The 56,152-nt window shown below is 66.3% G+C and carries 49 protein-coding genes and 6 pseudogenes (2 of these 55 cut by a window edge); 31 read left to right on the plus strand and 24 right to left on the minus strand.

Going from position 1 to position 56,152, the window contains the following annotated elements; translation table 11 throughout:
* The 6 genes and pseudogenes from ACQCSY_RS06935 to ACQCSY_RS06960 form a co-directional block, all read right to left on the minus strand.
* On the minus strand, nt 1–878 hold the 5' portion of the coding sequence (locus ACQCSY_RS06935; RefSeq protein WP_427134325.1) for an FAD-dependent oxidoreductase. It extends 376 nt beyond the left edge of the window; 878 of the gene's 1,254 nt are visible here — the first part of the coding sequence; its start codon is at nt 876–878; its stop codon lies beyond the left edge, outside the window.
* A gap of 142 nt (nt 879–1,020) precedes the next feature.
* Nucleotides 1,021–1,878 carry a hypothetical protein gene (locus ACQCSY_RS06940; RefSeq protein ID WP_427134327.1) on the minus strand — a complete coding sequence of 286 codons (858 nt, stop codon included), beginning with the start codon at nt 1,876–1,878 and terminating at the stop codon, nt 1,021–1,023.
* Nucleotides 1,875–3,158, minus strand: a pseudogene (locus tag ACQCSY_RS06945) (gluconokinase, GntK/IdnK-type). Before ACQCSY_RS06945 ends, ACQCSY_RS06940 begins: the two are co-directional and overlap by 4 nt.
* Nucleotides 3,137–3,268, minus strand: coding sequence for a shikimate kinase (locus tag ACQCSY_RS06950; RefSeq protein WP_427135719.1), 132 nt, complete (start codon nt 3,266–3,268; stop codon nt 3,137–3,139). Before ACQCSY_RS06950 ends, ACQCSY_RS06945 begins: the two are co-directional and overlap by 22 nt.
* A gap of 47 nt (nt 3,269–3,315) precedes the next feature.
* Nucleotides 3,316–3,726: pseudogene (locus tag ACQCSY_RS06955) on the minus strand (enolase C-terminal domain-like protein); the annotation flags it as partial.
* 138 nt (nt 3,727–3,864) lie between these two features.
* Complete coding sequence (locus ACQCSY_RS06960) at nt 3,865–4,206, minus strand: winged helix-turn-helix transcriptional regulator (protein WP_427134329.1); 342 nt, start codon at nt 4,204–4,206, stop codon at nt 3,865–3,867.
* Nucleotides 4,207–4,688: 482 nt separating this feature from the next.
* Between ACQCSY_RS06960 and ACQCSY_RS06965 the strand changes: the two are divergent.
* From ACQCSY_RS06965 to ACQCSY_RS06990, 6 genes and pseudogenes are all read left to right on the plus strand, one after another.
* Nucleotides 4,689–4,991: pseudogene (locus ACQCSY_RS06965) on the plus strand (IS110 family transposase); the annotation flags it as partial.
* 73 nt (nt 4,992–5,064) lie between these two features.
* A complete protein-coding gene (locus ACQCSY_RS06970) occupies nt 5,065–6,255 on the plus strand; it encodes a tyrosine-type recombinase/integrase (RefSeq protein WP_427134331.1) in 1,191 nt (396 codons plus the stop codon).
* A gap of 69 nt (nt 6,256–6,324) precedes the next feature.
* The gene (locus ACQCSY_RS06975; protein WP_427132167.1) at nt 6,325–8,829 is read left to right on the plus strand and encodes a tyrosine-type recombinase/integrase; all 2,505 of its coding nucleotides are present in this window, start codon (nt 6,325–6,327) and stop codon (nt 8,827–8,829) included.
* Nucleotides 8,830–8,866: 37 nt separating this feature from the next.
* Nucleotides 8,867–9,811: pseudogene (locus tag ACQCSY_RS06980) on the plus strand (IS110 family transposase); the annotation flags it as partial.
* A gap of 217 nt (nt 9,812–10,028) precedes the next feature.
* On the plus strand, nt 10,029–10,154 hold the full coding sequence (locus tag ACQCSY_RS06985; RefSeq protein ID WP_427135721.1) for a hypothetical protein: 126 nt from the start codon (nt 10,029–10,031) through the stop codon (nt 10,152–10,154).
* Nucleotides 10,155–10,425: 271 nt separating this feature from the next.
* Entirely contained in the window at nt 10,426–10,614 is a 189-nt protein-coding gene (locus ACQCSY_RS06990; RefSeq protein ID WP_427134333.1) for a hypothetical protein, read from the plus strand.
* Between the two features lie 667 nt (nt 10,615–11,281).
* On the opposite strand, the gene ACQCSY_RS06995 is transcribed toward ACQCSY_RS06990, so the two are convergent.
* Nucleotides 11,282–12,319 (minus strand): LacI family DNA-binding transcriptional regulator, encoded by a 1,038-nt coding sequence (locus ACQCSY_RS06995; RefSeq protein ID WP_426976395.1) that lies wholly within the window; start codon nt 12,317–12,319, stop codon nt 11,282–11,284.
* Nucleotides 12,320–12,424: 105 nt separating this feature from the next.
* Between ACQCSY_RS06995 and ACQCSY_RS07000 the strand changes: the two genes are divergently transcribed.
* Nucleotides 12,425–13,606: a Gfo/Idh/MocA family protein gene (locus tag ACQCSY_RS07000; protein WP_427134335.1), complete on the plus strand. Its 1,182-nt coding sequence runs from the start codon at nt 12,425–12,427 to the stop codon at nt 13,604–13,606.
* 2 nt (nt 13,607–13,608) lie between these two features.
* Nucleotides 13,609–14,604 carry a Gfo/Idh/MocA family oxidoreductase gene (locus ACQCSY_RS07005; protein ID WP_427134337.1) on the plus strand — a complete coding sequence of 332 codons (996 nt, stop codon included), beginning with the start codon at nt 13,609–13,611 and terminating at the stop codon, nt 14,602–14,604.
* Between the two features lie 178 nt (nt 14,605–14,782).
* Here the strand turns inward: ACQCSY_RS07005 and ACQCSY_RS07010 are convergent, their stop codons facing one another.
* Nucleotides 14,783–15,988 carry an IS110 family transposase gene (locus tag ACQCSY_RS07010; protein WP_427134339.1) on the minus strand — a complete coding sequence of 402 codons (1,206 nt, stop codon included), beginning with the start codon at nt 15,986–15,988 and terminating at the stop codon, nt 14,783–14,785.
* Nucleotides 15,989–16,472: 484 nt separating this feature from the next.
* Here ACQCSY_RS07010 and ACQCSY_RS07015 point away from each other — a divergent pair, with 484 nt between their 5' ends.
* Nucleotides 16,473–17,141 (plus strand): transposase, encoded by a 669-nt coding sequence (locus tag ACQCSY_RS07015; RefSeq protein WP_427134341.1) that lies wholly within the window; start codon nt 16,473–16,475, stop codon nt 17,139–17,141.
* Nucleotides 17,142–17,225: 84 nt separating this feature from the next.
* Here the strand turns inward: ACQCSY_RS07015 and ACQCSY_RS07020 are convergent.
* Nucleotides 17,226–18,312 (minus strand): annotated as a pseudogene (locus ACQCSY_RS07020) (IS630 family transposase).
* Between the two features lie 310 nt (nt 18,313–18,622).
* Here ACQCSY_RS07020 and ACQCSY_RS07025 point away from each other — a divergent pair.
* A complete protein-coding gene (locus ACQCSY_RS07025) occupies nt 18,623–19,108 on the plus strand; it encodes a tetratricopeptide repeat protein (RefSeq protein ID WP_427134343.1) in 486 nt (161 codons plus the stop codon).
* 242 nt (nt 19,109–19,350) lie between these two features.
* The gene (locus ACQCSY_RS07030; protein WP_427134345.1) at nt 19,351–19,854 is read left to right on the plus strand and encodes a GNAT family N-acetyltransferase; all 504 of its coding nucleotides are present in this window, start codon (nt 19,351–19,353) and stop codon (nt 19,852–19,854) included.
* 288 nt (nt 19,855–20,142) lie between these two features.
* Here ACQCSY_RS07030 and ACQCSY_RS07035 read toward each other — a convergent pair whose 3' ends face one another.
* From ACQCSY_RS07035 to ACQCSY_RS07050, 4 genes are all read right to left on the minus strand, one after another.
* Nucleotides 20,143–20,346 (minus strand): hypothetical protein, encoded by a 204-nt coding sequence (locus ACQCSY_RS07035; RefSeq protein ID WP_427134347.1) that lies wholly within the window; start codon nt 20,344–20,346, stop codon nt 20,143–20,145.
* Between the two features lie 210 nt (nt 20,347–20,556).
* Nucleotides 20,557–20,913, minus strand: coding sequence for a hypothetical protein (locus ACQCSY_RS07040; protein WP_427134349.1), 357 nt, complete (start codon nt 20,911–20,913; stop codon nt 20,557–20,559).
* Nucleotides 20,914–21,126: 213 nt separating this feature from the next.
* Nucleotides 21,127–21,510: a hypothetical protein gene (locus ACQCSY_RS07045; protein WP_427134351.1), complete on the minus strand. Its 384-nt coding sequence runs from the start codon at nt 21,508–21,510 to the stop codon at nt 21,127–21,129.
* Nucleotides 21,507–22,106, minus strand: coding sequence for an Asp23/Gls24 family envelope stress response protein (locus ACQCSY_RS07050; RefSeq protein ID WP_427134352.1), 600 nt, complete (start codon nt 22,104–22,106; stop codon nt 21,507–21,509). The genes ACQCSY_RS07045 and ACQCSY_RS07050 overlap by 4 nt, the downstream gene beginning before the upstream one ends.
* A gap of 128 nt (nt 22,107–22,234) precedes the next feature.
* Here ACQCSY_RS07050 and ACQCSY_RS07055 point away from each other — a divergent pair, with 128 nt between their 5' ends.
* Nucleotides 22,235–22,732 (plus strand): hypothetical protein, encoded by a 498-nt coding sequence (locus ACQCSY_RS07055; protein ID WP_427134354.1) that lies wholly within the window; start codon nt 22,235–22,237, stop codon nt 22,730–22,732.
* Here ACQCSY_RS07055 and ACQCSY_RS07060 read toward each other — a convergent pair.
* Both ACQCSY_RS07060 and ACQCSY_RS07065 read right to left on the minus strand, forming a co-directional pair.
* Nucleotides 22,725–22,952, minus strand: a complete 228-nt coding sequence (locus ACQCSY_RS07060) for a hypothetical protein (protein WP_427134356.1) — start codon at nt 22,950–22,952, stop codon at nt 22,725–22,727. The genes ACQCSY_RS07055 and ACQCSY_RS07060 overlap by 8 nt on opposite strands.
* A gap of 343 nt (nt 22,953–23,295) precedes the next feature.
* Complete coding sequence (locus ACQCSY_RS07065; protein ID WP_427134358.1) at nt 23,296–23,985, minus strand: TetR/AcrR family transcriptional regulator C-terminal domain-containing protein; 690 nt, start codon at nt 23,983–23,985, stop codon at nt 23,296–23,298.
* An 88-nt stretch (nt 23,986–24,073) separates the two neighbouring features.
* Here ACQCSY_RS07065 and ACQCSY_RS07070 point away from each other — a divergent pair, with 88 nt between their 5' ends.
* The 4 genes from ACQCSY_RS07070 to nadE all read left to right on the plus strand — a co-directional run bounded on the left by ACQCSY_RS07070 (nt 24,074) and on the right by nadE (nt 29,262).
* Nucleotides 24,074–25,732 (plus strand): amidohydrolase, encoded by a 1,659-nt coding sequence (locus ACQCSY_RS07070; RefSeq protein WP_427134360.1) that lies wholly within the window; start codon nt 24,074–24,076, stop codon nt 25,730–25,732.
* Nucleotides 25,733–26,029: 297 nt separating this feature from the next.
* On the plus strand, nt 26,030–27,343 hold the full coding sequence (locus tag ACQCSY_RS07075; protein ID WP_427134362.1) for an APC family permease: 1,314 nt from the start codon (nt 26,030–26,032) through the stop codon (nt 27,341–27,343).
* A 278-nt stretch (nt 27,344–27,621) separates the two neighbouring features.
* Nucleotides 27,622–28,230 (plus strand): recombinase family protein, encoded by a 609-nt coding sequence (locus tag ACQCSY_RS07080; protein ID WP_427134364.1) that lies wholly within the window; start codon nt 27,622–27,624, stop codon nt 28,228–28,230.
* 210 nt (nt 28,231–28,440) lie between these two features.
* On the plus strand, nt 28,441–29,262 hold the full coding sequence (nadE, locus tag ACQCSY_RS07085) for an ammonia-dependent NAD(+) synthetase (RefSeq protein ID WP_427134366.1): 822 nt from the start codon (nt 28,441–28,443) through the stop codon (nt 29,260–29,262).
* Between the two features lie 160 nt (nt 29,263–29,422).
* Here nadE and ACQCSY_RS07090 read toward each other — a convergent pair whose 3' ends face one another.
* Nucleotides 29,423–30,361 carry a plastocyanin/azurin family copper-binding protein gene (locus ACQCSY_RS07090; protein WP_427134367.1) on the minus strand — a complete coding sequence of 313 codons (939 nt, stop codon included), beginning with the start codon at nt 30,359–30,361 and terminating at the stop codon, nt 29,423–29,425.
* 312 nt (nt 30,362–30,673) lie between these two features.
* Nucleotides 30,674–31,450: an IclR family transcriptional regulator gene (locus ACQCSY_RS07095; RefSeq protein WP_427134368.1), complete on the minus strand. Its 777-nt coding sequence runs from the start codon at nt 31,448–31,450 to the stop codon at nt 30,674–30,676.
* A 197-nt stretch (nt 31,451–31,647) separates the two neighbouring features.
* On the opposite strand from ACQCSY_RS07095, the gene ACQCSY_RS07100 reads away from it, so the two are divergent.
* Genes ACQCSY_RS07100 through ACQCSY_RS07110 form a run of 3 tightly spaced genes read left to right on the plus strand, consistent with a single transcriptional unit; the run spans nt 31,648 to nt 34,373 of the window.
* Nucleotides 31,648–32,391, plus strand: coding sequence for a CoA transferase subunit A (locus ACQCSY_RS07100; protein ID WP_427134370.1), 744 nt, complete (start codon nt 31,648–31,650; stop codon nt 32,389–32,391).
* Between the two features lie 33 nt (nt 32,392–32,424).
* Complete coding sequence (locus ACQCSY_RS07105; protein WP_427134371.1) at nt 32,425–33,165, plus strand: CoA transferase subunit B; 741 nt, start codon at nt 32,425–32,427, stop codon at nt 33,163–33,165.
* Nucleotides 33,162–34,373, plus strand: a complete 1,212-nt coding sequence (locus tag ACQCSY_RS07110; RefSeq protein ID WP_427134372.1) for an acetyl-CoA acetyltransferase — start codon at nt 33,162–33,164, stop codon at nt 34,371–34,373. Before ACQCSY_RS07105 ends, ACQCSY_RS07110 begins: the two co-directional genes overlap by 4 nt.
* Before the next feature lie 107 nt (nt 34,374–34,480).
* On the opposite strand, the gene ACQCSY_RS07115 is transcribed toward ACQCSY_RS07110, so the two are convergent.
* Both ACQCSY_RS07115 and ACQCSY_RS07120 read right to left on the minus strand, forming a co-directional pair.
* Nucleotides 34,481–35,077, minus strand: a complete 597-nt coding sequence (locus ACQCSY_RS07115; protein ID WP_427135723.1) for an ankyrin repeat domain-containing protein — start codon at nt 35,075–35,077, stop codon at nt 34,481–34,483.
* Between the two features lie 114 nt (nt 35,078–35,191).
* The gene (locus tag ACQCSY_RS07120) at nt 35,192–35,764 is read right to left on the minus strand and encodes a GlcG/HbpS family heme-binding protein (RefSeq protein WP_427134374.1); all 573 of its coding nucleotides are present in this window, start codon (nt 35,762–35,764) and stop codon (nt 35,192–35,194) included.
* A 188-nt stretch (nt 35,765–35,952) separates the two neighbouring features.
* Between ACQCSY_RS07120 and ACQCSY_RS07125 the strand changes: the two genes are divergently transcribed.
* The 5 genes and pseudogenes from ACQCSY_RS07125 to ACQCSY_RS07145 all read left to right on the plus strand — a co-directional run bounded on the left by ACQCSY_RS07125 (nt 35,953) and on the right by ACQCSY_RS07145 (nt 40,403).
* Nucleotides 35,953–36,315 (plus strand): hypothetical protein, encoded by a 363-nt coding sequence (locus ACQCSY_RS07125; protein ID WP_427134376.1) that lies wholly within the window; start codon nt 35,953–35,955, stop codon nt 36,313–36,315.
* Between the two features lie 46 nt (nt 36,316–36,361).
* Nucleotides 36,362–36,697: pseudogene (locus ACQCSY_RS07130) on the plus strand (zinc-binding dehydrogenase); the annotation flags it as partial.
* 123 nt (nt 36,698–36,820) lie between these two features.
* Entirely contained in the window at nt 36,821–37,138 is a 318-nt protein-coding gene (locus ACQCSY_RS07135) for a hypothetical protein (protein ID WP_427134378.1), read from the plus strand.
* A gap of 51 nt (nt 37,139–37,189) precedes the next feature.
* Nucleotides 37,190–39,979 carry a PEP/pyruvate-binding domain-containing protein gene (locus ACQCSY_RS07140; protein ID WP_427134380.1) on the plus strand — a complete coding sequence of 930 codons (2,790 nt, stop codon included), beginning with the start codon at nt 37,190–37,192 and terminating at the stop codon, nt 39,977–39,979.
* A gap of 220 nt (nt 39,980–40,199) precedes the next feature.
* Complete coding sequence (locus ACQCSY_RS07145) at nt 40,200–40,403, plus strand: cold-shock protein (protein WP_069950491.1); 204 nt, start codon at nt 40,200–40,202, stop codon at nt 40,401–40,403.
* A 125-nt stretch (nt 40,404–40,528) separates the two neighbouring features.
* Here ACQCSY_RS07145 and ACQCSY_RS07150 read toward each other — a convergent pair whose 3' ends face one another.
* Nucleotides 40,529–42,505 (minus strand): amino acid transporter, encoded by a 1,977-nt coding sequence (locus ACQCSY_RS07150; RefSeq protein WP_427134382.1) that lies wholly within the window; start codon nt 42,503–42,505, stop codon nt 40,529–40,531.
* Nucleotides 42,506–42,659: 154 nt separating this feature from the next.
* Here ACQCSY_RS07150 and ACQCSY_RS07155 point away from each other — a divergent pair, with 154 nt between their 5' ends.
* The 3 genes from ACQCSY_RS07155 to ACQCSY_RS07165 are packed head-to-tail and all read left to right on the plus strand — an operon-like array spanning nt 42,660 to nt 47,935.
* Nucleotides 42,660–45,422, plus strand: coding sequence for a DUF4118 domain-containing protein (locus ACQCSY_RS07155; protein ID WP_427134383.1), 2,763 nt, complete (start codon nt 42,660–42,662; stop codon nt 45,420–45,422).
* A complete protein-coding gene (locus ACQCSY_RS07160; RefSeq protein WP_427134385.1) occupies nt 45,419–46,093 on the plus strand; it encodes a response regulator in 675 nt (224 codons plus the stop codon). The genes ACQCSY_RS07155 and ACQCSY_RS07160 overlap by 4 nt, the downstream gene beginning before the upstream one ends.
* Nucleotides 46,094–46,132: 39 nt before the next feature.
* A complete protein-coding gene (locus ACQCSY_RS07165) occupies nt 46,133–47,935 on the plus strand; it encodes a sensor domain-containing diguanylate cyclase (protein WP_427134387.1) in 1,803 nt (600 codons plus the stop codon).
* Here ACQCSY_RS07165 and ACQCSY_RS07170 read toward each other — a convergent pair.
* Nucleotides 47,932–49,065: an acyl-CoA dehydrogenase family protein gene (locus ACQCSY_RS07170; protein WP_427135725.1), complete on the minus strand. Its 1,134-nt coding sequence runs from the start codon at nt 49,063–49,065 to the stop codon at nt 47,932–47,934. The genes ACQCSY_RS07165 and ACQCSY_RS07170 overlap by 4 nt on opposite strands.
* A 293-nt stretch (nt 49,066–49,358) precedes the next feature.
* On the opposite strand from ACQCSY_RS07170, the gene ACQCSY_RS07175 reads away from it, so the two are divergent.
* Together ACQCSY_RS07175 and ACQCSY_RS07180 are read left to right on the plus strand one after the other, a co-directional pair.
* The gene (locus ACQCSY_RS07175; protein ID WP_427134388.1) at nt 49,359–51,086 is read left to right on the plus strand and encodes an AMP-binding protein; all 1,728 of its coding nucleotides are present in this window, start codon (nt 49,359–49,361) and stop codon (nt 51,084–51,086) included.
* A 2-nt stretch (nt 51,087–51,088) separates the two neighbouring features.
* Entirely contained in the window at nt 51,089–51,595 is a 507-nt protein-coding gene (locus tag ACQCSY_RS07180; protein WP_427134390.1) for a MarR family winged helix-turn-helix transcriptional regulator, read from the plus strand.
* A 9-nt stretch (nt 51,596–51,604) separates the two neighbouring features.
* Here the strand turns inward: ACQCSY_RS07180 and ctlX are convergent, their stop codons facing one another.
* The 3 genes from ctlX to ACQCSY_RS07195 all read right to left on the minus strand — a co-directional run bounded on the left by ctlX (nt 51,605) and on the right by ACQCSY_RS07195 (nt 54,195).
* Nucleotides 51,605–52,546: a citrulline utilization hydrolase CtlX gene (gene ctlX, locus ACQCSY_RS07185; protein ID WP_427134392.1), complete on the minus strand. Its 942-nt coding sequence runs from the start codon at nt 52,544–52,546 to the stop codon at nt 51,605–51,607.
* 7 nt (nt 52,547–52,553) lie between these two features.
* Nucleotides 52,554–53,585, minus strand: coding sequence for an ornithine cyclodeaminase (locus ACQCSY_RS07190; protein ID WP_427134394.1), 1,032 nt, complete (start codon nt 53,583–53,585; stop codon nt 52,554–52,556).
* A 178-nt stretch (nt 53,586–53,763) separates the two neighbouring features.
* Nucleotides 53,764–54,195, minus strand: a complete 432-nt coding sequence (locus ACQCSY_RS07195; protein WP_426975838.1) for an Lrp/AsnC family transcriptional regulator — start codon at nt 54,193–54,195, stop codon at nt 53,764–53,766.
* A gap of 169 nt (nt 54,196–54,364) precedes the next feature.
* Here ACQCSY_RS07195 and ACQCSY_RS07200 point away from each other — a divergent pair, with 169 nt between their 5' ends.
* Nucleotides 54,365–55,291, plus strand: a complete 927-nt coding sequence (locus tag ACQCSY_RS07200) for an ABC transporter substrate-binding protein (RefSeq protein ID WP_427134396.1) — start codon at nt 54,365–54,367, stop codon at nt 55,289–55,291.
* Nucleotides 55,292–55,296: 5 nt separating this feature from the next.
* On the plus strand, nt 55,297–56,152 hold the 5' portion of the coding sequence (locus ACQCSY_RS07205; RefSeq protein ID WP_427135727.1) for an amino acid ABC transporter permease. Its footprint extends 128 nt past the window's final position; 856 of the gene's 984 nt are visible here — the first part of the coding sequence; it begins with the start codon at nt 55,297–55,299; its stop codon lies off the right edge, out of view.

Here is a 56,152-nt window from a genome sequence, read left to right on the forward strand (position 1 = left end):
TCGCCGATGCAGAGCAGGCCGTTGATGTGCCAGGAACGCAGCCGGTCCATGCGGACGTCGAGCCAGTGCAGGTCATCGAGGGAGGCGATGGCATCCATGCGGTCGGCGAGGTCCGGACGGAGTGCCGCGATCCGCTGGCGGAACCGCTCGAGGCCCTCGGCCCGGATCCGCGCGTCCGTGCCCTTCGGCGCGAGGTAGCCCATTTGGTAATAGTCATTGCGGAACAGGGCCAGCAGGGCCTCGCCATGGCCGAACACCGGCACGACCCCCGCCACCTGGCCGTGCTCGGAGGGATAGCGAGGCAGCCGGAACCACCAGGCGTCGAACGGCACGGGATACTCCTTCGGAGCCAGCCCGGCCGCGCTGCGAAGCGTCGAGTGGCGCCCGTCCGTGGCGATCACCAGGTCCGCCAGGAGCTCGTCCTCGGTGCCGTCCGGGGTCCGCAAGCGGATTCCCCGGACCCGGCCGCCGTTGCGGACCAGCCCCGTGGCGGCGTGGCGCATCAACAGGGTGAAGGCGGATTCCTGGGCGGCGGCGTCGGCAAGGAAGTTCAGGAAGTCCCATTGCGGCATCATGGCGACGTAGTTGTACGGCGGACGCAGGGCGTCAAAGTCGCCCATGGTCACGGGCGGTCCGCCTGGCACCGGAAAGGCCACGTTGCTCAGGCGACTCTGCGGAAGCCGGCGGAATTCCTCCCCCAGACCGAGTTCGTCGATCAGGCGGATGGTGGAGGGATGGACGGTGTCGCCACGGAAGTCCCGCAGGAAGTCGGCGTGTTTCTCCAGCACTGTCACCTGCACGCCCGCCCGGGCCAGCAGCAGGCCGAGCATCATGCCGGCGGGGCCGCCGCCCACCACCGCGCATCCGGTCTTCTCCATGGGCCCACCGTACGCCTGCACGGGTGAGTGCGGGAGTGCTTTCCGCTGCGGAAAACGCCCGGCGACACGGAAACGGACCGGCGCTACGGGAATCCGCGCAGCGCCGGTCCGAAACAGGAGCGGCCGTTATTGAGCGGCCGGTTCAGAGCCTGGTGTCGAAGGAGTCGCAGAAGACGTTCTCATTGAACGTGCCCTGGGATTCGGACTTGCCCTGGATCTGTTCAATGGTGGCCCGGATGGCCTCCGGGGTCCCGGCGTGGGCGTGGATGGCGGTCTTCACCATCGGCACGTCAATCAAGTGGTTGGGCTGGTTGAGCGAGACGAACACGGTGGGGACCTCGGTGACGTACCAGGGAATCTCGGCCGCCATGGGTGTCGACCACTTGATCCGGATGGCCGCCTCCTGGGCGAAGCCCTTCACGTTGGCGAAGACAAACGCGGCGTCGTACTTGTCCGCGTAGTCCCCCGTCGCCTCCTCGGAGATGACGGACATGAAGTTCACGCCCGTTTCCCCTGCGGCCTCGCGCTGGTCCGCGGTCTTGAAGACGTGGACGTCGAAGCCGACCTTTTCAAGCTCGTCCTTGACGGTGTCCAAATAGGCCAGCGGGTCCGCGCGGGTGAAGTCCGAGCCGCCGGAGATGCCGTACAGCCGGATCCGCGGGTGCGTCGCCGGCGTGATGGGCAGGTTGTTTGCCGTGTCCTTGACCAGGGTGACCGTCTTGTCGGCGATCTCCGCCGCAATGGCCCGGTGCGCCTCGCTGCCGATCAGCGCCAGCGCCTCCACCGGGGCCACCAGGTCTTCGCGGGCCGTTGTGTGCAGCCCGAGGGACGCCTTCAGGGCCAGGATCCGGCGCAGCGCGTCGTGCAGGCGCTGCTCGGTGATGACCCCGGACTTGTAGCCGTCCACCATGTACTGGAAGTCCTCGGCCGGGTTCCGGAAGAAGAGGAACATGTCGCAGCCGGCCGCGATGGTTGCCGGGACGAGGTCCTTGCGCTTCATCGCCTGGTCAGGCCGATCATCTGGGATGCATCGGTGAGGATGAGACCGTTGAAGCCGAGCTCGCCGCGGAGCAGGTCCTGCAGGAGCTCCGGCGCCAGGATGGCGGGCAGGATGTCCTGGTCCGCCATGCCGGGACGGTAATGCCGCGACAGTTCCGGCGCCCCGATGTGGCCGATCATGATGGACTGCACGCCGTGGCCGATTATCTCCCGCTACACGTGGCCGTACGTCCGGTTCCACTCGTCGTAGCCCAGCGTGTTGTAGGAGGTGACCACGTGCTGGTCACGCTCGTCCATGCCGTCGCCCGGGAAGTGCTTCATGGCGCACGCGGTGGGCGACTCGCTGATGCCGTCGAAGTACTCCTTGGCCCGCTCCACCACGATCTCCGGGGTGTTGCCGAAGGCCCGGGTGGAGATGACGGTGTTGCGCCAGTTGTAGTGGATGTCCACGATCGGCGCGAAGGCCCAGTTGCAGCCAAGGGCCGCTGTCTCGACGCCGGCGACCTGCCCCATTTTCCGGGCGATGGACTTGTCCGGATGCGACCCCGCCTGCAGGTGCGTCGAGACGAAAGTCCCGTCGTCACAGCTTCCGGCGCCGCCCATTTCAGGGTTCGAGGCCACCAGCAGTGGCACCCTCGTCTTGGACTGTGCGTAACGGATGTGTTCCTGCACGGCGGCGGACGCTCCGGGCCGGTAGCGCATCCCGCCCACGTGATAGGTGTCCAGGAACTCGTCGAGATACTCCGGGGAGTAGTCGTTGTTGTGGTTTATGAACAGCTGGCCGATTTTCTCCTCGAGCGTCATGGCGTCAACGGTGGAATCCACCCACGCGATGGCGTCGTCGTCGAGGTTGAACGGCGCCGCCCGGAGGTCGACGTCGAACTGGCGCGCTGGCGTGCCCGCGGCACCGGCCAGGGCGGCGGCCACGGCACCGGCCAGGGCGGCAGCCACGACCTGGCCGACCGGGGCGGCGACGTCCACCACGACTCCGGCTTCGTCCGCTGCGAGCGGTTCGAGCGTGGCGAGCTGGGAATCAAGCAGCGTGGCCGGCATGAAGTGGCCCGAGCGGCCTTCCAGGCGGGCGCCCAGGACCTCCTTGCTGCCGTGCAGGTGCAGGAACACGGTGTCCGGCGCCTTGGAGCGGATGGCGTCGCGGTAGCCGCGCTTGAGCGCGGAGCAGGCCAGGACCAGGCCGTCCTGTCCGGCAGCGGCGAGTTCGGCGCCCACGGTGGCGAGCCACGGCCATCGGTCCTCGTCCGTCAGCGGGGTGCCTGACGCCATCTTGGCGACATTCTCCACCGGTGGAGGGAGTCGCCGTCGAGGAAGGGTACGCCTAGTCCGCGGGCCACGAGGTCCCCGATGGTGGTCTTGCCGCAACCGGAAACACCCATCACGATGATGCGCGGCCTGGGCTCCCGGGCAGAAGAGTCGTTGTTGTTCACCAGTCGTGGACCGTTCCGTCGACGAGGCGGTTGTAGGGCAGGTAGGCCTGCTGGTAGGGGAACGCGGCGGCGGCCTCGGCGTTGAATTCGACGCCGAGGCCGGGCGCCCCGCCCGGGTGCAGGTAGCCGTCCGTGAACGTCATGGACTGTGCGAAGACCTCGTTGGTCGCCTCCGAGTGCTGCATGTATTCCTGGACCCCGTAGTTGTGGATGGCCAGGCCCACGTGCAGCTGCGCGGCGAAGCCGACCGGGGAGATGTCGGTGGGCCCGTGGAAACCGGACTTGACCTGGTACTGCGCGGCGAAGTCCATCACCTTCTTCAGCGGCGAGATCCCGCCGAAGTGGGTGGACGCGGCCCGGACGTAGTCGATCAGCTGTTCCCTGATCAGGGTCTGGAAATCGAACAGGCCGGACGCGTGGTCGTGTCCATGCTGCTGGCCCAGCTCAACCCGGGGTGCGACCTGCAGCGGAACAGTGGTTGGCGCTAAGCCTCCGGAGTTGGCTTTAGGTTGGGCGGTGCTCGTCCGTGGCACTCTCGTGCGGGACTACTCAGTGTCGCCGGTGCGGGCGTGCTCCATGCGGGAGCGTTGATGGGTCACAATCCCCGGCAGTTGCTCGTAGATAGCCGCGATGAGGTCGCAGATTCGCTCCGCGATCGGCCGCCCGAGTGCGGTGAGGTCGTAGTCGACCCGCGGGGGAATCGTCGAATGCGGCATTCGTGACACCAGCCCGTCGGCCTCCAGCCGCTGAAGGGTCTGAGCGAGCATCCGGTCGGTCACGCCGCCTACGGCGCGGCGCACCTCGGCAAACCGCAACGGACCATCGACCAGAGCGGCGAGCGTGAGCGAACCCCAGCGGACCTCGGCGCCGAGCAATTCAGCCGCCACACCAACGCGGACACGAGGAAACGCAACCCCGTCCACCAGCTCGAAGCCCTCGGCTACACCGTAACCCTCGCACCCGCAGCCTGACCCCGCCCGTCTACAGCCACCCAGCCCGCCGGACCACCACGGGCACACCAGTGCGCACCGGCCACAGTCACGTCACCTCCATTTTCGGATTAGCTTTTCAGGGCCGCTGCCGCGACCCTCCGTGGAGGGGGAAAATATGCGCGTTCACGCCGATTTCGGGCCGGTACCTGCTTCTTCCCGCCGGTGGCTGCCGGGCCGATACTGGAAACGTGTTCCGGATGCGACCCTGGTTCTCCTATGGTGCCTGTGAGCCTGCGTATTAGCTTGGTGGCGGAGGGCCCTTGTCTGCGGGGACCGTGGACTTTTGCCTCGAGCACGAACGTTAGATTTTCTGGCTTTCTTTGCCCTCTCTTCCGGCACACGTCACATAATCCGATAACGGTTGGAGGATGAGGGCAATGGATGTCCTCTATGAGAGGTGCGCCGGGCTGGACGTGTCCAAACGTGATGCCAAGGCATGCGTGCGGGTGACCGGCCCCGGAGGGAAAGCGACGCAGACGATCACGACGTGGACCTCGATGACGAACCAGGTACACGAACTGGCAGCGTATTTACGCGCGGAACGTGTGGGACTGGTCGTCATCGAGGCCACCAGTGATTACTGGCGCCAGTTCTACTTCCTGCTTCAAGAGGCAGGGCTGAACGTTGAACTGGTCAACGCCAGGGATGCCAGGAACCTGCCCGGACGCAAAACCGACGTGTTAACCGAACTAGTCGGGCCCACCCCGGAGAACCGTAAGCGGCTCCGGCTTGCATCGGCTAGGTTCTGTTCTCATGGTCAACGAAGAGCACATTCCGCGGGTACTGTCCGAGCTGGTGGTGCCGCCATCGGGTGCGCTGAAGACCACCGGCAATCCCTTCGAACCGTATCGGCTGGTTGACGGCGCCGGAGAGACTGTAGGGCCGGCGGCGGCCTTCTTCGCCGAGCTGGTGGCCAGAGGGCGGCCGGCGACGACACTGCGGTCATATGGCATGGACTTGTTGCGCTGGTTTCGATTCCTTTCGGCCCTCGAAATGGTGTGGGATCAGGCAACCCAGGTCGAGGCGCGTGATTTCTGCCGCTGGCTCCAGGTGGCGCTCAAGCCGGTGCGACCACATTGGCGATACCCCGATGGCGGCGGCCCGGATTCCGACGTGACACCCGGAGCGGAAAGGGAGAATCCAGGGCGGGGCAAGGCCCCGGACGGCGACCGGTATGCCGCGGTAACCGTTGCTCATTGTGAGAGCGTGCTGCGTGGCTTCTACGACTTCCACTTGGAAGCAGGCACCGGACCGATGCTCAACCCGTTTCCCCTGGCCCGGGCCCGTGGAGGCACCCAGGCGCGGGCGCATCACAACCCGATGGAACCCTTTGCTGGGCAGCGCCGCGGCCGCTATCGGCCCAAAATTGTGACCCGGGCTCCACGGGCGATCCCCGATGACCAGTTCGATCAGTTGTTCGCCCGGCTGGGGTCGCATCGGGACCGGGCACTGGTCGCGTTCTGGGTCTCGACCGGTGCCCGGGCCTCGGAACTGCTGGGGGCCACGGTGGCCGATGTTGATCCCGGCCAGCAATTGATCACCGTGCTGCGCAAGGGCACCGGTGCGTTACAGCCGTTGCCTGCCGCGCCGGACGCGTTCCTCTGGTTGCGTCTCTATCAGGCACAAGTGTCGGGCTTGGTTCCCCCGGGCAGGGATGAACCGTTGTGGCGGACGTTGCGCCGCCCGTTCCGCGCCTTGAACTATGACGCGGCGCGGGCGATGTTCGATCGGGCGAATGCATCGCTGGGCACGGACTGGTCGCTGCATGACCTTCGCCACACGGCCGCTTACCGGATGGCCCAGGATCCGAAGATGCCGTTGACCGACGTGCAATGGGTCCTGGGTCATGCATTTTTGTCGACCACGCAGCGGTATTTTAAACCCGGTGACCGAGGACGTGATTGCCGGAGTGCTTGCCTTTCATGCCCGGCAGCTCCTGCGTGACCCGGTGCCCACACCTGCACCCGGTTACCGGCCCGAGAGCCTGCAGATCCTCTTCGGAGGGAACCAGCCGTGACGGGCAGCGGACAATTACTCGCCCCGTCGGTGGTCAGTGATGCCGCGGCGGCCCCTGCAGTAGGGCAAACCGGCGCGCAGCTGATGGCCGCGTTCCCCGCCCGCGGGGTTGACCCGTCGTGGCCTTCGACCTGTGATGATCGTTCTGCGGTGCTGGCCCGTGTGCTCGCGGCGCCGTTCAGCTTGGAGAATCCGAACAGCCAGCGGATTCGCCGGACTGGAGTTCTGGCAGTGCTGGGCTGGCTGGCGGACTTCCCCGGCGGGAACTGGCAGCAACGGTGGAACGCCAGTGGCGTGGAGGCTGCCGCCGACTGGCGGGACTTGTTTTTTGGCGAGGCCGCCGGGCGGGGGCGGACCGCTCCTGGTGCGCCGGCACCCCACCTGAGCATCGGCCTGATGGTGCTGATCTGCGCTGATGTGATCCGTCCCGGCCTTGACTGGCTGTTGCGTTTCACCCCGGCGCGTCGGAGTTTGGCCACCGAGATGGCCCGCACCCGGGACAGCAAGGCGTTCGCTGTCCTGAACCAGGCCTGCACCGAAGCGCACGTTGGATTGCAAACCAGCCAACAGGCCCTGACCCGGATCGCAGTCATCATGGCCGCCAAGGGAGGCCTGGTCTCGGCGGTGAGGGTCGGAGACTGCGTTGAGCTGCTCGCGACCGTCACCGGTATCGGCACCGGTACCCGGCTGCAGACAAATGCGCGCAGCCCGCTGTTCTATCAACTGCTGCGTCACCATGTCTGGGGCGAGGATGCGCCCGCCGTCATTGAAATGTTCTCCGGCAGCGGCCAACCGACGTGCGAGCAGCTGATCGACCGCTACAACATCAAGTGCCGGCCGGTCCGGGACGTGCTCGTCGACTATTTACGGGAACGCCAGATGGCGATGGATTTCTCCTCATTGCAACGCACCGCCTACCTGTTGGGCAAATTGTTCTGGGCCGATCTGGAAGCCCACCATCCAGGGATCGAATCACTGAAGCTATCCCGCGAGGTCGCAGCGTCATGGAAAAAGCGTGTCATGACCCGTGCCCGCATCAGCACCTCTGCCAACGGTGAGCAGATCCAAAGGACATCGGCACGGCTGGACGGGCGCAGCGTCTTTTCTGCCGTGCGCGCCTTCTACCTCGACCTGGCCGAATGGGCCGATGACGACCCTGCACGGTGGGGCCCGTGGGCGGTGCGTTGCCCGGTCAGCGCCACGGATGTCTCCCACAAAAAAGACCGGTTGGCCCGTAAATCACGCACGGACCAACGCACCCGCGAACGGCTGCCGGTGCTGCCGGCACTTATCTCGTGGGTGCAGGCCGAACGCGCACGCACGAGTGACCTGCTCGCCGCCGGCGAACGCACCACTGGCGGCGAAGTGTTTACCGCTGCAGGCCAAACGTTGCGCCGAACGGCCATGAAGACCGAAGCCACCGGCCGGGTCTGGGTCGAGGACCCGGAGGGCGGACCACGCCGCGATCTGACGTTCGGAGAGCATCGTGGTTTCTGGACCTGGGCCATGGTCGAGGTGCTGCGCCACACAGGCATCCGCATCGAAGAGCTCAGTGAACTCTCACACCACAGCCTGATCCAATACCGGCTACCCGACACAGGAGCACTGGTACCCCTGCTGCAGATCGCCCCTTCCAAGACCGATGCCGAGCGAATACTGGTCATCTCGCCCGAACTCGCTGACGTGCTCTCCCAGATCGTCTCCCGGATCCGCGCCGGGCAACCCCACGTCCCACCAGTAGTGTCCTACGACAAAAACGAACGCGTCTACAACCCGCCCCTGCCCCTGTTGTTCCAATGGCGTCGGCGTCTGGACAACCGGGCAGTCTCAGAAACCGCGCTACGCAGTTACCTCGACCACGCCCTGCAAGAACTCGGCATCAAGGACGGCGGCGGCAGCCCGATGCGCTACACCTTCCACGACTTCCGCCGGATCTTCATCACCGATGCAATCATGCACGGCATGCCACCCCACATAGCCCAGCTCGTCGCCGGACACCGCGACATCAACACCACCATGGGATACAAAGCCGTCTACCCCGAAGAAGTCATCAACGGCCACCGTGAATTCATCGCCCGCCGCCGCGCGCTACGTCCCAGCCAGGAATACCGCACCCCCACCGACGCGGAATGGGCCGAGTTCATCGGCCACTTCGAACACCGCAAGGTTTCCGTCGGTGACTGCGGCCGCTCCTACGACACGCCCTGCATCCACGAGCACAGCTGTCTGCGCTGCCCGCTGCTGCGGCCCGACCCCACAGCCAGACCCCGCCTGGCACACATCCGCGACAACCTCATCGAGCGCATCGCCGAAGCCGAGTCCCACCGCTGGCTCGGAGAAGCCGAAGGCCTCAAAGTCAGCCTCGCAGGGGCCCGGGCCAAACTTGCCGAAATGGACCAGATCACCGAACGCCGAAACACGACCCAACTCGGCATGCCCACCTTCACCCAAGCCGCCGGCCGCACCAACATCACTCCACCCGACCCCAGAAACGGCCCGTAATATGGGCGATTCCCCCGCAATTTCTTAGTTCGGAGAAGATGTCTCCGACGCGGCGTGGCTGGCCCAGCTTGGTGCGTACGGGCTGGTCCGGGGCTGCTTCGTCCCGCCGGCCGATATCCGCCGGATCCGCGATCTGACCCGGGCCCGGACAGCCATCACCGATGAACGCTCCCGGGAAATCCAGCGGCTGGAGAAGATGCTCGAGGATTCCGGCATCAAACTCTCCTCCGTCGCGACCGACATCACCGGGGTTTCCGGGCGCACCATGCTCGAAGCGCTCATCAGCGGCGAAGGGGACCCGCACGTGCTGGCCGAGCTCGCCAGGGCAAGGATGCGCCCCAAGATCCCCGCCCTGGTCCAGGCACTCACGGGCCGGTTCAACGACCATCACCGTTTCATGGCCCGGCTGTTTCTGGACCGGATCGATGCCCAGACCACCGACCTCGAACGGGTCGATGCGAGGCTGCCGGAGCTGATGGCCCCTTTCGGCCAGGCCCGGCAGCTGCTGGTGAGCATCCCGGGCATCAGTGACCGCATTGCCGACGTGATCATCGCCGAAACCGGGGCGGACATGAGTGTCTTCCCCACAGCCGGCCACCTGGCATCCTTGGCCGGGACCGCTCCCGGGGCCAACGAGTCCGCGGGCCGGGTCAAGTCAACGAAGACCCGGCCCGGGAACCGCTACCTCAAACGCGCCCTCGGCACCGCGGCCCTGTCGATCTCCCGATCCCAGACAACTTACCTGGGTGCAAAATACCGGCGCATCAAATCGCGGCGCGGACCCATGAAAGCACTCGTCGCCCTGGAACATTCGATCCTCACCGCCGTCCGGCACATGCTCACCAACGGTGACATGTATGCAGACCCCGGCCCTGACTACTTCCTACGGCGAAAGCCCACACGAACCCAGTCCCGCGCCATCCGACAGCTCGAAGCACTCGGATTCATCGTCACCCTCGAACCACAGACCCTGGCCGGATAGACCACCGCCACGACACTATATTTTCACGTTAGACGGGCTGGAGCGGACGCCTAGAATCCGCAGGAATCTCAATGATGTTGTCAACGGATGTTGGCGTGCCTTCCGGGTGCCCCCGGCAGGTTCATGGCCGGGGCACCCGTTCGCCATCAACACCTGAGCGCTGGCGAACAACGCCTGGGACCCGTATCCCTAAATTCTTTTGAACCTCTTGCTCTCCATGCTGGCCGGGCTCCAAGGCGCTATCCTGCTTATCGCCGCCAAGCGCAAGGACGCGGTCGCCGCGGCGATAGCGCAGCACGACTACGACACCAACGTGAAGCAAAAGAAGAGATCGAGCTTTTGATGGACCTCAACAACCAGCAACTGGAAATCCTGCACGAGCCAAGAAGGCTGGCGACCGCGGAAGGCCTTGACCTGGACCGCGGGCCGGGCGCCTGACACGCCTTAGCCTCCCAGTATCCGCGCACTTCACCGGGGACGGGGCACAACGCAGAGGTCGGTGGATCTCACCGCCGGTGTCTGGCACTGGATCAGCATCGGGGCCGACTGGCTATCACAGCCTCGCCATAGGGAATCGGTGCCCTGTTCCCATGTGGGGAGCCCATGATCAGGGTATGAGCGCATGGAGAAGAAAAATAGTTCCCGGGCTGGCAGCCGTCGCGGCGTTTCTCCTGGTCGCAGCCGGCGTGGCCGGAATCGATGAAATGGCCAACGCCAAAATACCGGGTCTGGCCACCGGAACCGCCCAGACAACGACCATGAACACCGAGCCGGGGTTGAGCATGTCCTTCTGGCTGGCCTGAACCAGGGCACACTTCCCGGTGGTTTCCCGAATGATGAACCCCGGGAAGAGAAGTACGACGAAAACTATCTTGAAACACTCCACTTCCAGCCACGTCCCCCGGCCTGAGAACACCGGACCACCAGGAGGCCATCGATACCGGAACGAAGAACGTCATGAGCCACTTCAAGAGCTACTGGTACTACAGCACCGCGCTGGCCATCACTTGGGCTATGGTCCTGACGCTGGTTCTCAGCCTCGGATGGGTTTCAACCACGATCGCGAGCTAAATCTATCCCCCTCCTGCGCGCTGGGCCCCTCCTAGGAATCCTGGCCAGGAATCCTCAGCTGCAGCGCTCCCGGAACGCTCCGTCACTGCTCGAATTCGCGGTCGCTTATCGGGCTGCTGAAGCCTGGCCAGTTGTGGCCAGGGCCGTTTGACGTTCCTGACCCACGCGGGAATGAGGCCCACTGCTGGTCCCCGATCAGACTGCGATACCAGGGCAAAGTGGGCTCGTGTCTGATTGACATTCTCAGAAGTCCCCGCTTCGCCCCCGCCGAGACGATTTGTAGACCGGTTCCGGGTGGTCCAGCACGTTGTGGACACTGAGTCCGTCGATGCCGATCGCGCGCGCTGATGGAGTTAGGGAGGGCCCGCCCGGATACCTGCGTAAACGCCGGAACAGTGATCAGTTTCCAGCTGGAGGAGCAGCAGTGGAGCCTCGCACTTGCAGTGTTGCGGGGACGAGGTGGATCCTCTGGAGCTGCACAGGGGCTTCCATCCGCTCAATGAGGTATTTCGCGGATTGCACGCCAATGGCGAAGTTTCCGTTGTCGACGGATGTCAAAGACAGGTGCCGGATGCGGGAGAGGTACGTGTTGTCGTAGCCGACGACGGAAAGATCGGCCGGAACACTCAGCCCCTGATCCGCGGCTGCCGAAAGAGTGCCGATCGCAGCAATGTCGTTGAAGGCGAAGACCGCTGTAGGCCTGCGTTCCTGTGTCAGGAGTCGGCGGGTGGCCGCGTACCCGCTCTCCTCGCTCATCCCGCCTGTCTCTGCGAATTCGTCCGGATCAAGCCCGGCATCCTGCATCGCCTCGCGGAATCCGGCGAGGCGAAGCTCGCCGATCCGGCCTGGCCCGCTCAGATGCGCGATGTGCCGGTGGCCCAGGTCGATGAGGTGCTGTGTTGCCGCGCGGGCACCGGCTTCATCGTCGTTGACTACGACGTCGACGCCGGGAAGGTTCGGGTCGCGGGTTCCGGCGAGAATTACCGGGATGGTTTCGGCAGCGGTCTGGATGGCATCGGATTCGGTTGTCGTACCGACCACCACGAGCCCGTCGATGCCCTGCCGGAGCATCGCGTCCACCGAGTCCCTGCCGATGCGCCGGTCCGTGTAGCTGTCAACCAGGACCGGCGACAGTCCCGCAGCATGCAGGGTGGCGGCCAGGCCCTCGAGCAGGTCCACGAACCAGGGATTGCGCAAATCGTTCAGGAGAACGCCGACGGTGTCGCTCTTAGTGCGCGAGAGTCCCCGGGCGTGGGCATTGGGCCGGTACCCGAGATCGGCGATTGCCTCGAGGACCACCCGCCGGCGTGTGTCGCTGACGTGCGGCGCGTCCCGAAGGACGAGCGAAACCAAGGATTTGGACACCTGCGCGCGTTCGGCGACGTCGCGGATCGTCGGCTGCCGCAGTGACCGTGCGTCATTGTCCGTTTCAGGCATTCGTTCTCCTCATGTCGAATCCAGTCTAGGGGTTGCGCCCGGGTTCCCCATGACTCAATATGGAACGGTCTACATTTGTCCAAACTGCGGTAAGGGAAGTAAGTAATGGTTGAACCAGGCAGGCTCCGCCTCAGGGCAGGAATGGTCGGTGGCGGCGTCGGTGCCGACATCGGCAAGACACACCGCTTCGGGATGAGGCTCGATGACCGTTACTCGCTGGACGCCGGCGTCTTCGGGCGCGATGCCGGGCAGGCGGCACGCGTCGCGAGCAACCTGGGTGTTTCACCGGAGCGCACGTACGCGGACTACGAGCAGATGGCTGAGGCGGAGTCAGCGCACCCGGAGGGAATCGACCTCGCCGTCGTCGCCACCCCGAATGACAGCCACTTCCCAATCGCGAAGGCGTTCCTGGAACAGGGAATCTCCGTCGTGTGTGAGAAGCCGCTCACCAGCGATTCGGCTACGGCCGCTGAGCTCGTGCGCATCGCGGCCGAGAACGACGTGATCCTCGCCGTGCCGCACTGCTACTCCGCCTACGCTATGGTCCGCCAGGCCGGCAGGATGGTCCGCGACGGTGCGCTCGGCCGCATCACCTTCGTCGACGTCGAGCACGCCTCCGGGTGGGCGGCGACACCGCTGGAACTCTCCGGGCACAAGCAGGCTTCCTGGCGCACCGACCCGGACGTTGCCGGATTCCCCAGCGTCGTGGCCGACCTCGGCACCCACGCCTATCACCTGGCCCGCTACATCACCGGCCTTGAAGCGGAAGAAATCTCCGGGCAGCTGCACACTCTCGTCCCCGGGCGCACGGTCTTCGACAACGCCACGGTGTCGCTCCGACTCAACAGCGGAGTTCCGGGGCGCGTCTGGGCCAGCATGGCCGCGACGGGACACAACCACGGCCTGCGCATCCGCATCTTCGGTGACGCCGGGAGCCTGGAATGGCAGCACGAGGATCCCCACCACCTGTCGGTGCAGGACCTCGACGGCACCACGACCATCCTGACCCATGGACTCAGCACTCTGTCCGATGATGCTGCCCGGCTCACCCGCGTCGGCCTCGGTCACCCCGAGGGCTTCCTCGAGGCATTCGCGAACTTCTACCGTGACCTCGCCGATGAACTCACGGCACGACGTGACCGCACGGCAAGCACAATCCGCGAGTTGTCCTTTCCGACCGGCATCGACGGGCTCATCGGCGTGCAGTTCGTCGAAGCTGTCGCCGCATCCCACGCGAACAACGGCGCCTGGACCGTCCCGGCCAGCGCAACCAGCCAGGAGGCCTGACCATGCAACGCTTCGCCCTCATCGGCGCCGGATTCATCGGCACCGTCCATGCAGCCAACCTCGCAACCAACCCGGACGTCGACTTCTGTTTTGTGTACGACCTCGACACCAACCGCGCGGATGCCCTCGCGCGCACATACGGGGCCGCCGTGGCCGGCAGCCTCGACGAGATCTTCGACGCCGGCGCGATTGATGCCGTATTCATAGCGTCTTCGACGGACACCCACGCCGGTCATCTTCGGCGCGCCGCGGATGCCGGGGTCGCCGTGCTGTGCGAAAAGCCGATCCATCTCGACCTCGCGGAGGCAACCGAGACTGTCGCCTACGCCAGGGAACGCAACACCCTCGCCATGGTCGACTTCAACCGCCGCTTCGACCGCGACTACGCCGAGCTGAAGCGCATCGTCGATTCCGGAGAGATGGGCGACGTTGAACTCATCCAGCTCTCCAGCAGAGGTCCCGCCATGCCTCCCCTCGAGTACATCGCCGTCTCCGGCGGGCAGATGCGCGACCAGGCAGTCCACTTCTTCGATCTCGCACGATGGATCTCCGGATTCGATCCCGTTGAAGTCTTTGCTACCGGGTCCACCCTGGCCGAACCTCGCCTGGCCGCCTACGGTGACGTCGATACCTCGGCCGTCACCCTCCGGCTGGCCTCCGGGGCACTCGTCCAGATCGACTGCACGCGTCGCATCGGATACGGCTACGACGAACGCATCGAGGTCCTCGGATCCACCGGCATGGCCGAGGCGCGCCGCCACCGCAACGGCAACGTATCGCGCTATACCGCCGGCAAGGTCACGGACGACGGGCTCCACCCCGGCTGGTTCGAGAGAGTCAAACCGACGTATGCCGCAGCCCTCGCCGCCTTCGTCAATGCTCTCGAGGACGGCACCCCCATCAGTCCCTCCCTTGAGGACGGGCTGAAAGCCCAAGCGATCGCCGAAGCAGCCACCCGGTCCCTGACGAGCGGCCGGGCCGAACCGATCTCATACTGATCCCCAAGTCGGCCGCGCCGGCCCGGCCCGCGACTCGGACCTGGCTTCCCAAATTCGTCGGTGCCGTCTTCCCGCACACTCAACAACATAGGCGTCCCAGCCCCGCGGACCGCAGGTTCAGCGAAGGCTCGATGCAAGCCATCGACGAATCGTCCCCCGCGAAGGTGTCCCTCACCTGTCAGGCAGCAAACCGAGCTGCCGGGACCGGCACCGGGGTATAAGTAGTGCCGTCGCGGAGCATGGCCCAAAGGACGTTGAGGCGGCGGCGGGCCAGGGAGAGCATGGCCTGGATGTGGGTTTTCCCCTCGCCGCGTTTTCGGTCGTAGTAGGTCCGGGAAGCGGGGCAGCTTTTCAGCGCCGAAAGCCCGGAGAGGTAGAAGACGCGCAGGAGCCTGCGGTCGTAACGCCGGGGCCGGTGGTGGTTGCCGGTGATCCGCCCGGAATCACGGGGTACGGGTGCGAGCCCAGCGACGCCGGCGAACCGGTCTGCGGTTTCAAAGACCGTGAGGTCGCCGCCGGTGGCTCCGAGGAACTCCGCGGCGAGGACGGGTCCGAAGCCTGGCATGCTGAGCAGGGTTTGCGTGTGCCGGTGTTCGGTGACCTTCTCGCTGATCAGCGCGTCCAGGTCGGCCAGTTCCTTGTTCAGGGTGATGATTTCCTGTGCGAGGGCTGTGACGATCAGTTCCCCGAGGTGCTGGGCCGGTACGGTGGTGTGCTGGGATTTCGCCGCGTCGGCGGCGGCCTGGGCGACCGCGGCGGACGAGCGGGTGCCGTGTTTCTTCAGCCAGGCATGGAGTCTGGCCTGCCCGGTGCGGCGGATCCCGTCCGGGGTGCGGTGTTTGGTCAGCAGCAGCAGCGCTCCTTTGGAGCGGCTGTAGTCGAAGGCCCGCTCCAGGGCGGGGAAGTATTCGAGCAGCTGGGCCTGCAGGCGGTTGATCGCCCGGACCCGGTCCGCGGATTTGTCCGCCCGGCGGGCGGTGAGGATCCGCAGCCCGGTGCTGATCTCATCCCCGGCCCGCAGCGGCTGCAGGTCCCGGCGCATCCTGGCCTGGTCGGCTATTACGGCGGCGTCTTTCGCGTCCGTTTTGCCCTCGCCGCGGTAGAGCTTGGAGGCGTGGTGGACGATCCGGCCCGGGATGTAGAGGATGTTCTGGCCATGGGCGACGAGGATGGCGATCAGCAGCGCCGGCCCGCCGTGGTTCAGGTCGGTTGCCCAGATGACTTCGTCGCCGTCTCCGAGTTTGAGGACGTTGGCGATGAGTTCGAGCAGGGCCGGTTCATCGTTGGGGATTTTCTGCGAGAGCAGCCGGTTTCCGTCGGCGTCGACCACGACGCAGTGATGATGGGCTTTGCCGGCGTCGATACCGGCCCATAGGTGCACCAAAACAGCCTCCAGTCTGTCGTACGGGTGGAACCCGGCAGATAACCGCGCCGTCGTGTCCTTATCCGGCGATCATGTCGCGTCTCTCAATCAGCGGTCGGGTCATCGCGGGGTGGCGGGCGGCCAATCCTTCGAAGCCGTCACGCACGAGTCGTCCGGCCACAGCAACCAAAGCCATACCCGCCTCCCCTGGGTAGCCACGACCCTACAACGGCCGCGAAACTTCACCCGGTAACAACATAAGGAACAGGCTCATACGGGGCCGAACTCGCCAGGACCCTGCGCGGGGAAGGGCTGTGTGTGCTGGAGGTGAACCGCCCGAACCGGGCCGCGCGCCCGCTAAAGGGCAAATCCGATCCATTGGACGCCTACCAGGCCGCTCAATCGGTACTCGCCGGCCGGAGCGGATAGACTCCGGGCGAAATACCGGGGGCTGGGAACCCCGGCGTTGATCACGGCCCTGCAGCGCACAAGGCCTTCGGGCCATATGGCTGACCCCGAGTACGTGTGCATGCTGACGTTGAAAGCCCTGGCCACCCGTTGCCAGTCCCTCGCAGCAGAAATCGCCGCCGCGGACGCCGCGCTGCAGGAAATCCTTGACACGTACGCGCCGATGCTCTGCGACCTGCCCGGGGTCGGGACCGAAGTGGCCAGCCAGATATTGGTCACCGTCGGGGACAACCCGGACCGTCTGGCGAACGAGGCCAAGTTCGCTTCCCTCGTCGGGGTCGCCCCCATACCGGCATCATCAGGCAAAACGACCCGACACCGGCTCAGTAGAGGCGGTGACCGTAACGCCAACCATGCCCTGCATCAGGTCGTCCTGGTCCGTATGGCATCGTGCCGGCGAACCAAGGAATACGTGCACAAACGCACCGCCGAGGGCAAAAGCAAACGGGAGATCATCCGGTGCCTCAAACGCTACGCAGCCCGGGAAATCTACCGCCAGATCACCAACCCCCACGCAGCGCCAAACAACGCCGACCTGCGTCAGAAGCGCAACGACCTCGGTCTCACCCTAGCCAGTGTCGCCGGCCATCTGGGCCAATGGCCCTCCGTCATCTCCCGCCTGCAACGAGGCGTTATCCGCAATGACGACCTCGCGACGTCCTACCGCCAATGGCTGACGGAGCGAACAGCCAAAATCCCGATCTGAGTATGCCAACTAGACCGCTGAGACGGCCTGATCTGTGAATGTTAGCTAGGAATGGCAGCTAGATCGCAGCGCTAGTGGTGTGTCTCAGTTTTGTTTGACGGCTTCGAGTGCGACGCGGCCGCGGGCGACCTTTGCAAGGATGCTGTCGGCGGTCGCGGTCCAGACCAGGGGCTTGGGCTCGTTGTTGTGGGAGGCGAGGTAGTCCTCGATCGCTGCGATCAGATCCGGTACGGAGTGGAAGGCGCCGCGCCGCAGGGCCTTGTCGGTCAGCTCGCGGAACCACCGCTCGACCAGGTTCAACCAGGACGAGGAGGTCGGGGTGAAATGCAGGTGAAACCGGGGATGTTTGTCCAGCCAGGCTCTGACGTTGGCGTGTTTGTGGGTGGCGTAGTTGTCCAGGATCAGGTGCACGTCCAGTTCTGCCGGCACGTTCTTCTCAACCGTTTTGAGGAACGCCAGGAACTCGCCGTGCCGGTGTTTGGGCAGGCAGGATCCGATCACCTTGCCGGTGGCAACGTCCAGGGCGGCGAACAGGGTCGTGGTGCCGTTGCGCTTGTAGTCGTGGGTCATCGTTTCCCCGCGGCCCTTCTTCATCGGCAGCGAGGGCTGGGTCCGGTCCAGCGCCTGGATGGAGGACTTCTCGTCCATGCACAACACGATCGCCTGCTCGGGCGGATTCAGATACAGGCCCACCACATCGATGAGTTTCTCCTCAAACCTCGGGTCCGTGGAGAGCTTGAACGCCTCAACCCGGTGCGGCTTCAGCCCCCGGGCCGCCCAGATCCGCTGCACCTGCGCCGGGGAAACCCCGGACCTGGGCCATGGTCCGCACCGACCAGTGCGTCTGCCCGTCCGGCTTCGAGTTCCGCGTCAGCTCGACGATCTCGTCGATCTTGGACTGCGGGATCACCGGCTTCCGGCCCCGTCCGGCACGGACCCTGCCCAGCTTCGCCAGCCCCTCCTCCTCGAACCGGGCCCGCCACGCGCGCACCGTCCCCGGGGTCACACCGGCAACCTTCGCGATCCACTCGTTCGCCAGCCCGTCCGCGGACATCAGCAGCACCTGGGCCCGCTGCACCTCGCGATGGGAGGCCGTCTGCGACTTCGACAACACCTCCAACGCGGCACGCTGACCATCTGAGACCGAAAGGGCGGGAGCAGGATTCGTCACGCCATCAGATTAACAGACCACCCATTATCTATTTTGGAGACACACCACTAGATGGCGGTTGAGTCGTTCCGTCGAGCAACTGATCGTGTCAAGTATTTCTGGCCCCGGAAGGACGGCGATTCCGGGTTCAGGTGGGCTCAAATCAGATTGACATTCTCAACCGCCGTTGCCCTGTCCCCTATCCACCAGGCCCGGACCATCAACCTCAAAAGCCGCCACCAAAAAACCCGCCTTAGGTGCCGATGACGGTACGGCGCGCCGGGGCTACAGCTTCGGCGGTGGCGGTGTCGGGCGGAAGTACGATCAGGAAATGATGATCGACGAGTGGGAACACCGAATAGCGGCTTTCTGGACTGCCTTCGAGTCATCACCTACCGGCGGAGACCCAATCATTGACGTGCTGGACGAGCTCGCTCTCGCCTCGCCCGCGACCGATGGCCGCGCGCACTTTGAACGCGCCTGTATCCGTGATTCCACCGGACGAACTGCCGAGGCCGTCTCCTTCTACGAGGCCGGGCTCGCCGCCGGACTCGACCCCGCCAGGCAGACACGCACCTATGTACAGATGGCCAGCTCCCTGCGAGCACTTGGACACAACGACGAAGCCTTGAAGGTCCTCTCCCACGCCGATCCGTATGCCTTGGGCGGCGCAGCCAGCGCCGTACGTGCGCTGGCCCTCCGGGACGCAGGGCGGCACGATGAAGCCCTCCGCGTCGCACTCGAAGCCCTTATCCCGCATCTACCCCGGTATCAGCGCTCGATAGCGAACTACGCAAGACTCTTGACAGAGAGCTAACACCGAAACGGACCCCAAGTGAACCAAGCCGGGGCACCGCCATCAAACTCGCACGACGCGCCTTCCCCCGCGGGTCCTCTGCGGCAGAATCCCGCACGCCTCGCCGAACCGCCAATGGCTGACCCAGCAAACAACAAGGTTTAGATTTGAATGCTCGGCAAAGAAATATTTCTGGGGTGCAGCATTTTGCTGCGGCGTGTTGGACGTCGCAAGCCCCACGGCCGACATGGAATGCTGAGGTGATGACCTCCAGTCCTTCCGCTGTGCCCGCTTTGATGACTGCCGCCGTCGGCTCTGAAACCTTGAGCCTCCGGCGCGCGATCAAAGCCGACCTGCCACTAATCCTGCAGTTACTCGCCGACGACCAGCTGGGATCGACCCGAGAAAGGGCCGACGATCCGGGCCCGTACGAGCTGGCTTTTGACGCAATCGACTCCGACCCGGCCCACCTTTTGGTAGTGGGAGAACTCGGCGGTGATGTGGTCGCCACGTTCCAGCTCAGCTTCATCCCCGGACTGTCCCGCAAGGGATCCTGGCGCGCACAGATTGAAGGGGTGCGAGTGGCCAAGAAGTTGCGGGGCCAAGGAACTGGTGCGCTCATGATGCAGTGGGCCATTAAGCATGCCCGTGAGAGCGGCTGCTCCATCGTCCAGCTGACCACCGACAAATCCCGCCCCCCGGCCCACCGATTTTACGAGCGCCTGGGCTTCGTCTCCAGCCACGAAGGCATGAAGCTCACCCTCTGACCGCTGTCAGGGCGCCAGAACTAGCGTTTCGCGGTAGCCCGCGCCACAGCCTCCGCCCTCTCTGAAGCCTCGATAGAGATGCCAGACGGGCAGACGGGCAGACGGCGGGAGGAACCCCCATTAAAGCAATAACCCGGGTCGATGTCTGATTTGACGCCTATAGGAGCATCGTCGTGGAAGCACCGTGGGCCGGCGCCCGGAGCGGATGTCCGGATGGGGACCCGCCGTCGGGGCTCTGCATCGGTCACAACTCCGCGGAACGAGTGTCGGGACCGTTACCGTGATTCGTCAGCGGCTGTTTTTGCGGCAGCCCACCCTTGCCGCCGTGAGGATGAGCGCCAGCACCCGCCCCGCACCGGCGAGCAGGAGAATTGCGGTGAAGACCGCCAAATGGCCAAGGAACATCAGGAAGGCCATGCCGAGGGTCATCAGAAAGGTCAGGTTGAGTGCGGTTGTTGTCGAATCGTCCATATACCCTCTGATGTCCGCCATGCATGTGGCGTGTTCTTTCCGGAATCATATCGCCGGACTGGGTTGGCTGCGGCGGCCGGCCTGGGTCGGGCCGTCGGCGTGTGCAGTTGCGTTCGGGGTGGGGGAACCCACGGCCCGGGCGCGGGAATCCGGACCGCTGCAGAGTCTGCGGGTCTGCTGACATCCGTTCGTTGATCCGGCGGGCCTTCGGCAGCATGGCCAGGCAGGTGATCATCTGGGCGGCCCGGGCGCCGCCTCGTTGCCACACAGGTGCCGTATCTCGTGTTCCGCGGCAATGATCCTGCGGGCGAAGATCACGCATTGGTCATCGCTGAGCCGGGCGGCACTGGCGGTTGCCTGACCCCGTTCCGCGTCATGCACGGTCGACAGCGCCGCCCGCAGATCGATCTGGAGGGCCTGGATCCCGGGTGGGAGGTCATGGCTGAGGTTTGTCTGGTCGCCGAAGCGACTGTAGTCGTAGGCGTCAGCCAGGCGCTGCTGGATGCGCTCGGTACCTGTGGCCAGGGTATGGACCATGTGTTCCAGCACGTGGCGCATGTTTTGTGCCGCTGCGTGTTCCTGGCTCATGCGGTTACTGTAGCCGGACCGCGGACCTGTGCAAGCCCCAGACGGTCCCGGGGGCCGGTCGGGGCCGGGGGGGCGAAGGTCCGGAAATTTCCGCCCGTGCCCGGGATTCTTCTGGCCCGGACCCGCGGTGGGGTTCCCATGAATACCGCCTCCTGGAACGAGCCGTCAGAGAACGGGCCGGTCGTTCATCCGTTGGGCGTTGCGGGCATCTGATCAGGTTGGCGTGGGCCGGCGTTCTGCCCCGGGTTCTGGTGTGTGCGGGCCGGGCGGGGTCGGCGTGATGGAGCAGATCTGCACGGCGATGCGGGTCGCGGATTCCGGATGCCCGGTCTGCAGCGCGGTCCGGATGGTGCGGGCTGCCCGGCGTGCGATGTACGGGGCGGGGGTGTCCAGGGCGACTCCGAGCCGGACCCGTACGGTCGTGTTCCCGTCGTCGGGCCGGACCTCGACGGGTGAGGTGTCCGCGGCTGCCGTCCCGCCGGTCAGGCGGGTTCCGGCCTGCCTGGCGGCGAGGCGCCAGGCCGGGTCGGCGGGGTAGACCGCGAGGACTCCGTCAATGCCCAGCAGCAGGTCGTGCAGGGTGTTGGCCGTGGTCATTTTCGGATCCTTTCCCGGGTGGCGCCGTCGGCGTCTTCGACGAGGTCGGTGACGGTGATGTCGACGGCGGTGATGTTCAGTTCGGTGTGCAGGGCCAGGGCTCCGGAGAGTGTGCTCCTGAGCGTGTTGGCCAGCGCCGGTACGGGGTGTCCCCAGAAAGCGGTGACGTTGACGTGGACGGTTACCGGGGCGCCGGCGGTGGTCAGGTCCCCGTGCAGCCGGCATTTGCCGATGGTGGCGCCGGGGAGGGTGTCTCCGACGGTGCGGATGAGGGCGATGACGGCGCCTTCGGTTTCTGAGAGGTCATCGTCCGGGTGCGCCCCGGCGAGGGGGATGGCCCGGCCGGCCCTGGTTTCGAGGCGGAGGTGGTCCAGGATGTTCTGCAGCCAGGGCTCGTCGCCGCTGCCGGCCTGCCGGATGTCCAGGGCGATGAGTTCGGCGGTCAGGTCATCGAGGCGGCGCAGCGCCGCCAGGACCGCCTGGCATTGCGGGCAGTTGCGCAGGTGTTCCGCGTCCGGGGAGGAGCCGGTGTGCAGGTAGTCGCTGAGTTCTTCCAGGGTCCGGCCGCAGTCTGCTCCGATGGTCTCGGGTGTCAACGCCAGGCCTCCATTTCCTTAATCAGGGTTGCCTGGGCCCGGGCCAGCCGGCCGCGGACGCTTTCGGTGCTGATCCCCAGTGTTCTGGCGATTTCCTCGCAGGACTGTCCGCCCATCTGCTGCCCGGTGTGAGTGTGTTGGCCAGGCTCGTCGCTGAGGTCAGGGGCGAAGCCGGCGACCGGTTGTATTCGGTGTTGGCGGGACGGGTGTCTGCAGAGCTTGGTCGTGGGCTTGATGGTTTGCTCGCGGTGCCGGCTGATTCTCGTTCGTCGGGGTTCGATAGGTTGCGTCGTGCTCCGACCCGGGCGTCGGGGCCGGAGATGGTCCGGGCACTGGAACGCGCTGCGGAGATCGCCGGGTTGGGCGCCGGCGGCGTTGATCTGAGCGAGATTCCGGCGGGGCGCGTGGAGGTGCTGGCTCGTCAGGGTCTGTCATCGGATGCGGCCATGCTGCGCCGCATGCCGGAGCATCGCCGTTGGGCGACGTTGGTTGCCACCGCCGGGGCTCTGCGGGTATCCGCGGTCGATGATGCGCTTGATTTGTTTTCGGTTCTGATGGCGACAAAGCTCATCGGGCCCGCGGTGCGTGCATCGGCCAAGGACCGGATGCGGTCCTTGCCTAGCTGAGGCGGGCGTCGGTGACGTTGGCTGCGGCTGCAAAGGTGATGCTGGAATGTGCCGAGGTCCAGAGCACTGGGCTGGGCCCGGCTGAGGCCTGGACCCGGTTGCAGGCGGCCATCTCGCGGGAGCGGCTCCTGGCCGCGGTGGCGACGGTTGAGGAGTTGGCCTCCGACAACGGGGAGGACGCGGACCCGGGCCAGGCGGAGCTGGTGAAGCGGTACGCCACGGTCCGGCCTTTTTTGGCGGTGATCGCTGACGTCCTCCCGTTAGCCGCAACGTCGGCGGGCACTGCGCTGTTGACCGCGGTCCGGGGTCTGGGGAGCCTGGTTGGACGCAAGCGGGTTACCCGGTCAGAGATCGTGGACGAGGTGGTGACCGGGACATGGCGGCGGCTGGTGTTTCCCGGCGCGGAATCGCCGGATGAGCCCGTGGATCACCGGGCGTACACGCTGTGCGTGCTCGAGTCGCTGCACCGGGCGTTTCGTCGCCGGGATGTCTACGCGGTGGGTTCTGCCCGGTGGGGCGATCCGCGGGGCCGCCTCCTCGATGGTGAGGCATGGGAGGGGCGGTCAGCGTTCCCGGCCGCCCTGGGTCAGGACTGCGCGGCTGGCCTCCAGCCCCGTCACAATTGCCGCCAGGCCCAGCTCGAAGGCCTGGTCCGCGGGGGAGGCGGCGCTGTCCGTCCGGTCCCGGGCCTGCAGCGCGGTGGCAAATACCGGAACCTCATCGGCAAAGTCTCCGGGCTCGAGCATGTCTGCGGGCGCCACGGCATCGAGGGCCGAGCCCAGGATGAAGTTTTCCAGCGCCACGACGTTGTTGATGACCAGCTCCTCTGGCCAGCCGCTGTCCACGAAGCCCCGGGCCACAACCTCGTACATCGCGAGCGTGCGGTGCGCGCCCGCGATGGGCAGTGTGGCCAGTAGTGCTATGGCATGTGGGTGGGCGGCGAACGCCGCGCGGTAGGAACGCGCCCAGACGGTGACGGCCTCGGGCCACGGCCGGACCCCAAACGCCGAAGTGTCAATGCGGTCCGAGATGTATTCGCGTATGCCGGCGAGGATGTCCCGCTTACCGCCGACGTGATGGTACAGCGCAGGGGACTTGACGCCCAGGTCCGCAGCCAGGGCGGCCATGGTGAAATCGTCCGGGCCGGTGCGTTTAAGGACCCTGAGGGCGGTAACCAGGATCAGCTCCCTGCTCAGGACACTCTTGTTCGGCCGGCCGACCCTGCGGTGCAGCGCATTCGACGCATTCGACATTTTTCCCATTCCCTCTTGTGTGTTGCCTACATCACATCATAGTGTTATCTCCAGCTAATTTAATCACATTAAATTTATTGGAGTTTTCATGGCATTGACCATCTTCCGTTCGGGTACCGTTGCTGACGCCCTTAGGGCCCCGGACGGGGCACTTCCGACAGCCCTCGCCGTGCGGGACGGTGTCATCACGGCCGTCGGCGACGCGGCCCTGGCGCTGCTGGGGGAGGCCACCGAGATTGTGGATCTGGCAGGGTGCCACCTCTCGCCGTCGTTCGCCGACGGCCATGCCCATCCACTCTTTGGCGGCCTGGAGGACCTGGGCCCGCAGATCCGCCCGTGCGGATCCGTGGAGGAAGTCGCCGCATCGGTCCGCGGCTGGGCCGATGCCAATCCCGACAGCGGCTGGATCGTCGGCGCCAGCTACAATGCCACGCTGGCCCCGGACGGGATATTCGACGCCGAGTGGCTGGACTCCGCGGTCGCTGACCGGCCTGTGCTGCTGAGGTCCTGGGACTATCACACGATCTGGGTCAATTCCGCAGCCCTGCGCGCGGCCGGAATCGATAGGAACACACCGGACCCCGCGCTCGGCCGGATCGTGCGTCGCCCGGACGGATCACCACTAGGCACGCTCATGGAGGCGGGGGCCATCGATCTGGTAGCGCGGGTGGTGCCGGAGTTCACGTTGGAGCAGCGGGTTGCCGCCCTTCAGGCAGCCACGGCTAAGTTCGCGGCTGCCGGCGTCACCTGGATCCAGGACGCCTGGGTGGAACTCAAAGACGTACCTGCCTATGAAGCCGCGGCGGTATCGGGGCGCCTCGATGCCCGCATCAATCTTGCCTTCAAGGCCGACCCCCGGGGCTGGAATATCCAGACGGAGGCCTTCGCCGGGGCGCGCGGACGGATCGAGAAGCTCGCCAGCCCCATGCTCACGGCCAACACGGTGAAGTTCTTCATCGACGGCATTATCGAAAGCCGCACCGCCTGCATGCTCGACCCCTACGCCGATGCTCCCGCGGAAACGGGGCTGCCGAACTGGCAGCGTGACCAGCTCCACGACGCCATGGCCGCCTTCGACGCCCTGGGGTTCCAGCTTCACCTCCACGCGATCGGCGACGCCGCCGTCCGGACCGCCCTGGACGGGCTCGAGGACGTCCAGAGACGCAATGGCCAGCGTGACCGGCGCCCGGTCATTGCCCATCTTCAGGTAGTGGATCCTACCGACGTCGGGCGCTTCGCGGACCTCGGGGCCGTGGCCAACTTCGAACCGCTTTGGGCCTGTGAAGACGAGGTCATGCGGTTGCTCACGATTCCCCGGTTGGGCGCCCACCGGGCTGGCTTGCAGTACCCGATCGCCTCGCTCGCGCGGGCCGGCGTCCATCTGTCCTTCGGCAGCGACTGGCCGGTCACCGGGCATCAGCCGGTCCCGGGGCTGGCCACGGCAGTGACACGGCAGGGTACCGACTATCTCGCCGGCGCAGGCTGGATCCCGAACGAAAGGATCGACGTCGACACCGCAATGGACGCCTACACCTCCGGAGTTGCCTATCAGGCCTTCGCGGAGCGGCAGTGGGGTGCGCTGCGTCCCGGTATGAGTGCTGACCTCGTCCTGCTCTCGGAAGACCCCAGACACGTCCCTGAAGACGGGCTCGCGGACGTCGAAGTCCTTGGCACATGGCTGGCAGGGCGCCCCACCTTCACCACCAACAATCCCAACGTCCGGCTCGAGCGCACGAGCGCACCATGACAGCCAGAAGGACAACGATGTCTTCATCCCAGGACATCACCACAACGCGCACTCAGACTATCCAGCCCCGGACGCAGGGGCCGTACGCTCACCAACGTGTCCGTCATTCGCACCTGGGCGGCAGGCCGACCAACGTTTACCCTTCCCTGATTTCCGGAGTTCTCCGGACCAGCGCCCACACAAACTCAATTGGAGGCAACAATGCCAAACGATTCATCCAGTCCTGAAACCACGCGGCCAGCCGAAGTCCGAGTAGCCGGATCCAGTCACAGCGCCCCGGGCACCAGGCTCAAACGGGTGCTCGGACTCCCCTCCCTGGTCTTTTTCGGCCTGGTCTACATGGTTCCCCTGACCGTCTTCACGACCTATGGAGTCGTGTCCGCAAACACAGGGGGTCGAACATCACTGGCCTACATCGTCACTCTCGCGGCGATGATCTTCACCGCCAAATCGTACGCCTCGATGGTGAAGGTGTGCCCGGTGGCGGGCTCGTCATACTCATATGCGAGCAAGTCTTTTGGACCCAATATCGGGTTCCTCGCCGGCTGGTCGCTGCTGCTCGACTACCTGTTGCTTCCCATGGTCAACTACCTGGTCATCGGCATCTACCTCAACATCCTCTTCCCCGCCATTCCCGCCTGGATCTTCGTCGTTGCCTGCATCGTCTTAGTCACCGTGCTTAATGTCGTCGGCATCAGCTCCGTCGCCACAGCCAGCAACCTCATCGTCCTCGTTCAGTTCGTGTTCATCGCGGTGTTCGTCGCAATTGCCATCGGCTTCGTAGCCACGGGAGGCAACAGCGTCAACCTCGCGGCACCCTTCACCGGGGACGGCGGGGCCAACGTCACGTTCCCCGCCCTCATGGCCGGCGCCGCAGTGCTGTGCCTGTCCTTCCTGGGCTTCGACGCCATTTCCACGATGGCCGAGGAAGCCAAAAACCCCAAGAAGGACATCCCCCGGGCAATCATCATTGTCACCGTGGGTGCCGGCCTCCTCTTCCTTGCCCTGGCTTACATCAGCCAGCTCGTCTTCCCCGGCACCGGATTCAACGACCCCGTGTCAGCCGCAAGCGAGGTCATGCTCAAGGCCGGCGGGGACTTCCTGAATATCTTCTTCATCGCCGCCTACGTTGCCGGGGCGACCGGATCGGCGATTGCCTCGCAGGCCTCGGTTTCACGCATCCTCTACAGCATGGGCCGTGACGGCATGTTGCCGCGTCGCATCTTCGGCACCCTTTCGGCGCGTTTCAAAACCCCTGTTATCTCGATCCTGATCGTTTCAGTCATTTCGGTTCTCGGAGTCAATGCCGACGTCGGCCTGCTGTTTTCGGTCGTGAGCTTCGGGGCTCTGGTCGCGTTCTCTGTTGTCAACCTTTCGGTCATCAAGCGCTACCTGTGGGATGAGAAGCGCCGGACCCGTGGAGATGTCTTCCTCTTCGGCATCCTTCCGGGAGTCGGGTTCCTGCTAACGGTGTGGGTCTGGACCAGCCTGGCACCTAACGCGCTCATTATCGGCGTCATCTGGCTGGCAGCCGGTTTCGTTTATCTCCTGTTCCTCACGAAGGGTTTCCGGAGGAAGACGCCACGGGTCGAGTTCTCAGAAACGCTCTGACCCGTTGACACGGGGCTACTCATCACGACGGCGACACTCGCCTGCATACCTGACCCACTACATCTTCTGACCATCACCCCTGGAGTCATCTCAGTCATCATCCAACTCAGACTGACGTACCTGTCGCCAGTCCGACGCCCCGTCACAGTGTCAGAATCGGCCGGTTCTGAGACGACCCCGGGGCCCAGCAACGCGCCGAGCCAAAACCGTCCACAAACCGTCTCACAACACGCCGAGCGAACAGCGATGTTGTGAGACGGTTGTGCGACAGTAGACGAATGGCGACCCAACATTTCGATCTCATCGGCTACACCCGCGTCTCCACCAACGGACAAGACGCCCAACTCCAGCGGGACGCCCTCAAAACGGCCGGCTGCGGCCGGATCTTCGAAGACAAAATCTCCAGCCGCGCCACCGCCCGCCCAGGGCTCGCCGAAGCCCTCGACCATCTCCGTCCGACAGACACCCTGTGCGTGTGGAAATTGGACCGCCTCGGCCGGTCAGTGAAAGAAGTCCTCACCATCGCCGATAGCCTCCACGACCAAGGAGTCGGCCTGCGGATTCTCACCGGCACCCTCACCGGGACCTACAACCCGACCGGAGAAGGGAAATTCTTCTTCGTCATGATGGCTGCGTTCGCCGAACTCGAGCGCGACATGATCCACGAACGAACCATGGCCGGCCTCGCAGCCGCCCGGGCCCAAGGCCGCACCGGCGGGCGCCCAACAGTCATGGATACCGACACCCTCGCTGCCGCCCGGGCCAGACAGGCCAAAGGCGAAAGTCCCACCCAGATCGCTAAGGCGCTCGGCGTCTCCCGCGCGTCCATCTACCGCCACCTCCCAACCAGCAACCCCCGAACCGTGCCACCGGGACAGAATCCTTAGCGCCAACCACTGTTCCGCTGCAGGTCAGACCCCAACCCCTTGGGGCGGCGGGGGCAGCCGCAGCCGCTCCGTCATGCCGACGCACCTGGCGGTGCGCAGTTCCACCGGGGCGGCACCGGCGTCGCCGTGAGCGGGCCGGTGGTTCCGCGGGCACGTGGTTCGGCGTGCAACAGTTGAGCACGGTTGACACTGCTGACTAGGCTTTGAGGCATGCGTGAACTCCAGGCGAAGATTATCGAGGAAATGGGCGTGCAGCCCCGGATCGACCCCGCCGGGGAGGTGCGCAAGCGCGTGACGTTCCTGAAGGAGTACCTGAAGGCCACCCACACGAAGGGGTTTGTCCTGGGCGTCTCGGGCGGGCTGGACTCCTCGCTCGCCGGGCGCCTGGCCCAGCTGGCGGTGGAGGAACTGGAAGCCGAAGGCACGGCGGCGAACTTCGTGGCGGTCAGGCTCCCGCACGGATTCCAGCACGACGAGGAGGACGCTCAGGCGGCACTCGACTTCATCGGCGCCGGAACCGAGTGGACTTTCAACATCGCCCCGGCTGTGGAGGCGTTCGAGGCCGAGTTCGAGAAAACGGCGGGCGCCTCCATCTCGGATTTCCACAAGGGAAACACAAAGGCCAGGGCCCGCATGACCGCGCAGTACGCGCTGGCCGGTGAGTACAACTGCCTGGTGATCGGCACTGACCACGGCGCCGAGTCAGTGACCGGCTTCTTCACCAAATACGGCGACGGCGGTGCCGACATCCTCCCGCTGTTCGGCCTGAACAAGCGCCAGAACCGGGCGCTGCTGGCCGAGCTGGGCGCGCCCGCCCGGGTCTGGGACAAGGTGCCCACCGCCGACCTCCTCGACGGCTCGCCGGGCCGGACGGACGAAGACGAGCTCGGCCTCAGCTATGACCAGATCGACGACTACCTCGAGGGCCGCGACGTCGCTGAAGGCGTGGCTGCGCTGATTGAGGAGAAATACCTGCGCACCCGCCACAAGCGCACCGTGCCGGTCACCCTCTTCGACACGTGGTGGAAGTAGCCGGCTCCGCCCGGGGGCACTTTGAGCCGGGTTTCTGCGATCCAGACGCCTTTTCCGGCGTGTCCGTGTCAAAGTGCCCCGGGACGGCGCGGGGTCTGACGTTCTGGAAGCGGGGCTAATGTGAACCACGACGTCGGGAGCCCGCACAGCGGATAGACGATCAGTCCCGGACTTCCACCGTGCCCTTCATGCCCATGAAGTCGTGGAGGGCACAGATGTAGTCGAATTCCCCGGCCTTGTTGAAGGTCACTTTGAACCAGGTGCCCGGCGTCATGAATCCGGAGTTGAGATCCCCACCGGTGAAGTTACTGGGGTCGCCAAGAGGTACAAAGGGATCGGCCGGCTCCGTGCCGAACGTGACAGTGTGCGGGGCACCCATGCCGTTGTTCACGAAGGTCACACTCTCACCGACGTGGACCACAGTCTTCCGGTGCACGAACCGCATCACCATGGCGGTTCCGTTGTCCGTTCCTTCGATGACGGTGTGGCTGTCCACGTGGTCGCGGGCCGCGTCCCATTGCCTCTGCCCGTCGCGCAGGATCTCCCGTTCCTGCTTGTTGGCCTTGTGGTCATACTGCGACTGCGTGAACGGGTAGTCAGTTCCGGCGTCCCGGACGTGGACCGTGCCCTTCATAGCCATGCCGTGCACCAGGCAGTAGTACGTGAACTCGCCCGTGTCCGGGAATTTCAGGGTGTACTCCTCGACTTCTTTGAAGCCGGTGTTGGACACATTCGACATGATGCCGGAGTTGTAATACGAATGTCCGTCATAGCTCTTTCCGCCCTGCCTGTGGCTGTTCTGCGGAAGCGAGGGGTCGAACGGCTGCGTGGACTCGAGCGACTGGCCTTCGGCCAGGAACGTCACCGTGTGGATCTCCGCCGAGTTCGCCTTCCAGGTGATCTTGTCGCCGGCGTTGATGTAGATGTGCTCGGGCAGGAAGGCCATCCCTTGGATCGCCTGGTCAGAGGATTCGGAACCGACCAGAACCGTCCAGGTCTTTGGCGATTTGCCGCCGTCCGCGACGGCGGCGCCGCTGACAGCCAGCGGCAGCACCAGCGCCGCAAAGGCCGCCAGCAGCAGACGCAAGAGGCGTGGCATTCGATGGATTGCAGGTTGAGGAGTCACTCGACTCACTCCTTTGAATCTGGGGTGAACGGCCGGAAGCCGGCCTCGTATTTATTCACGGCCGCCGTCAACCACGACGCCGGCCGGCACCGGGCGGGTGCGCGTCCGCCGGGCCTCTTCCGCCACGCCCGGACACCCCAGCATCAGGGCGTGGAGGAAGCCGCCGGAACGTGCCCGCCGACAGGGCACAGGCGTTGATTCGGTACAGATGCAATTCTCATGGTGCTCCGCGCCACCTGATTTGTCGAGGCTCTGGACAAACAACCGGGCGAACTTCCGACCGCCCTATCTCGCGCCCTGCAGCAGCGTCGAGATCCGGTGGGCCTCGTCCAAGAGCAGGCGCCCCAGCCGGGCCCTCCGGTCTTCCCGGAAGCGCGGCTCAATCCCCGTCAGGGACAGCGCCCAGGCGGGGCGGCCGCGCTGGTCGAAGACCGCAGCACCCATCCCCCAGCTTCCTTCGAGCACCAGCCCGGGGTTGACCGAATAGCCGGCCTGGCGCGTCGCAGCCAGATTCTCCCGGACCAGCGCCTCCGTGTGCGCCGCCGCAAAGCTGCCGGCGTGCGCCGGCCAGCCGGCCAGCAGTTCCTCCTGTTCCTCCGCCGCCAGGAACGCCATGATGGCGGTCCCGGCCGAGGCTACCCCCAGCGGGAACCGGACACCCTCGTGCAGCACGAAGGACCGCACCGGAAAGCTGCCTTCCTCCCGGAGCAGGCACACCGTCTCGTTCCCGCGGCGGATGGAGAAGAAGGCGCTTTCGCCGGTTTCCTCGGCCAACCGGCGGAGGCCGGGCCTCGCGATGTCCTCCAGCGGGAAACGCGCCGAGGCCACGGAACCCATCAGCAGGATTTCCGGGCCCAGCACCCAGTTACCGCTGTTCGGGTCCTGGTCCAGCAGGCCCTCGGCGGCCAGCGAGCTGAGCAGCCGGTGAACGGTGGGGCGGGTGAGGCCGGATTCCCGGACCAGCTCGACGAGCGGGGAGCCTTCGGGTTTCCGTCCCACCATCCTCAGCAGGGCCGCGACACGGCTGACCACCTGGGCCCCCTGGATCGGTACTGAATTCATCAATTTTTTCCTTCAAAGCTCCATATTGTGGACACATCAAAGACTACCGTCCACACTGTAAAAAACCACCAACTTTGACGAAAACAGTGCCTTGACAGCTCCTTTCGATGCCCCGTACGCTCCATTCCCAGAACAACAGTCCACAACGTGGATTGACCCGGCTGGCCGGGAAGCCGCCCGCTCAATGAGGAGATGCAATGTCAAAGCTGAAATCCGGCGCAGCCGCTGCGCTGCAGGACGTGCTGCGGGACGGCATGACGCTCGCCGTCGGCGGCTTTGGCCTCAGCGGCATCCCGGCAGGCCTGATCGAGGCCGTGCGGGATTCCCGTGTGAAGGACCTGACGGTGGTGTCCAACAACATGGGCGTGGATGGCAAGGGCCTCGGCGTGCTGATCGAAGCCGGCCAGGTCCGCAAGGTCATCGCCTCCTACGTCGGCGAGAACAAGCTCTTCGCCGAGCAGTACCTCGCCGGCCATCTCGAGGTGGAGTTCACCCCGCAGGGCACCCTCGCCGAACGCCTGCGCGCCGGCGGCGCCGGCATCCCCGCGTTCTACACCAAGACCGGTGTGGGCACCCTCGTCGCCAAGGGCAAGCCGCTGGCGGAATTCGACGGCGAGACTTTCGTCCTGGAGCGTGCCATCAAGGCCGACGTCGCCCTGGTCCACGCCCACACCGCCGACACCGACGGCAACCTGATCTACCGCTACACGGCCCGGAACTTCAACCCGGTGGTGGCCACGGCCGGTGCCGTGACCGTCGCGGAGGCCGAGGTCATCGTCGAACCCGGTGCCCTCGATCCCAACCACATCGTCACTCCCGGCGTGTACGTCCAGCGCCTCGTGCAGGCCGGTGGCCGGGTCAAGGACATCGAACAGCGGACCGTCCGCGAGCGCCCGGCAGCCGCCGTCGAAACGGCATCCGCCGCCGTCGTACCGGCCTGAACCGCCACCCACCATCCGAGGAGAAGAATCACCATGGCCTGGACCAGGAATGAAATGGCTGCCATCGCGGCCGAAGAACTCAACGACGGAGACTACGTCAACCTTGGCATCGGAATCCCCACGCTCGTCGCCAACAACCTGCCCGACGGAATCCGAGTTGTCCTGCAGAGCGAGAACGGCCTGCTCGGCATGGGCCCGTTTCCGTACGAGGGCGAGGAAGACGCGGACCTCATCAATGCCGGCAAGCAGACCGTGACGGTGCTGCCGGGCGGGAGCATCTTCGACTCCGCCACCTCCTTCGGCATGATCCGCGGCGGCCACGTCAAGGTCGCGATCCTGGGCGCCATGCAGGTCTCCGGAAGCGGCGACCTCGCCAACTGGACCATCCCCGGCAAGATGGTCAAGGGCATGGGCGGTGCCATGGACCTCGTCGCCGGCACGCCGCGCGTCGTGGTCCTCACCGAACACAACGCCAAGGACGGCACGGCCAAGATCGTCAAGGAATGCACGCTGCCGCTCACGGGACTCCGCGTGGTGGACCGGATCATCAGCGACCTCGCCGTGTTTGACCTTGATAAGTCTGACAAGCGCGACGGCGGCCGGCAGCTCACGCTCACCCGCCTCGCCCCGGGTATCACCGTGGAGGAGATCCGCGGCAAGACCGAGGCCGGGTTCACCGTCGCTCTTCGGGACGGCCCGCCGGAAGCGGCCCCAGCACCTGAAGGAACCCCTGCACTCGAAGGAACTCCCGCTTTGGAAGGAACACTGGCATGAGCCTGAAAGAACAGTTCGGCAAGGACGTCCTGCTCACCGGCTGGGGACACAGCCGCTTCGGCAAACTGACGGACGAGACCCTCGAGTCGCTGATCGTCCAGGTCGCCACCGAGGCGATCGGCAACGCCGGCATCGAGCCGGGCCAGATCGATGAGATCTACCTCGGCCAGTTCAACTCCGGGATGATGCCGCTGGCCTTTCCTTCGTCCCTGGCACTGCAGGTCTCGGAGCAGCTGGCCAACGTCCCGGCCACCCGGGTCGAGAACGCCTGCGCCTCCGGTTCGGCCGCCTTCCAGCAGGGCACCAAGTCGCTGCTGGCCGGCACCGCGAAGACTGTCCTGGTGATCGGCGCCGAAAAGATGACCCAGGCCGGCGCCGACGTTGTCGGTGCCGCCCTCCTCGGCGCTGACTACGACATGGCCGGAAAGGCCTCCACCACCGGCTTCACCGGGCTGTTCGCCGACGTCGCCAAGCACTACGAGAAGCGCTACGGCGCCGGCCTGGGGAATCTGGGCTCCGGGAAGCTGGGCGACGTCCTGGGCAGCATCGCCGCGAAGAACCACCGCAACGGCGTGGACAACCCCTACGCCCAGCTCCGCAAGGACCTCGGCGAGGAGTTCTGCCGCACCGTCTCGGACAAGAACCCGATGGTGGCCGATCCCCTGCGCCGCACCGACTGCTCCCCTGTGTCCGACGGCGCCGCCGCCGTCGTCCTGAGCACCTCCCCCACCGCCGGGGCAACCGCACCGGTCCGGCTCACCGGCTTCGGCCACGCGAACGACTTCTTCCCCGCCGAGCGCCGGGACCCGACCGCGTTCGCCGCGACCAGGGTGTCCTGGCAGCGCGCGCTGGCGATGGCCGGCGTCGGGCTCCAGGACCTGGACTTCGCCGAGGTGCACGACTGCTTCACGATCGCCGAACTGCTCATGTACGAGGCCATGGGGCTGACTGAGCCGGGCCAGGGTGCGCGGGCCATCGAGGAAGGCTGGGTGTTCAAGGACGGCAAGCTGCCCGTCAACGTCTCCGGCGGGCTCAAGGCCAAGGGCCACCCGGTGGGCGCCACCGGCGTGTCCCAGCACGTCATCGCGGCCATGCAGCTCACCGGCACGGCCGGCGCCATGCAGCTCGGCACCGCGCGCCGCGCCGCAGTGCAGAACATGGGCGGCGTCGGCATCGCGAACTACGTCAGCGTGCTCGAAGCCGTCTAAGCCAGCTGAACCAGCCCGGCTTTGACGCGTCCGCCCAGCCGGGCGGACGCGTCGGCGCGGGCGGCACAGCCAAAACTGGGCCAGTCCGGTGGATCCGTAGCGGGCCGTCAGCCCCGGGACCGGATGAGGGCCGCAATCCCGGCAAAGCCCAGCCGCTCGGCATTGGCCAGGGCCGTGCGCCCCTGGGGATCGCGGATGTCCGGGTCCGCGCCGGCCTCCAGGAGCCGCCGCACCACGTCCTGTTGTTTGGGGCCGCCGTTGTTCAGCAGAATGGCTTCCTGCATGGCGGTCCAGCCGAGGTTGTTGACGTGGTTCACCGGAACGCCGGCCGCAAGCAGGATCCGGACGGTGTCCACATGCCCGTGTTCGCTGGCCGGGATGAGCGCCGTGCCGCCGTAGCGGTTGGTGCTCTCCACGTCCGCCCCCGACGCCAGGGTGAGCTGCAGGATCTCATTGAAGCCCTCGGCGCCGGCATAGAGGAACGCTGAATCCTGGATGTCGTCCTTCGCGTTGACGTTGCCGCCGGCCCTGATGAGCTCCGTGACCAGCGGGACATCATTGGCCTTGGCGGCCTTGACGAGCCGTTGATCGAGTTCGGCCTGCGCCTCCGCGGACAGTGCCGCTCGCGTGGACGGTGACGGCTGCGCAGAGGTTGCTGTAGCCGCCGGCGACGCCGCGCCGTGTCCGGGAGTCACCTGGACCATTGGCGGCGATGACTCCAGGCGGAGGGGCTTTTCGATGTCCGGACTGCAAGCAGCCAGGCCCACCATCGCTGCGCTGATCGCCACAGCCTTCCAGACACCAGTCATGCTGGAAGACTACTTGGCTGTTCCGGCGATGGCCTCGGCGCCGGCCGTCGCGCAGGATTCGTCCAGCATGCCGTCCGGGGCGCCACCGACACCGATGCCGGCCACGGAAACGCCGTTGACCTTCAACGGCACGCCGCCGGGCAGGAACAGGGTGCCCGGGAGGTCGGCAATCGACGGTCCGTTGCCGTTGATGCGCTTGGCAAGTTCACTGGTGGGTGCACCGAAGGCCGCCGCGGTGTAGGCCTTCTGTTTGGCAGCCTCGATGGTGTGCTCAGCGGCGTTGTCGCCGCGGAGCAGTGCCTGGACGGTGCCGAAACGGTCCACGAGTGCCACGGTAACGAAAGGGAGCTTGTCAGCCTGACACTTGGCCAGGGCAGCGTTCACGGCCTGGCTTGAGGCGCCTACGGTAATCCGGTTCTGCGACACCACGGTCTCCGGCGCAGGCTGGACGTCGCCGGCGGTGCTTGGCTTGGCGGCCGTGACCGCAACGGGCGCAACGGCATTGGCGGCAACCGTGGCCGCGCCTGTCAGGAGCAACGCTCCGGCCGCGGCGGTGGCATAGATCTTGGTGGATTTCTTCATGGCGCTTCCTCCTGTGAGTCCGTCTGTGCGTACGATTCCATGCTGCCGGCCGCCGAGGAGAAGGACATCGGGTCAACGCCTCGCCGCCCGTCATCCGTTCCGCTCGGGGCATCAGCCAAAAGGCTGAGAGACCAGCAACGGCAGGGCGCCTAGCATTAGGGGAGCGCCGCACACCGGACAGGAACAACATGCCAGCAACGCCGAGCGGGACCGTGGGCAGCCCCGCCGCAGACCGGCCCGCCGCAGACCGGCCCGAGATGGGCCGGATCGACGCCGTCGTGCACTTGAGCTTCGGTGTGCTGATGGTGGCATCCGGTGTGCGGTACGTTCTGCGCCACAGTCCCGCGGACAATCTCTGGACCGTGGCCCTGGCCGGTGCCGTGTGCGTCCTCTACGGCGTGGTGGCGGTTCTGGCCAAGCGGCGCCAGCCCTGGCTGCTGTGGATGTTCGCGCTCGTGGCCGCGTTGGCCGCACTGGTCATCGCGGCACCGAGTTTCGCCTGGTGTTCGTTCGCCCTCTTTTTCCTGTCCCGCGCGGCCTTCCGCGGCTGAGCGGCCTATCTGGCGGGGGGCGTGACAGCCGTGGCCACCGCCGTCGGGGGTGCTGGCCGACTCGGTGCTGGAGTGCGTCGGGACCAAGGAATCCATGGAACAGGCGCTCAACAGCGTCCGCCCGGGAGGTGCCCTTGGTTTTGTCGGTGTCCCGACCGGCGGCGCCGAAGCCCCGCTGCGCTACCTGTTCGACACGAACATCTCCATTGCGGGCGGAATGGCCCCGGCCCGGACCTACATCCCGGAACTGCTGGCCGACGTCCTCGACGGAACCATCAATCCCGGCCGGGTATTTGACGTCGTGATGCCGCTGGAGGAAGCCGCCGAGGCCTACAAGGCCATGGACGAACGGCGCGCTATCAAGGTCCTGCTCACCCCCTAGCCGGACTTTCGATGGCGGCGGAGACTGGCTCTTGTGCAGGCCCTTGCACAGGCCCTTGCACCTCCAAGAACGGGGGTCTAGCGTGAAGCGCATCAGCATCCGCCGCCGTCGAGGAGCGCCGTCATGGCCAGGTTTGTGCAGATCATCGAATTCCAGACCTCCCGCATCGAGGAGATCGAGCAACTCGGCCGCCCGTCGAGGACCGAGGGAACCACCGCCCCGACCTTCCGCCGCATCATGGCCACCGAAGACCGCGACCGCCCCGGAACATATCTCACCATCGTGGAATTCGATTCCTATGACTCGGCCATGGAAAACTCCAACCGGCCCGAGACGTCCGACTTCGCCGCGAAGATGGCCGCCCTGTGCGACGGTCCGCCCGTTTTCCGCAATCTGGACGTCCAGTGGGAGGACACCGGCGAAACCGACGCCGCCGAGTGAGCCGGCACCCGGTCACGGACAAGATGCGCGGACAGGACGTAGGAGCAGGAAATGGGTTCCGCCGGCCGCAGGGCGCCGGACAATCTCGTTGTGGATCTCGGTGAGCTGGGCTCCGCTCCGCTGCCGCTGGTGGGCGGCAAGGCGCTGAACCTCGGCAAACTCACCGCGGCCGGGTTCCCTGTGCCGCACGGCTTCTGCCTGACCACCGTGGCGTATCGGAAGGCGGCCCCGCCGGAGCTGGAGGCGCTGGCGGCCCACCTCGACGGCCCGGGCTCCGGAGCCGCCGGCGACGGCAGCGCCATCGGCGGGGCGGCAGAGGGCGGGGCGGCAGGCAATGGACCTGCGCAGGACGAGCCGACGCTCGGTGAACTGGCGAGGCGCGCGCGAGAAATGATCGTGACCGCGCCGATCCCCGCCGATGTGGATGCCGCCGTCCGCACGGCCTATGCCGCGATGGGCGGCTCGGCCGCCGTCGCGGTCAGGTCATCGGCCACGGCCGAGGACCTGCCGTTCGCCAGCTTCGCCGGACAGCATGATTCCTTCCTCAACATCGTCGGCGCCGACGCCGTGGTCCAGTCCGTCCGCCGCTGCTGGGCCTCGCTCTGGACCGAACGGGCGGTTTCCTACCGCTCCGCCAACGGGATCAGCCATCGCGACGCCGGCCTCGCCGTCGTCGTGCAGGACCTAGTCCACGCCGCCGCCGCCGGCGTGCTGTTCACCGCGAATCCGGTCACCGGAACCCGGACCGAAACGGTCATCGACGCGAGTTCCGGGCCGGGACAGGCCGTTGTTTCCGGCCAGATGAACCCGGACCATTTCGTCGTGGACACGGTCACGGGCCGGATCCTGCTCCGCGCGCCGGGCGGGCATGAACCCGGACGGCGGCCGAGCCTGGCAGACACCCGGATCCGTGATCTCACCACGCTGGGAGACTCCGCCCAGCGGTTGTTCGGCGCACCCCAGGACGTGGAATGGGTGATCGACGCCGGGGGCAAGATCTGGCTGACCCAGTCACGGCCGATCACCACGCTCTATCCGCTGCCGGACCCGGCCGCCGCGGAGCCCCTGGGCCTGGAATCCGGGCCCGCCGCCGGAACCCGCGTATACCTGTGCGGCACCCTGCTCCAGGGGCTGACCCGTCCCATCACCCCGATGGGGCTTTCCGCGCTAAGCCTGATGAGGAACCGCAGTGGGCCGTGGCAGTACGTGAACCCGGGGCTGCGCATGTATGTGGACCTGACGGCCATGGTGCGCAACAAGCACGGGCGCCGTTATCTGTTGCGAATGCTCCCGCTGGCGGACGGAAGATCAGGAGCAGTGTTTCCGGCGCTGCTGGACGACCCGAGGTTTGGCATCCTCAAGCGCCCGGGTCGGCAAACGCACCGGCAAAGAGGCTTCAAGGCCGCGGCGACGCTCCCCGTGCGGAGCACGGACAGCGGGCGCACGGACAGACGGAGCGCGGGTGCATGGAGCACGGAGGCAACGGCAAGCGTGGCCCTGATTGTCCGGCTGATTCCGTCCTTGGCCCGGACCGCGCTGCGGCCGGCAGCGGAATTGCGGCGGACACGGGAGTATGGAACACGCCTTGAGGCGGAACTGGCCCTGCCCGAACCAGCCAGCGTCTTCAGCCGGCTCGATCACGCCCAGCGCATCCTGGACCGGACCGTCGACGGGCTGATCCTGGCCACCCTGGCGGGCCCTTCCATCGGCTACCTCATGCTGGCCGCGGCCCGCAGGCTTCTGCGCGGGATCGCTGAGCCGCGGGAACTGGAAGCAGTGCTGCGCGGGCTGCCCCACAACGTGACCACCGAGATGGATCTGGAGCTGTGGCAGCTGGCCGTTACGGTAGGCGCGAATTCCGCCTCCCGCGAAGTGTTCCTGGCGAAGCGCCCCGCGGAGCTGGCCGCCAGCTATGCTGCCGGCACGCTGCCCGCGGTGGCGCAGGCGGGCCTGCGCGGGTTCCTGGCCCGCTATGGCCACCGCGCCGTGGCGGAGATCGATCTCGGCATGCCGCGGTGGTCGGAGATGCCGGACCATATTCTCGGCATGATCTCGAACTACCTGCGCGTGTTGGACCCAGAGCAGGCCCCGGACCGGCAGTTCGCCCGCGCAGCGGAGCACGCGGAGGACAGAATCCGCAGCCTCGTGGACCGGACCCGGGCCAGGAGCCGCGTGCGGGCACGGCTGGTGGAGCTGTGCCTGCGCCGGGCACGGCAATTGTCGGGACTGCGCGAACTGCCGAAGTTCTACATCGTGCTCGCGCTCGCCGAGATGCGCCGGCAGCTCGCCGCGGTCGGAGCGGAGCTGGCGCGCTCCGGCTCCATCGCGGCCGCGGACGACGTCTTCTTCCTCGAAATGGACGAGGTCCGCGTGGGCCTGCGCGGCGCCGAACTCAAGCGCATCGTCACCAATCGCCGCCGGCTCTATGGCGTGGAGTTGCGCCGGCGCCGGATTCCGCGGCTCCTGCTCTCGGACGGCACGGACGTCGAGGCCGCGATGATGGCCGAGTCCCCGGCGTCGGGCGCCCTGGCCGGGACGCCGGCGTCGGCCGGGACCGCCACCGGAACGGTAAGAGTCATCCTGGACCCGGTGGGCGCCCACCTCGAGCCCGGCGAAATTCTGGTGGCGCCCTCCACCGATCCCGGCTGGACCCCGCTCTTCATGACCGCTGGCGCGCTGGTCATGGAGATGGGCGGCGTCATCTCGCACGGCGCCGTGGTGGCACGGGAGTACGGCATCCCTGCCGTGGTTGGCGTGCCGGACGCCACCACCCGGCTGCGCACGGGCCAGACTGTCACGGTGGACGGGGCGGCCGGAACGGTGCGGCAGTTGACGTTATGATCGCGTTCCCAGCCCCGGCGCGCCGGAGCTGTGCAAGGGAAAACCACCCAGGATGTCGGCACGGTGACCCGACTCTGGGCGCCGCCTGCGCCGAAATCCCCCCGTTGGCCTCTTGCACCGTGGCCCGCCGACCCGTACGTTGGGGGACAGCGGACGAATGTCTCCGCAGCCGTTGGCCTCATGGCCGCCGGAGATCAGCAGCATTTCAGAAGGATATGGCATGGCTACAGGCACAGTTAAATGGTTCAACGCCGAAAAGGGTTTTGGCTTCATTGCCCCGGATGACGGGTCAGCCGACGTTTTCGCCCACTACTCGGCAATCTCCAGCAGCGGCTACCGCTCGCTTGACGAGAACCAGAAGGTCGAGTTCGACGTCACGCAGGGGCCGAAGGGTCCGCAGGCTGAGAACATCCGCCCGCTCTAAGTACTCAGGAAAAGCCCCGGCCAGCCGGCCGGGACACTTTCCCCGAAGACCACAACGCCCCTCCGGAGGATTCCTCCGGAGGGGCGTTTGTGTTTCCGCTGTGTTTTTCCAGCCAGCGGCAGCGCTCAGCCGACGTGGACCCAGGGACGTCTGGTGACGTCGGGTTCGGCTTCGCGCAGCACTTCGCGGGTGACCGGCGCGATCTCGCCTTCGCCCAGGAACAGGAAGCGCAGCAGATTCACGACCGGGTTGCCTTCGGTCCAGCGGAAGTAGATGTGCGGCATCAGGCCGGTCACGTCGCGGATATGCAGCAGCACCGAGGCGATCGTGTTGGGAACCACGGGGCCGTGGACCTCCAGGATCTGGTACCCGTGCCGGATCACGCCGCGGACCTCCAGCTCCGTCTCAAAGTCCGAGGAATCGTCCACCACCACTTCGAGGAACAGCGCCCGGTAGTCTAGCGGCAGGTGGCTGACCTCGATGGCGGACGTCAGTTTCTGCCGGTAGGCCTCCGCGCTCATCCGGAGGGGCTCGTGGGCGATGATCGCAATGGGGCCGTCCAGCTCATCCGACATGAACTCCAGTGCCTGCCGGTCCATATGGACGTGGGTGGCATGCAGTTCGAAGGAGCGCCGGACCCGTGAGAGGAGCGAAATCACGATAATCCCCACGATGAAGATCGACGCGATCCGGATGCCTTCCGGCCGTTCGAAGATGTTGGCGACCGTCGTATAGATGAACACCACGGCGATGACGCCGAAGCCCACGGCGCGTTTGCGCTGCTGCCGGTGCCGGGCGGAGAGCGTCACGGCCACGGCGGCCGAGGTCATCAGCACCAGCACGCCGGTGGCGTACGCGCCGCCCTGGGCGTCGACGTCGGCGTTGAACAGCCAGGTGATCAGGAACCCGACCAGCATGAACACGAGCACCAGCGGACGGACGGCCCGGGCCCATCCGGGGGCCATGCCGTAGCGGGGCAGGTAGCGAGGCACGAGGTTGAGCAGCCCGGCCATGGCGGAGGCGCCGGCGAACCAGAGGATGGCGATGGTGCTGATGTCATAGACGGTGCCGAAGCCGACGCCGAGGTATTCGTGGGCCAGGAACGCCAGGGCGCGGCCGTTGGCCTGACCGCCGGGCTGGAATTCCTGCGCGGGAATGAGCACCACGGTGGTGAAGCTGGTGACGATCAGGAAGCTGCTCATGATGACGGCGGCGGTGGTCAGGAGCCTGCGGGTTCCCCGGATGCGGCCCGCCGGATTGGCCTCCGTGTCCGTGGCATCGCCGCGGATCTGAGGCATCACGGCCACCCCGGTTTCGAATCCGGACAGGCCCAGGGCGAGCTTCGGGAAGACCAGCAGCGCCAGGCCGACCACCATCAGGGGGTTGCCGTGGGATGTGGACAGGGCCTGCCACCAGTCCCCCACGGCCACCGGATGATTGACCACCTCGACGACCGAGGACGCGACCACCACGACGTTCAGCCCCAGGTACAGCGCCACCAGGGTGACCGCGACGCCGATGGCTTCCTTGAACCCGCGCAGGAAGACGGCGCCCAGGAGCGCCAGCAGGAAGAGTGTGACGGGCACATTCTGTCCCTGCAGCCAGCCTGGTGTTATCGGGTTCTGGACCAGGTGGGCGGTGGCGTCCGCGGCGGACAGCGTCATGGTGATCATGAAGTCCGTCGCGGCGAAGCCGAGCAGGACCAGGACGAAGAGCTTGCCGCCCCAGCGCGGCATCAGCCGCTCCAGCATGGCGATGGACCCCTCGCCGCGGTGGCTCTCGCCTGCCACCCTGCGGTACACGGGCAGTGCGCCGAGCAGCGTGACCACCACGAGGACGAGGGTCGCCAGCGGGGAGATCACCCCGGCGGCCAGCGCGGCGATCGCGGGCTGGTAGCCCAGGGTGGAGAAGTAGTCGACGCCGGTCAGGCACATCACCTGCCACCATGAGTGTTTCTTCTCATGGGCGGTGGGCACCCCGCCGGGGCCCTGGTGGGCGCCCTTGCTGTCCTGCAGCCCGAACAGCAGCCAGTTCCTCAGGGAACTTCTGCGTCGAGGCTGCGCCGCCGATGGATCGGCCGGCGGCCTGCTCAGCGTGGTCATGTCTTCCTGTCCTCACGACGCGACGCGCCGCACTGCTCTTTCTTGCGAACCTAACAGTGACAGGGAGGCTTGCCGCGCGCCCAGCCGGGATCTTGATGAATCCTTGACGCCGCCCGGCCCTCGTGAACAGTCGGCGGAATGGAAGAATGACAGCATGGCACGTGGAACGTTGCGTATCTTCCTGGGGTCAGCACCGGGCGTCGGCAAGACCTACGCCATGCTCCGGGAAGGACACCGCCTCGGCAGCACCGGCGAAGACGTGGTGGTCGCCTTCGCCCGTAACCGCGGCCGCCGCGACACCCGTGAGCTCATGACGGGACTCGAACTCATCCCGGCCCGGCGCGTGGCGCTCCGCGGCCTGCACGTTGAAGAGCTCGACCTGGACGCCGTGCTGCGCCGCTCCCCGGCCACGGCGCTCGTGGACGAGTACGCGCACTCCAATGTCCCGGGCAGCAGGAACCCCCACCGCTGGGAGGACATCGACGAGCTGCTGGACGCCGGGATCAACGTCCTGTCCACCGCGGACATCCAGAATCTCGCATCCCTCGGTGACGTCGTCGGCGCCATCACCCAGATCCGGCCGGCAGAGACCGTGCCTGACGAGATCGTCCGCCGGGCAGACGAGATCCAGCTGGTGGACATCTCGCCGGAACTCCTGCGCCAGCGGCTCGCGGACGGCAAAATTCTCCCGGCCGACCGGATCGACGCGGCGCTCTCGAACTACTTCCGCCCGGGCAATCTCGCCGCCCTGCGCGAGCTGGCCCTGCTGTGGCTCGCGGACCGGGTGGATGAAGGCCTGGCCAAGTACCGGGAGCGGAACGGGATCGAGGCCAGCTGGCCGGCCCGCGAGCGCATCGTTGTCGGTCTGACGGGCGGCCCGGAAGGAGAGGCCCTGATCCGCCGCGGCGCGAGGATCCTCAACCGGGTCAATGGCGGCGACCTGCTGGCGGTGCACGTGCGCGCGACCGACGGGGCGGCCGGTGAATCCCCGCAGGCCCTCGAAGCGCAGCGCCAGCTGGTCCAGGACCTCGGCGGGAGCTACCACATTGTGGCCGGCGAAGATCCGGCGGACGCCCTGCTGGACTTCGCCCGCAGCGTCAACGCCACCCAGATCGTCGTCGGGATCTCACGCCAGAACCGGTTTGCCGGTTTACTGAAGGGCCTCCGCGGCGGCAGCGTCGGCGCCCGGGTGGTCCGCGACTCCGGCGACATCGACGTCCACATGGTGTCCCATCCGCTCGACGGCAGAGGCACCGGCATGCCGCGGCAACGGGACCTGGGCCGGGTCCGGGTCACGGTCGGCTTCATCCTGGCAGGATTCCTTCCGGCGCTCCTCCAGCTGCTGCTCGCGGTGAATCCGGACAAAAACCTGGCCACGACCATGCTGGTCCAGCTCACCGGCTCGGTCGCGGTGGCCCTCGTCGGCGGCTTGTGGCCGGCGATCGCCGCGGCGCTGTGGAGCAGCCTGCTGGTCAACTACTTCTCCACCCCGCCGGTGGGCGACCTGGCCATCAGTGATTCGCAGAACGTGCTCGCCATCCTGGTCTTTGTAGGGGTATCCGCCGCCGTCGCGAGCGTCGTGGACCTTTCGGCCCGGCGCTCCAAGGAGGCCGCACGGGCCCGCGCCGAAGCCGCGACCCTGGCCGACCTCGCACGCGGCGCGGCCGGCTCGGAGGACACCGTCCTGGGCCTGCTTGAGCAGGCCCTGGACGTCTTCCAGGTGCGGAGCGCCGCACTGTACAGTCTTCCCGGCGACGACGGCGGCACGGGCTCCGGCGCGGAAGCCGGCCCTCCCGACGTCGGCCCTCTCAACGGCGGCAGTGGCTCCCGCGCCGGCTGGCGGCTCATCGCCGGCGTCGGCGAGATTCCCTCGGCCGACGCCGGTTCCCGCGACGACCCCGGCGCGGCGGGCAGCCCCGGCGAAAACGTGGAGCGGATCGATGCCACTACCTGCTTGGTCCTCTCCGGCCGCGTACTGCCGGCCAGCGACAGGAGGCTGCTCGGTGCCTTCGGCGTGCACCTGGTGGCCCAGCTGGAACGCCAGCAGCTGCTGGCCAGCCGCAACGAAGTCCTGCGGCTGGCTGAAAGCAACACCATGCGCACCTCGATCCTCCGCGCCGTCTCGCACGATCTCCGCACTCCCCTGGCCGGGATCAAACTCGCGGTGGGGGGCCTCCGGCAGGAGGGGGTCCGCTACACCCGTGAGGAGGAGCAGGAGCTGCTGGCGACCATCGAGGAGTGCTCCGACCGGCTGGATGTGCTCGTGGGGAACCTGCTGGACATGTCCCGGATCACGTCCGACTCCATCAAGCCGCTGCTGCGGCCCGTACGCTGGTACGAGGTCATTCCGCGCGGCCTGCTGGGGATCGCCCCGGACAGGGTGCGGGTGGAACTGCCAGCCAACATGCCCGAGGTTGATGCGGACCCGGGGATGCTGGAGCGCGTCATCGCGAACATCGTGGAGAACGCCGTCAAGTACGCCCCGGGGTCGGATATCGTCCTGGCCGGTTCCGCCGGCGGGCTGAACCGTGCAACCACGGCCGGGCGTCCGGCCGGCGAGCTGCGGATCATCGACCACGGCAAGGGCGTTCCGCCGGACCGGGTCCTCGAGATGTTCCGCCCCTTCCAGCGCCTCGACGACGCGGCCCAGGCCACCGGCGTCGGGCTTGGCCTGGCGGTGGCCAAGGGCTTCACGGAGGCGATGGGCGGCAGGCTGACGGCTGAGGCGACGCCGGGCGGCGGCCTGACCATGGTGATCAGCCTCCCGCTGTCCGCCGGTGTTCCCTTCGACGTGCAGCCGGACCAGGCCCCGCTGGAACCGCAATCGGTCATTGTCGGGCGCCATCACTTGCCGCCGCTCCTGGCCTCCGGGCCCCTCTCGTCCGGGCCCCTCTCCTCCGGGCAGGGCCCGACATGACCGCGGTCCTGGTGGTTGATGACGACCCCTACCTGCTGCGGGCCCTCCGGATCACGCTGCAGGCGCACGGGTACGACGTCGCCACTGCCGCGGACGGCCGGTCGGCACTGCTCAAGGCCTCGCAGGGCCCGCCGGCTCTCGTGGTCCTGGACCTCGGCCTCCCCGATCTGGACGGGACCACCGTCATCCGGGAGCTCCGCAGCTGGAGCCGGGTCCCCGTCCTGGTGCTGTCTGCCCGCCACGGCTCCGAGGACAAGGTCCAGGCCCTCGACGCCGGCGCCGATGACTACATCACGAAACCGTTCGGGCTGGACGAGCTCCTGGCCCGCCTGCGCGCCCTCCTGCGCCGCAGCATCGGCCCGGAGCAAGCACCGGTGATCACCACCGATGCCTTCACTGTGGATCTGGGCAAGCGCCGGGTCCTCCGCGACGGCCAGGATGTCCGGCTCACGCCCACCGAGTGGAACATGCTCGAAGTGCTGGTCCGGAACCCCGAAAAACTCATCACCCAGCAGCAGCTGCTCTCCGAGGTGTGGGGACCGGCATACGCCAAGGAAACCAATTACCTCCGCGTCTACATGGCCCAGCTCCGGCGCAAACTGGAGCCGGACACCGCCAACCCGCGCCACCTGCTCACCGAGCCGGGCATCGGCTACCGCTTCCTGCCCTGACCGTTTTCCATGCTGCGGCCAGCCATGGATACTTGGGCAATGACAACACGCAAGGCTCTCAACTCGGAGAATGCAGATTTGCTGCCGCTGCCGGAGATGCCGGCGCAAATGCGGGCTTTACTCAACGGGATCCCGGCCATGGTGGGTTATTGGGATACGGACCTCCGCAACCGTCTCGCCAACGATTCCTACTGCGAATGGTTCGGTGTCACACCGGAGAAATTGCAGTGCATGCACATTAAGGAGCTGCTCAGCGAAACGGACTTCGAGGCGAACCGGCCCTACATCGCCAAGGTGCTCACCGGGGAGCCGCAGCTGTTGGACCGCACTCTCGTTGACGCCTCCGGAAAGACGCGCTACACCGAGGTGTCCTACATGCCCGACGCACGGGACGGTGAAGTTCATGGATTCTTCGTGCTGGTCACCGACATCACGGACAGAGTGCTGTCCGATAAGCGCAGGCAACGCGACATGGACCGGTACCGGGCCCTGGCCCGCAGCGTCCCCGGCGTCTTTGTGCTCCTCTTCGATTCCCAGCTGCGATATCTGATTGCCGAGGGCCAAGAGCTGGAGACGTTCGGCTACCGCACGGAAGAGCTGGAGGGCCTGCTCATCCATGAGGTGTTGAAAGGCGGCCTGGCCAGCGAACTGGAGCCGCGCTACCGTGCCGCCCTGGCCGGCCGGGAGGTGTCCTGGAGCCGGCAGATCGGCCACCGCACCTACCGGCTGACGGCCGGCCCTGTCTTCTCGGATGACGAAGCCACTGCCGGCATGGTGGTGGCGGTGGACATTACCGAACGGCTCCAGCAGGAACAGACCTGGGCGGCACTGCATGAGATAGCAACGGCCGTCGCCCGCAACGCGGCCCCCGCGGACATCTCCGAACAGGTCGCCTTCATTGTGCGCTCGCTTTTCGGCGTCGATTCGGCGGCCGTGGTCCGTTTCACGGGCGCGTCCTCGGCGGAAATCGTGGCGATGGCGCCGGCGCTTCCGCCGACCCTGAGCCGCAAGCACATATTTTCTCCCACCGACGCGTCCGCCACAGTCCGCGTTGCTGTGACGGGCAAGCCTGCCCTGGTGGTCTACGGCCCGGAAGGCGGCCCGGCGGCCGAGCAGATGCTGGCCGGGGGCTTCCAGGCAGCAGCAGCGGCTCCCATCCGGGTGCACGGCAGCCTATGGGGAGTTGTGTCGTTGACGTCGAAGTCCAGGACGGGGGTCACGCCGGCCATGCTGGAGCGGTTGGCGCAGTTCGCGGAACTGGTGGAGATCGCGATCGGCAATGCCGAGGCCCGTTCCAGCCTGGAGCTTCAAGCCAGCACGGATTCCCTGAGCGGCCTGCCGAACCGGCGCGCCCTGGAGGCGCATCTCGCCCGGGAGACGTTACTGGCAGAGTCCCGCGGCACGAGCCTCAGCGCCGTGGTTCTCGACATCGACCACTTCAAGAAGGTCAACGACTCCTTCGGCCACCTGACCGGGGACATTGTGCTCGCTGAAGTTGCGGCCCGGCTGCGCCAGGCCGCCCGCCAGGGGGAGGTCATTGCCCGGTTCGGCGGCGAGGAGTTCGTCTGGCTCCTGCCGAGGACTGACAGTGCGGAGGCCCTCAAGGCAGCGGAACGGGCCCGTGCCGCCATCGCGTCGGCACCCTTTGGCGAAGTCGGCTCCATTACGGTCTCAGCCGGGGTCTGCGAGCTGCGCGAGGCTGGTTCGCACAACCTGCTGGCCTGCGCGGACCGTGCGCTGTATGCCGCCAAGCGGGGCGGCCGTAACCGCAGCTTGAGGTACGGAGTGTCCGCAGGGGAAACCGGCGGTCGCTCCGTCGCCCGGGAGGGCCGCAGCGCTTAGACGAACGCCGACTTCCCGGTCACGGCCCGGGCCACGATCAGCGAATTGATCTCGTAGCTGCCCTCGTAGGTGTACAGGATTTCGGCGTCGCCGAAGAGCTTGCCCATCTCGTAGTCGCTGCTGATCCCGTTGCCGCCCATCAGGGAGCGTCCCATCGCCACGGACGCACGGGCCAGCCGGGTGGTGGTGGATTTGGCCATCGCGGCCTGGACCATTTCCAGCTTGCCCTCCTGCTGGATCCGGGCCAGCTGCGCCATGAGTGCCAGCGACGCGGTGGCGTTGCCCAGGATCTCGGCGAGCTGCTGCTGGATGAGCTGGAAGCGGGCCAGCTCCTTGCCGAACTGCTTGCGCTCCAGCGAGTAGGAACGCGCGACGTCGAACGCGGCCAGCTGGATCCCGGCACCTTGCCAGCCCACCCAGGCGCGCGAATCGCGCAGGAGGTCGTTGGCCTTGGAGAAGTCGGTGGCGCCGGGCAGCAGGTTGGACTCCGGGATGCGGACCTCGTCGAGCACGATGTCCGCGTTCTGCATGATCCGCAGCCCGATCTTGTTGGCGATCTTGGTGGCGGTGTAGCCGGGGCGGTCCGTTTCCACGATGAACCCCTTGATCTGCTGGTCGGCAACATCCCGGGCCCAGACCAGGGCGAAGTCCGCGATGGTGCCCGCGCCGATCCAGCGCTTGGCGCCGTTGATCACCCACTCGCCGTCCTCCAGCCGTGCCGAGGTGGCCAGGCCTCCGGCGATGTCCGAGCCGTGGTCCGGCTCCGTCAGGGCGAAGGCTCCCAGCTGGGTGAAGGCGGTGAGTCCGGGCAGCCACCGTGCCTTCTGCTCGTCCGAGCCGAGCTCGTCGATCATGCCGACGATCAGCTCGTTGTGGATGCCCACCAGCGCCGAGAGGGAAACGTCGGCACGTGCCACCTCGACGTACATGAGTCCCTTGAAGAGCTTGGAGGTGCCGTCCGTCTGCAGGCCGCCCAGGCCGTATTTCCCGAGCTCGGCGAGCAGGCCGAAGGGGAATTCCTCGCGGTTCCAGTAGTCGATCGAGGCTGCCCGGACGCGCGACTGGAGGAAGTCGCGGATCACCTGGTAGCGGGCCTGCTCGTCCGGGGGCAGCAGGTCCACGATGTACATCAGATCGGCATCCGGAAACGGCGGCGCCGCCACGGTATCCGGCTCGGTGTCCGTTCCTGTGGTCGCCGTAACGACCGTCTGTCCGCTAGCACGTCCTTCTGGCTGCACGGGCATGTATCCCTTCGTTGTGGGCCCCTCGTCGGGCTGCGCCGGCTCTTCCAAACCCTTGGATGTCCTAGTATATTGCAGAGTGATGGGGATCACTAGGCAGGGCACCGTCCCGGACCGGTGGATCATCACGCAATGGCGCCGGGCTTGGAACGGCTGCGCCAGAAGACTTCGAAAGGTGCACTATGACCGTCACTGAGGAATTCCGTGCCGCGCGGGACAGGCTGCTGGCCCTCCGCGAGGACTACAACGCAGCGCGCAGCGAATTCCGGTGGCCGCGGTTTGCCGAATTCAACTTCGCCCTGGATTGGTTCGACCAGATCGCCGCGGACCCGGCCAAGGCGGACAGGCCGGCACTGGTGATCGTCGAGCAGGACGGTTCCGCGACTCGGCGCAGCTTCGCCGACCTTTCGCAGCGCTCTGCCCAGGTGGCCAACTGGCTGCGGAGCCAGGGCATCCGGCGCGGGGACCGGATGATCATCATGCTCGGCAACCAGGTGGAGCTGTGGGAACTGATGCTGGCCGGCATCAAGCTGGGCATCGTCATGATCCCCACCACCACGCTGATGGGGCCGGCGGACCTGAGGGACCGGGTGGAGCGCGGCGAGGCGAACTGGGCCGCCGTCGGAAGTGCAAACATCGCCAAGTTCGCCGACGTCCCCGGGGACTACACACTGATCGAAATCGGCGACGGCGACGCCGTCAATCCAGCCGCCCTGCAGTATGCGGACTCCCCCGCCGCCCCGACGGACTTCACCGCGGACGCCCCGACCCTGGCCGACGAAACCCTGCTGCTGTACTTCACCTCGGGCACCACCTCCAAGGCCAAGCTGGTGGAACACACGCACACCTCCTACCCCGTGGGGCACCTGTCCACCATGTTCTGGATCGGGATGGAACCCGGCGACGTGCACCTCAACGTTGCCTCCCCGGGCTGGGCGAAGCATGCCTGGTCCAACGTCTTTACCCCGTGGATCGCGGAAGCCTGCGTGTTCATCTACAACTACGAGCGCTTCGACGCCAAGGCGCTCATGGAGCAGATGGACCGCGAAGCCGTGACGAGCTTCTGCGCCCCGCCCACCGTCTGGCGCATGCTCATCCAAGCCGATCTCACCCTGCTGAAGAACCCGCCCACCAAGGTGGTGTCCGCCGGTGAGCCGCTCAATGCCGAGGTGATCGACCAGGTCCACCGCGCCTGGGGCCAGACCATCCGCGACGGCTTCGGGCAGACCGAATCCACCGTCCAGATCGCGAACACCCCCGGCCAGCCGATCAAGATCGGCGCCATGGGCAGGCCGCTGCCGGGCTACGACGTCGTGCTGGTGGACCCCGCCACGGGTGAAAAAGGCGACGACGGCGAGCTCTGCCTGCGCCTGGATCCCCGCCCCGTCGGGCTGATGAAGGCGTACTACGGCGACCCCGACAAGACAGCGGAGGCTTTCCGCGACGGCTACTACCACACGGGAGACATGGCGAGCCGGGACGAGCGCGGCATCATCACCTATGTGGGCCGCGGCGACGACGTCTTCAAGTCCTCCGATTACCGGCTGTCCCCGTTCGAGCTCGAAAGCGTGCTGATCGAACACCCGGCGGTGGCGGAGGCCGCCGTCGTCCCGTCCCCCGATCCGCTCAAGCTCTCGGTGCCCAAGGCGTTTGTGGTCCTAGCCGCCGGGCACGAGGCCGGTCCGGAACTGGCGGAGGACATCCTGCGGTACTGCCGCGACCATCTGGCCCCCTTCAAGCGGATCCGCCGGCTGGAGTTTGCCGAGCTGCCCAAGACGATCTCCGGCAAGATCCGGCGGGTGGAGCTGCGGCACAGCGAGATACTGCGGCACGGCGGCGGGGCCGTTCCCGAAGGCCTCGGCACGGAGTACTCCGAGGCCGACTTCCCGGGCCTGAAGAACCAGGGGTGACCGTGGGAACTCCGCTGCCGCGTGATCCGATCGCCGATGCCCGACTGAACTGGGAGCGGCACGGCTGGGCCGACGTCGCCGCGCCGATGGCCGCCATCACGGCCATCATGCGGACCCAGCAGATCCTGCTGGCCCGGATCGAAGGCGCCCTCAAGCCGTTCGGGCTGACGTTTGCCCGCTACGAGCTGCTGGCGCTGCTGAGTTTTGCCCGCAGCGGCGCCCTGCCCATGAACAAGGCCAGCGCCCTGCTGCAGGTCCACCCCACCTCGGTGACGAACGCCGTCGACCGGCTGCAGGGCGCCGGGCTGGTGCTGCGCTCCCCGCATCCCACCGATGGGCGCACCACCCTGATTGAGCTCACCGCCGAGGGGCGCACCCTGGCCAAGCGGGCGACGGCGGTGCTCAACTCCGAGGTCTTCGGCCAGTCGGGCTTCGCGGAGCAGGACGTCGACCAGCTGATCCGCATCCTGGGCACCTTCCGCCGCAACGCCGGCGACTTCACCGGCTGAAAAGCCGGATCAGGCTCCGGCGTCGGCGAGGACGGGCCTGCGGTCGAGGTGGATTCCGGCGATCATGCACCGCACGGAGCCTCCGGCCAGTTCGATCGTGGGAACATCGACGGGCAGCAGGGTGCAGCTTCTTTCGATGATGGCCTTCTGTTCCGCCGTCAGGCTTCCCAGTGCCCGCCGGGACAGCGCCAGCACACGGCCCTCCGCACCCTGGAGCTCGATCGCGTTGCCTGCGAAATTGAGGATCTGGTCGTGGCTCAGCTCGATCACCGTCCGTCCCCCGCCGGAAAGCCGTTGCACCACCTCGCGCCGGCGCTCCGCCGACTGGATCAGGCCCAGCCCGACCATCGCGAAGTCCGTCGCCACGGACATCATCACATTCGTGTGGTAAACGGCGGTGCCGTCCGCGTCGGCCGCGTCGAACAGCATGGGCTCATAGCCGAAGTTCGTGCAGAACCGCTCCAGCGCGACGGGATCGGCCCGGCGGGAACGTGCGGCGTATGCCACACGGCCGCCGTGGTCCAGGACCATGGCTCCCGTTCCCTCCAGGAACACCTGGTCCATTTCCAGCCCGGAGTAGTCGATGACGTCCTGCACCCGGTAGTCGGTCTTGAGGAAGTCAAGGATGTCGCTCCGGCGTTCGTGGCGGCGGTTGGGGGCATACATCGGGAATATCCCAATGTGTCCGCCCGCATGGGTGGAGAGCCAGTTGTTGGGAAACACGCTGTCCGGGCGGGTTTCGTCATAGTCCTCGAACACGTGCACCGTGACGCCGGCAGTTTCCAGCGCCTCGGCCAGCCCTGTCACCTCGTCCCGGGCTACAGCGGCAAGCGTTTGCCGGTCCACGGAGTGAGCCGGCATCTGGAAGGCATTGTCCACTGCCGTCGCCGGGTTGGGCATGAAAGTGTGCGGCCGTACGAGGACGACGGCGGACGGGGCTTGAACGGACATCGGAGGCTCAGGAACCGACCGGGGAGAGAGCACCCACAAGACCGAACAGGTTCTTGGGGTCATCCGGGCTCGCCACGAGGTCGATCTCCACAAAGAAGTCGGTGCCGTCGACGGCGTCGCGCACGAACCGCAGGGCGGAGAAGTCCTCGATGGCAAAGCCGACCGAGTCGAAGATGGTGATCTGTGCGGCCGCGGTGCGCCCGGGCGCCCGGTCAGTCAGGACCTGCCAGAACTCCGTGACGCCAAAGTCGGCCGGCATGTGCTGGATCTCCCCTTCGATGCGGGTCTGGGGCGCGAACTCCACGAATACGTCACCGAGTCCGAGGATCGATTGTTCCAGCTCGGTCTTCCCCGGGCAGTCACCGCCGATGGCGTTGATGTGGACACCCGGTTCGATCAGGTCCCCCGTGAGGACGGTGGCGTTCGTCTTGTCCGCGGTGCATGTGGTGATGACATCGGCCCCGCGCACGGCATCCGCGGCAGACGTGGCAATCGTGATGTCGAAGCCCAGGGGCGCCATGTTGGCCACGAACTTCTCGAGTGCGGCGGGATCGGTGTCCCATACCCTGAGCGTGGAAATCCCCAGGGCGCTGCGGAACGCCAAGGCCTGGAACTCGGACTGGCTTCCGCTGCCGATCATCGCCATGACGCGAGAGTCGGCACGGGCAAGCTTTTTCGCCACCATTCCGGACGTCGCCGCGGTCCGCAGCGCAGTCAGCACCGTCATCTCGGTAAGGAAAGTGGGGTAGCCGTTGTGGACGTCGGCCAGGACACCAAACGCCGTCACGGTCTGGAAACCGCGCGCAGGGTTGGACGGGTGACCGTTGACGTACTTGAAACCATAGGTCTCGTGGTCGCTCGTGGGCATGAGCTCGATGACGCCGAACGGCGTGTGGCTGGCGACCCGGGGCGTCTTGTCGAACGATTCCCAGCGCCGGAAGTCATCCTCAAGGTATTGGATCATCCCGGAAATGATGTTCTCCGGCCCGCGGCCGGCAGCCCAGCGCACCATGTTGTGGACATCGACAAAGCGCGTCATTTGCGCCCCCTAATTCTCTAGTTAACCACTGATGGCATAACCCTACGTTCCGGCGATATGCAGGCTCAATTGCCGAATAGCAAGCTTTTTGTTGAGTTACTGAGCATAATGACGACCAGTTTTGTGCATTCTGTACGCTGGAGCCTCTGGATCCCCAGGTCCCCAGATCCCCGGATGCCTAGCGCAGCACCGAGCTGAGCAGGAGGCTCGTCTCGCTGTTGACAATGCCGTCGACCCCACGGATCCGCCCCAGGACCTGGTCGAAGCCGGTGAGGCTCTCGGTCCGGAGCTCGGCAACCAGGTCCCAGCCGCCGTTGGTGGTGTGCAGCGCCGTGATTTCCGGAAAGCCCCTGAGCTGGCGGATGACCCTGTCCGTTGTCCTGCCCTCCACAGCGATCAGGGCAATGGCGTGGATCGCCAGGGGATCGAGCTCGTCGCGCACCCGGACTGTGAAGCCGACGATGGTCCCGGACGCGACCAGCCGCTCCAGCCGGCTGTTGACGGTGGCCCGGGCGACATCGAGCCTGCGGGCCAAGCTGGCCACCGAGGCCCTGCCGTCCTCACGGAGGGCGGACAGCAGCCGGCGATCAAGGTCAGTGAGAGGGGTCATTTTCATAATGTATATCCGGCTTCACCGTTTTGTAAGTTTTTTCAATGAAAAGTTGGTTTTCTGGTCATTGAGGATGCACATCACCCAACCGTAGTGTTGTGGCAGCGGTGACGCAGGACACAAGAAACGCTGCCGCCACCCCCTCTCACCTAGTCCAAAGGGTAAAAAGATGCCGTCTTCCTCCATGCCGTCGCTGAGGCTCGCTGCCGTTGTCGCGGCCGCCGCGCTGGCCCTCACCGCTTGCACCAACGCCTCGCAGACCGCCGCAGTCTCCTCGTCGGGGCCTGACGGCTTCGACCCCTCGGCAATCCAGAAGGACGAAGCACTGGCCGCGTCGGTTTCCCCCGCGCTGAAGGCAAAAGGCGTCCTGACCGTCGGCTCCGACACGTCCTACGCCCCCGCCGAATTCCTGGGTGCCGATGGCCAGACGCCGCAGGGCTACGACGTCGACATCGCGAAAGCGGTGGGTGCCACCCTTGGCCTGAGCACCAAGGTTGAGACGGCGGAGTTCACCGGCATCCTGCCGGCACTGGGCCCCAAGTACGATCTCGGGATCTCCTCGTTCACCATCAACCCCGAGCGCGCCCAGACCGTGAATTTTGTCAGCTATTTCAATGCAGGCGTGCTGTGGGCGGTGGCCAAGGGCAACCCGAAGAACTTCGCTGTGGAGGATGTCTGCGGCAAGAAGGTGGGAGTCCAGACCGGCACCGTAGAGGAGGATCCTGATTTGTCCGGCCGCTCCCGGAAGTGCGTCGCCGAGGGCAAGCCCGCCATCGACATCGTCACGCTGAAGAACCAGACAGACGTCACCACGCGCCTGGTCAACGGCAGCATCGACGCCATGGCCGCAGACTCGCCGGTCATCGGTTACGCCCTGTCGCAGACCGGGGACAAACTCCAGACGCTGGGCGAAGTCTACGATGCCGCACCCCAGGGAATTGCCGTTGCGAAGTCGGACACTGCGTTGTCCGAACTAGTCGGCAAGGTCATGAACAAGCTCATCAGCGATGGCACCTACGGGAAAATCCTGGAGAAATGGAACAACTCCAAGGGCGCCGTGACCAAGTCTGAAGTAAACCCGGTGGTGGGCAGTTGAGCACCCTGACACAGGGCGAGACCACAACCGTCCAGCCCGGGCAACGACGCCGTGGACCGGAACTCATCAACGCCGTTCCGGTCCGCCACCCCGGCCGATGGGCCGCGGGCGCTATCATCCTGCTTTTCGCCGCCACCATGGCCCAGAGCGTGTTCACCAACGTCAACTTCCGCTGGGAGACGGTGGGGAAGTACCTCCTCGACGTCCTGGTGGTCCAAGGCATCGGCTGGACGCTGCTCCTCACGGTGCTCTCGATGGTAATCGCCATTGTGCTGGCCGTGCTGCTCGCCTTCATGCGCCAGTCGGACAACCCGCTCTTCCGCGGGGTGAGCTGGGCCTGGGTCTGGTTCTTTCGCGGTACGCCGGTCTACACCCAGCTCGTCTTCTGGGGCCTCATTTCGGTGCTCTATCCCAAGATCGCCGTGGGCGTTCCGTTCGGGCCCGAGCTTCTCACCTTCAGCACGCAGGATGTGATCACCGCCTTCGTGGCGGCGGTCCTGGGCCTGGGTTTGAACGAGTCCGCTTACCTCGCCGAGATCTTCAGGGCCGGCCTGAAATCGGTCGACCCGGGCCAGATGGAAGCCGCCGAGGCTTTGGGCATGCGCAAGTCCAAGATCATGTGGCGCATCATCCTGCCCCAGGCCATGCGCGTGATCGTTCCCCCGACCGGCAATGAAACCATCGGAATGCTCAAGACCACCTCGCTGGTCCTGGCAGTGCCTTTCACCCTGGATCTCACGTTCGCCACCAACGGAATCGCCAACAGGAGCTACCTGCCGATTCCCCTGCTGATCGTCGCGGCGGTCTGGTACCTCGTTATCACCAGCGTTCTCATGGTGGGTCAGTTCTACATCGAACGCC

Source organism: Pseudarthrobacter sp. S9 (assembly GCF_050156545.1).
In the GTDB taxonomy this organism is placed as follows: Bacteria; Actinomycetota; Actinomycetes; order Actinomycetales; family Micrococcaceae; genus Arthrobacter.

Bases quoted from the DNA above. Each gene is read 5' to 3' on its own strand.
- ACQCSY_RS07105 (WP_427134371.1), top strand. From the start codon at position 32,425: ATGGCCTGGACCAGGAATGAAATGGCTGCCATCGCGGCCGAAGAACTC.
- ACQCSY_RS07110 (WP_427134372.1), top strand. From the start codon at position 33,162: ATGAGCCTGAAAGAACAGTTCGGCAAGGACGTCCTGCTCACCGGCTGG.
- ACQCSY_RS07090 (WP_427134367.1), bottom strand. From the start codon at position 30,361: ATGCCACGCCTCTTGCGTCTGCTGCTGGCGGCCTTTGCGGCGCTGGTG.
- nadE (WP_427134366.1), top strand. From the start codon at position 28,441: ATGCGTGAACTCCAGGCGAAGATTATCGAGGAAATGGGCGTGCAGCCC.
- ACQCSY_RS07175 (WP_427134388.1), top strand. From the start codon at position 49,359: ATGACCGTCACTGAGGAATTCCGTGCCGCGCGGGACAGGCTGCTGGCC.
- ACQCSY_RS07115 (WP_427135723.1), bottom strand. From the start codon at position 35,077: ATGGTCCAGGTGACTCCCGGACACGGCGCGGCGTCGCCGGCGGCTACA.
- ACQCSY_RS07070 (WP_427134360.1), top strand. From the start codon at position 24,074: ATGGCATTGACCATCTTCCGTTCGGGTACCGTTGCTGACGCCCTTAGG.
- ACQCSY_RS07030 (WP_427134345.1), top strand. From the start codon at position 19,351: ATGACCTCCAGTCCTTCCGCTGTGCCCGCTTTGATGACTGCCGCCGTC.
- ACQCSY_RS06985 (WP_427135721.1), top strand. From the start codon at position 10,029: ATGCTGGCCGGGCTCCAAGGCGCTATCCTGCTTATCGCCGCCAAGCGC.
- ACQCSY_RS07200 (WP_427134396.1), top strand. From the start codon at position 54,365: ATGCCGTCTTCCTCCATGCCGTCGCTGAGGCTCGCTGCCGTTGTCGCG.
- ACQCSY_RS07155 (WP_427134383.1), top strand. From the start codon at position 42,660: ATGGCACGTGGAACGTTGCGTATCTTCCTGGGGTCAGCACCGGGCGTC.
- ctlX (WP_427134392.1), bottom strand. From the start codon at position 52,546: ATGTCCGTTCAAGCCCCGTCCGCCGTCGTCCTCGTACGGCCGCACACT.
- ACQCSY_RS07125 (WP_427134376.1), top strand. From the start codon at position 35,953: ATGCCAGCAACGCCGAGCGGGACCGTGGGCAGCCCCGCCGCAGACCGG.
- ACQCSY_RS07140 (WP_427134380.1), top strand. From the start codon at position 37,190: ATGGGTTCCGCCGGCCGCAGGGCGCCGGACAATCTCGTTGTGGATCTC.
- ACQCSY_RS07160 (WP_427134385.1), top strand. From the start codon at position 45,419: ATGACCGCGGTCCTGGTGGTTGATGACGACCCCTACCTGCTGCGGGCC.
- ACQCSY_RS06970 (WP_427134331.1), top strand. From the start codon at position 5,065: ATGGTCAACGAAGAGCACATTCCGCGGGTACTGTCCGAGCTGGTGGTG.
- ACQCSY_RS06995 (WP_426976395.1), bottom strand. From the start codon at position 12,319: ATGCCTGAAACGGACAATGACGCACGGTCACTGCGGCAGCCGACGATC.
- ACQCSY_RS07065 (WP_427134358.1), bottom strand. From the start codon at position 23,985: ATGTCGAATGCGTCGAATGCGCTGCACCGCAGGGTCGGCCGGCCGAAC.
- ACQCSY_RS07080 (WP_427134364.1), top strand. From the start codon at position 27,622: ATGGCGACCCAACATTTCGATCTCATCGGCTACACCCGCGTCTCCACC.
- ACQCSY_RS07015 (WP_427134341.1), top strand. From the start codon at position 16,473: ATGGCTGACCCCGAGTACGTGTGCATGCTGACGTTGAAAGCCCTGGCC.
- ACQCSY_RS07100 (WP_427134370.1), top strand. From the start codon at position 31,648: ATGTCAAAGCTGAAATCCGGCGCAGCCGCTGCGCTGCAGGACGTGCTG.
- ACQCSY_RS07150 (WP_427134382.1), bottom strand. From the start codon at position 42,505: ATGACCACGCTGAGCAGGCCGCCGGCCGATCCATCGGCGGCGCAGCCT.
- ACQCSY_RS07045 (WP_427134351.1), bottom strand. From the start codon at position 21,510: ATGACCACGGCCAACACCCTGCACGACCTGCTGCTGGGCATTGACGGA.
- ACQCSY_RS07040 (WP_427134349.1), bottom strand. From the start codon at position 20,913: ATGAGCCAGGAACACGCAGCGGCACAAAACATGCGCCACGTGCTGGAA.
- ACQCSY_RS07135 (WP_427134378.1), top strand. From the start codon at position 36,821: ATGGCCAGGTTTGTGCAGATCATCGAATTCCAGACCTCCCGCATCGAG.
- ACQCSY_RS07145 (WP_069950491.1), top strand. From the start codon at position 40,200: ATGGCTACAGGCACAGTTAAATGGTTCAACGCCGAAAAGGGTTTTGGC.
- ACQCSY_RS06950 (WP_427135719.1), bottom strand. From the start codon at position 3,268: ATGGGTGTTTCCGGTTGCGGCAAGACCACCATCGGGGACCTCGTGGCC.
- ACQCSY_RS07170 (WP_427135725.1), bottom strand. From the start codon at position 49,065: ATGTACATCGTGGACCTGCTGCCCCCGGACGAGCAGGCCCGCTACCAG.
- ACQCSY_RS07025 (WP_427134343.1), top strand. From the start codon at position 18,623: ATGATGATCGACGAGTGGGAACACCGAATAGCGGCTTTCTGGACTGCC.
- ACQCSY_RS07195 (WP_426975838.1), bottom strand. From the start codon at position 54,195: ATGACCCCTCTCACTGACCTTGATCGCCGGCTGCTGTCCGCCCTCCGT.
- ACQCSY_RS07000 (WP_427134335.1), top strand. From the start codon at position 12,425: ATGGTTGAACCAGGCAGGCTCCGCCTCAGGGCAGGAATGGTCGGTGGC.
- ACQCSY_RS06990 (WP_427134333.1), top strand. From the start codon at position 10,426: ATGAGCGCATGGAGAAGAAAAATAGTTCCCGGGCTGGCAGCCGTCGCG.
- ACQCSY_RS07035 (WP_427134347.1), bottom strand. From the start codon at position 20,346: ATGGCGGACATCAGAGGGTATATGGACGATTCGACAACAACCGCACTC.
- ACQCSY_RS07120 (WP_427134374.1), bottom strand. From the start codon at position 35,764: ATGAAGAAATCCACCAAGATCTATGCCACCGCCGCGGCCGGAGCGTTG.
- ACQCSY_RS07095 (WP_427134368.1), bottom strand. From the start codon at position 31,450: ATGAATTCAGTACCGATCCAGGGGGCCCAGGTGGTCAGCCGTGTCGCG.
- ACQCSY_RS07190 (WP_427134394.1), bottom strand. From the start codon at position 53,585: ATGACGCGCTTTGTCGATGTCCACAACATGGTGCGCTGGGCTGCCGGC.
- ACQCSY_RS07165 (WP_427134387.1), top strand. From the start codon at position 46,133: ATGACAACACGCAAGGCTCTCAACTCGGAGAATGCAGATTTGCTGCCG.
- ACQCSY_RS07005 (WP_427134337.1), top strand. From the start codon at position 13,609: ATGCAACGCTTCGCCCTCATCGGCGCCGGATTCATCGGCACCGTCCAT.
- ACQCSY_RS06940 (WP_427134327.1), bottom strand. From the start codon at position 1,878: ATGAAGCGCAAGGACCTCGTCCCGGCAACCATCGCGGCCGGCTGCGAC.